This is a genomic window from Modestobacter sp. VKM Ac-2985 (assembly GCF_026967925.1).
In the GTDB taxonomy this organism is placed as follows: domain Bacteria; phylum Actinomycetota; class Actinomycetes; order Mycobacteriales; family Geodermatophilaceae; genus Modestobacter.
This window is the reverse complement of record NZ_JAPVBI010000001.1, coordinates 684,606-742,276: the sequence shown is the minus strand read 5'-3', so window position 1 is coordinate 742,276 and position 57,671 is coordinate 684,606. Positions and strand designations below refer to the sequence as shown.

Here is a 57,671-nt window from a genome sequence, read left to right as displayed (position 1 = left end):
ACTGTGTCCACCCCCACTGACGAGCAGGACCAGGGCGTCTGGCTGACGCAGGAGGCCCACGACCGGCTGCGAGCCGAGCTCGAGCAGCTGGTGGCGAACCGGCCGGCGATGGCCAAGGAGATCAACGACCGCCGCGAGGAGGGTGACCTCAAGGAGAACGGCGGCTACCACGCGGCCCGCGAGGAGCAGGGCAAGGCGGAGGGCCGGATCCGGCAGCTCACCGACCTGCTGCGCAAGGCCCGGGTCGGCCAGCCGCCCACGACGGCGACCAACGCCGCCGTCGGCACGGTCATCACCATCGCCTTCGACGGCGACGAGGACGACACCGACAAGTTCCTGCTGGGGTCGCGGGAGATCGCCGGCACCACCGACCTGACCGTCTACTCCCCCGAGTCCGCGCTGGGTGCGGCGATCGTGGGCGCCGCGCCGGGCGCGACGGTCACCTACCAGGCACCGAACGGCAAGGACATCTCCGTGAAGGTCCTGGCCGTCGAGCCGTTCATCCCCTGACCGCCGGGCCAGGGCGGTGACGGGCACGAGCACGGTGGACGGCGGGCGGGCGCGTTCCCGGCGGGCGGAGAACACCACCTTCGTCTGCGGGCACTGCCAGGCCCTGGTGCCGGCGAACACCGACGGGCACTACCGCAACCACTGCCCGTGGTGCCTCTGGTCGCTGCACGTCGACGAGCTGCCCGGCGACCGGGCCAGCGAGTGCCGGCAGCTGATGGAGCCGATCGGCCTGGTCGAGAAGTCGGGCAAGGGCTGGCAGGTGGTGCACCGCTGCACCGCCTGCGGCCACTGCCAGCCCAACCGCCTCGTCCGGGACGGCGCCGCCCCGGACGACCTCGACCTGGTGCTCGCCCTCCCCTGGCTCTGAGCGGGGACGTCCGCGCCTGACCCCGCCGGCGCGACCGGCCGCGGCGCCGCTCGCCGCCCCCTTGCACGCTCTTCGTCCGCTCTGCCCGTGCTGCAGCGCGCGCAGAGCGGACACAAGGCGTGCAACGCGCGACCCCGAGCCGGCGCCGGCCGGCCCCGCGGACGTCGTCCGCGGGGCCGGTGGGGCGTCAGGCGACGGGAGTCAGACCGCGGCGGCGGAGCAGGGGTCCGGTGTCGGCGGCCCGCCCGCGGACGGCGGCGAACGCGCCCAACGGGTCGACGGAGCCCCCGCGGGAGAGCAGCTCGCCGCGGAAGACGTCGCCGTTCTCCCGGCGCAGCCCGCCGTTCTCCTTGAACCACTCCACGGTGTCGGCGTCCAGCACCTCCGACCAGATGTAGGAGTAGTAGCCGGCCGAGTAGCCGCCGGCGAAGACGTGCTGGAAGTACGTCGTCCGGTAGCGCGGCGGCACCAGGTCGAACGCGACGCCGGCGTCGGCGAGCGCCTGGGCCTCGAAGGCCTGCGCGTCGGCGACCTCGGTGTCCGGCCCTATCCGGTGCCAGGCCTGGTCGAGCAGCGTGGCACCCAGGTACTCGACGGTCGCGAACCCCTCGCCCCACAGGGCGGCGGCCTCCAGCGCGTCGACGGTGGCCTGGGCCAGCGCCTCACCGGTCTCGACGTGCTTGGCGTAGTGCGCCAGCACCTCCGGCCACAGCGCCCACATCTCGTTGACCTGGCTGGGGTACTCCACGAAGTCGCGCGGCACGCTGGTGCCGCTGAACCGCGGGTAGGTGACCGCCGAGGACAGCCCGTGCAGTGCGTGGCCGAACTCGTGGAAGAGCGTCGTCACCTCGTCCAGGGTCAGCAGCGTCGGCTGACCGGCTGCCGCCCGGGTGACGTTGAGGCAGTTGAACACCACGGGGCGGGTGTCCAGCAGCTCGGACTGGCTGACGAACGAGCTCATCCAGGCCCCGCCGCGCTTGCCCTCGCGCGCGAAGAAGTCACCCAGGTAGAGCCCGATCGGCCGCTGGTCGGCGAAGACCTCCCAGACCCGGACGTCGGGGTGGTACCCCTGCAGGTCCGGACGGGGGGTGAAGGTGAGGCCGTAGAGCAGCTCGGCGGCGCGGAACACCCCGTCGACCAGCACCCGGTCCAGCTCGAACCACGGCCGCAGCGCGGCGCTGTCGACGGCGTAGCGCTCGGCCCGTACCCGCTCGGAGTAGAACCACCAGTCCCAGGCGGCGAGCTCGACGCCGTCGGCAGCGGCCACCTCGGCGAGCACGTCGGCCTCCGCCCGGGCGTTGGCCATCGCCGGCGGCACCAGCGCGGCCAGCAGCTCGTCGACCGCGGCGGAGGTGCGGGCGGTCTGGTCGGCGGCGATCAGGTCGGCGTGGGTGTCGAAGCCCAGGAGGCGGGCCCGGACGGCGCGCAGGTGCGCCATCTCCACCGCGATCGGGCCGTTGTCGTGCTCCCCGGTCGAGGCCCGGGTCAGCGACGCCTCGTGCAGCCGGCGGCGCAGCTCCCGGTTGCGCAGCTTGGCCATCGCGGGCTGGCCGCTGGGCAGCACCAGGGTGAGCAGGTACCCGCCCTCGTGGCCGCGCTCGGCGGCGGCACCGGCGGCGGCCTGCACCTCGGCGGGGCTCAGCCCGTCCAGCTCGGTCTCGTCGGTGACCAGCACCGCCGCCGCCTCGGTGGCCACCACCAGGTTCTGCCCGAAGGTCGTGGACAGCTCCGACAGCCGCTGGTTGAGCTCGCGGAGCTGCTCGCGCCCGGCGTCGTCCAGCCCGGCACCGGCCAGGACGAAGTCCAGGTGGTACCGCTCCACCAGGCGCAGCGACTCGGCGTCCAGGCCCGCTTCGTGCCGGGCGGAGTGCACGGCGTCGATCCGGGCGAACAGCGCCGGGTCCAGTCGCAGGGCGTCGGAGTGTGCCGCCGACAGCGGGGCGACCTCCCGCTCGATCTCCCGCAGCCGGTCGCTGGACATCGACGACGACAGGTTCCAGAACACTGCCTCCGCCCGGCCGAGCAGCTGACCGGAGCGCTCGAGGGCCACGACGGTGTTCTCGAACGTCGGATCGGCCGGGTCCGCCAGCAGGACGGCCACCTCGGCCCGCTGCTCGGCCATCCCGGCCAGGAGAGCCTCCCGGCAGTGCTCCAGCGAGATGTCGGCGAACGGCGGCAGCTCGTAGGGCAGCGCCGACGGGGCGGCCAGCGGGTGGGACGCGGACAGGGACGACGCGGACAAGGGCGCGGAGTCCGGCGAGGGAACCGGTGCAGTGGTGGTCATCGCGCTCATCTTCGCCCCGCACCCAGCCGGCCGTCACCCGACGGCCGGCTGGACCCGAGGCAGCCCCTTCCTCAGCGGCTGGCGGTGCGCAGGTAGGCCCGGACCGACAGCGGCACGAAGACCACCAGGATCGCCACCGTCCACAGCACCGTGTACAGCGCCGGGTTCTGCAGCGACCAGACGTCGGGGACCGGGACCCCGGCGGGGACGTTGCCGAACAGCTCCCGGGCCGCCTGGACGACGGTGGAGACCGGGTTCCACTCGGCGAACGCCCGCAGCGGCGCCGGGAAGCTCTCCAGCGGGACGAAGGCGTTGGAGGCGAAGGTCAACGGGAAGATCACGATGAAGCTCGCGTTGTTGACCACCTCCGGCGTGCGGACCAGCAGACCGACCAGCGCCATCAGCCAGGAGATGGCGAAGGCGAAGACCAGCAGCACCAGGAACCCGCCGATCGCCTCGCCGATCGAGGAGTTGATCCGCCACCCGACGGCGAGCCCGGTCAGCGCCATCACCGTGATCGAGATGACGTTGAGCCCCAGGTCGGCGACGGTGCGGCCGATCAGCACCGCCGACCGCGACATCGGCAGCGACCGGAACCGGTCGATCAGCCCCTTCTGCAGGTCCTCGGCGATGCTCGCCCCGGTGACGGTGGAACCGAAGACGACCGTCTGGGCGAAGATGCCCGGCAGCAGGAACTCGGCGTAGCTGATGCCCGGCGGCAGGTTGATGGCACCGCCGAAGATGTAGCGGAACAGCACCACGAACATGATCGGCGACAGGGTCGCGAAGACGATCAGGTCGGGGACGCGCTTGACCTTGATCAGGTTCCGCTTGGTGATGACGACGCTGTCGGAGACGGTCTCGGCCAGGGTGGTCATGACTGCGCTCCCGCGCTGACGGTGGCCGAGGGCTCGCCGTCGGCCGCGGTGTCGGCGTCCTCCGCGGAGCGCCCGGTGAGGGTCAGGAAGACGTCGTCCAGGTCGGGCCGGCGCAGGCCGATGTCGAGCACCTGCGCGCTGGTGCCGGCGAGCCGGCGCAGCGCCTCGGCCAGCGTGTCGGTGCCACCGGTGACCGGGACCGACAGCCGCCGGGACTGCCGGTCGGCGTGCAGCTCGCCGTGGGAGAGCGGGCGCAGGGCGTCGGTCACCACCGCGAGCTGCTCGACGGTGCCCACGGTGAGCTCCAGCCGCTCGCCGCCCACCTGGGCCTTCAGCTCGTCGGCGGTGCCCCGGGCGATCACCTTGCCGCGGTCGATCACCACCATCTGGTCGGCCAGCCGGTCGGCCTCCTCCAGGTACTGGGTGGTGAGCAGGATCGTGGTCCCGTCGCTGACCAGGTCGGCGATGAACTCCCACATGCCCAGCCGGCTGCGCGGGTCCAGCCCGGTCGTCGGCTCGTCGAGGAACAGGACCCGCGGGCGGGCGATGAGGGAGGCGGCGATGTCCAGCCGCCGGCGCATGCCGCCGGAGTACGTCTTCGCCGGGCGGTTCGCCGCGTCGGACAGGTCGAAGCGCTCCAGCAGCTGACCGGCGCGCGACCGGGCCTCCCGCTTGCCCAGGCGGTACAGCCGCCCGACCATCTCCAGGTTCTCCTGGCCGGTCAGGTACTCGTCGACCGCGGCGTACTGCCCGGTGAGCCCGATCATGGCGCGGACCTGGTCGGCCTGGGTGGCGACGTCGAGCCCGGCCACCTCGGCCCGCCCTGCGTCGGGCTGCAGCAGGGTGGCCAGGATCCGGACGACGGTGGTCTTGCCGGCGCCGTTGGGCCCCAGCAGCCCGAGGACGGTGCCCTCGGACACGGTGAGGTCGACCCCACCGAGCGCGGTGTTCTCCCCGAAGCGCTTCACGAGCCCCTCGACGACGACGGCATCGGTCATGCCACGCACGCTAGGCCCGTCCACCGACAGTTCTCACTGCCTTTTCCGGGCACCCGGCAGGTCCGTTCCATGAACACTCCTCGCGGCGACAGGCGGTCCGTCGCGGTGCGACGGCTCAGGGGTGCAGACCCGCCCCGCCCGGAGAAGTCATCGGTCCGCGCCGGTCAGTCGACGCGCGGGGCGTACCCGGCCGCGGAGAGTGCGGCCAGCACGTGCTCGGCGTGGTCGGGGCCGCGGGTCTCCAGGTGCACCCCGACCTCCACCTCGCCCAGCACCAGGCGCGGGGTCAAGCGCTCGTGCTCGACGGACAGCACGTTGGCGGCCAGCCCGGCCAGCTCCCGCAGCAGCCCGGCCAGTGACCCCGGCCGGTCGGGCACCTGCACCCGCAGCGACAGGTAGCGCCCGGCGGCGGCCATGCCGTGCTGGACGACCTTCATCATCAGCACCGGGTCGATGTTGCCGCCGGAGACGACGGCGACGACCGGCGGGGCGAAGGCGGCCGGGTCGGCCAGCAGCGCCGCGACCGCGGCGACCCCGGCCGGCTCGACCACCAGCTTCGCCCGCTCCAGGCAGAACAGCAACGCCCGGCTGAGGTCGCCCTCGCTGACCGTCACCACCTCGTCGACCAGGCCGGAGACGTGCGCCAGGGTCAGGTCGCCGGGCGCGGCGACGGCGATGCCGTCGGCCATCGTCGCCATGGTGGTCAGGGGCACCGGCCGGCCGGCGGCCAGCGAGGCGGGGAAGGCGGCCGCCGTCGCCGCCTGGACGGCGACCACGCGGACGTCGGGCCGGCGGGCCTTCACCGCCGCGGCGATCCCGGAGACCAGACCGCCGCCCCCGGTGCAGACCACCACCGTCGCCACGTCGGGACACTGGTCGAGCACCTCCAGGCCCACGGTGCCCTGCCCGGCGATGACGTCGGGGTGGTCGAAGGGGTGGATGAAGACCGACCCGGTCCGGTCGGCGAACTCCACCGCGGAGACGATCGCCTCGGTGAGCGTCTCCCCACCGAGGCGCGCGTCGGCGCCGTAGCCGCGGGTCGCGGCGACCTTGGGCAGCGGCGCGCTCTCCGGCATGAAGACGGTCGCGGCCGCACCGAGCTCGCGGGCGGCCAGGGCGACGCCCTGCGCGTGGTTGCCGGCGCTGGCCGCGACCACGCCCCGGGCGCGCTCGGCGTCGCTGAGCCTGGCGATCCGGGTGTAGGCGCCACGGATCTTGAACGAGCCGGTGCGCTGCAGGTTCTCGCACTTGAGCCACACCGGTCCACCGACCCGTTCGGCCAGTGCCCGGGAGTGCTCCAGTGGGGTCCGGCGCACCACGCCGTCCAGCAGGTGCGCGGCCGACTCGACGTCGGCCCCGCTGACCAGGGGCACTGCACTGGGGACGGACACGCCGCCGATCCTCGCAGTCCCCCAGGTGCGCGGGCCGACGGACACCCGGGTGTCACAGGTCCGTCGTACCGTGGTCGAGGTGACGGACGCCGCACCGACGGGGACCTCCCAGTCCCCCACCCCTCCCGCTCCTACGACGTTGGGCGAGCTCCGCGCCAGCGGAGCCACCCCCCGGCCGGTCAAGGCCGAGATCCGCCAGAACCTGCTCGCCCGGCTGGCCGCCGGCGAGCCCACCCTGCCCGGCATGGTCGGGTTCGAGGACACCGTCGTCCCGGAGGTGGAACGGGCGCTCATCGCCGGGCACGACCTCGTGCTGCTCGGTGAACGCGGCCAGGGCAAGACCCGGCTGATCCGCACCCTGGTCGGCCTGCTCGACGAGTGGACCCCCGTGCTGGTCGGCAGCGAGCTCAACGAGCACCCGCTGCAGCCGATCAGCGTCTGGGGGCGCCGGCAGGTCGCCGAGCACGGCGACGCCACCCCCGTCGGCTGGCTGCACCGCAGCGACCGGTTCGGCGAGAAGCTGGCCACCCCCGACACCAGCGTCGGCGACCTGATCGGCGACGTCGACCCGATCAAGGTCGCCGAGGGCCGCACCCTGGGCGACCCGGAGACGGTCCACTACGGGCTGGTGCCGCGCACCAACCGCGGCATCTTCAGCATCAACGAGCTGCCCGACCTGGCCGAGCGGATCCAGGTGGCCCTGCTCAACGTGCTGGAGGAGCGGGACATCCAGATCCGCGGCTACCGGGTGCGGCTGCCGCTGGACCTGCTGCTGGTGGCCAGCGCCAACCCCGAGGACTACACCAACCGGGGCCGGATCATCACCCCGCTCAAGGACCGGTTCGGCGCCGAGGTGCGCACCCACTACCCGATCGAGCTCGCCGACGAGGTGCGGCTGCTCGAGCAGGAGGCGCAGACCACCTGGCTGGGCGGCAGCGGTGAGTTCGGCACCCCGCTGGTGCCCCAGCACCTGGTGGAGATCGTCGCCCGGTTCACCCGGGCAGTCCGCGAGTCCAGCCACGTCGACCAGCGCTCCGGGGTCAGCGCCCGGTTCGCCATCGCCGGGCTGGAGACGGTGGCCGCCTCGGCCGTGCGCCGGGCCGCGGTCGCCGGGGAGAGCCGGCCGGTCGCCCGGGTGGTCGACCTGCCCAGCATCGTCCCGGCCAGCCGCGGCAAGGTGGAGTTCGCCGACGCCGGCAACGACGCCGACGACGACCGCAGCCTCGAGGTCCTCGAGCACCTGCTCCGGCAGGCCACCGCGCAGACCTTCCGCGCCCGCTGCGGCGGTCTGGACCTGACCGGCCTGCAGGAGCACTTCACCGGCGGGGACACCGTGGAGTCCGGTGACCTGGTGCCGGCCGCCGTCCTGCTCGGGCAGTTGGGCACGATCCCGCACCTGGCGCAGCTGCTGGGCCGGCTGGGGGTCCCCGAGGGGGAGCAGTCCGCCGAGCAGGCCGCCGCCGCCGTCGAGTTCGCGCTCGAGGGGCTGTGGCTGACCCGCCGGCTGGCCAAGGACACCGACGGCTCCCGCACGGTCTACGGAGCCTGACGTGCCGCAGCGACGGCACGGCGGGTACCGGTACGGCAAGTGGCGGGGCGGCCCCGACCCCCTGGCGCCGCCCTACGACGTGGCGGCCGCGGTCGACGAGATCGGCGACCAGGTGCTGGCCGGCAGCGGCGTCCGGGAGGCGATGCGGGACCTGCTGCGCCGCGGCGTCGACGGCCGGCGCGGGCTGGACCAGCTGCGCCGCACCGTCCGGGACCGGCTGCGACAGGCCCGCGAGGCCGGCCGGCTGGACGGCACGCTGGAACAGGTCCGGGAGCTGCTGGACCGGGCCGTCGAGGCCGAGCGGACTGCGCTGTTCCCCGATCCCGACGACGCGGCCCGGCTGGCCGAGGCGGAGCTCGACGCGCTGCCGGAGGACACCGCTGGGGCCGTCCGCGCGCTCAAGGACCACGCCTGGCGTTCCCCGGAGGCCGCGCAGGCCTACCGGGAGATCGAGGAGCTGCTCCGGCAGGAGGTGCTGGACAGCTCGTTCCAGGGGATGAAGCAGGCCCTGCAGCAGATGCAGGACGGCGACGGCGCCGCGATGCAGGCGGTCAAGGACATGGTCGCCGACCTCTCCGCGCTGGTCGACGCGCACAACCGGGGCGAGGACACCGACGCCCAGTTCGCCGACTTCATGGAGGAGCACGGCCAGTTCTTCCCCGACGACCCGCAGTCGGTGGAGGAGCTGATCGACTCCCTCGCCCGCCGCGCCGCCGCGCAGGAGCGGATGATGGCCGGCCTCTCCCCCGAGCAGCGCGCCGAGCTGCAGGACCTGATGGGCCAGGCGATGGGCGACCTCGGGCTGCAGAGCGAGATGGCGCACCTGTCCGACGCGCTGCAGCAGGCCCGGCCGGACCTGCCGTGGGGCCAGCGCGGCCCCGTCCCCGAGGGCGACCAGCCGCTGGGGCTGGGGGACGCGACGACCGCCGTCGCCGAGCTCGCGGACCTGGAGGCGCTGTCCCAGCAGCTGTCCCAGGGCTACGCCGGTGCCTCGCTCGCCGACGTCGACGAGGAGCTGCTGGAACAGGCGCTGGGCCGCTCGGCCGTCGACGACCTCGCCGCGCTCCGCCGGCTGGAACGTGAGCTGGAGCGGCAGGGCTGGCTCGACCGCTCCGAGGGGGCGCTGCAGCTCTCGCCCAAGGCGGTCCGCCGGCTGGGCGCCACGGCGCTGCGCCGGGTCTTCGCGAAGCTGTCGGCCACCGGCCGCGGGGAGCACGACGTCGCCGACGCCGGCGCCGCCGGAGAGCTGACCGGCGCCTCGCGGGAGTGGCGGTTCGGCGACGAGCAGCCGCTGGACGTCGTCCGCACGGTGCGCAACGCAGTCCTGCGCAGCGCCGGCAGCCCCCGCGAGGAGGGCCGGCGCCGGGTGCAGATCGCCGTCGAGGACTTCGAGGTGGTGGAGACCGAACGGCGCACCGGGGCCGCGGTCGCCCTGCTGGTCGACCTCTCCTACTCGATGGCGCTGCGCGGTACCTGGGGCGCGGCCAAGTCGACGGCGATGGCCCTGCACTCACTGGTGACCACCCAGTTCCCGCAGGACGCCATCGAGATCATCGGCTTCTCCTCCACCGCGCAGGTGCTGCGCCCGGAGACGCTGGCCGAGCTGAGCGTGGACACCCTGCAGGGCACCAACCTGCAGCACGGCCTGATGCTGGCCCGCCGCTTCCTGGCCCGGCACCGGGACGCCGAGCCGGTGGTGCTGGTGGTCACCGACGGCGAACCGACGGCCCACCTGGAGGACGACGGGACGCCGTACTTCTGCTGGCCGCCGATGCCCGAGACGATCGCCCGCACGGTGGCCGAGGTGGAACGGGTGGCCCGCTCCGGCGCGACGCTCAACGTCTTCGCCCTGGACCCCGAGCCCGGGCTGGTGGAGTTCGTGCACGACATCACCGCGCGGGCCGGCGGGCGGGTGTTCCAGCCCGACAGCGAGCGGCTCGGCGAGTACGTCGTCGCCGACTACCTGCGAGCGCGGCGCGGTCGCCGCGGTCGGTGACCGACCGTGGTCGCTCCGTGCGCGAACGACGCGCCGGGCCGGGATCGGGGAGACTGTTGTCGTGACCACCGAGGCCGAGACCGGGACGATCACCATCGAACAGGTGGACGCGGCGGCCACCTACCCGCTGCGCGCCCAGGAGCTGCGCCAGGGCCGGCCGGTGGAGATCGACGAGGACGACGCCCCGTACACGCTGCACCTGGCCGCCCGGGTCGACGGGGACGAGGTGGTCGGCGTGGTCCGCTTCCACCCGCGCGACTGCCCCTGGCGGGAGGGCGAGGGCTCCTGGCAGCTGCGGGGCATGGCCACCGACCCGCGGGTGCGGGGGCTCGGGGCCGGCCGGGCCCTGGTGGCCGAGGGCCTCGCCCGGGTGTCGGCTCTCGGCGGTCAGCTGGTCTGGTGCGATGCCCGGGCGTCCGCCGTCGGCTTCTACGAGCGGCTGGGCTTCGCGATCATCACCGATGAGTACGACCTGCGGCCGGTGGGCGGGCACCGCGGCATGCTGATCGAGCTGCCGATCAGGTGACCGGGTGGGCTCCGCTGGAGCTGACCCCGGGGATCTTGCCGGAGCGGAAGGCGTTCACGAAGAGCCGGTGGTCGGCGCGGGTCCGCTCTGCGTAGGAGTGCGCGAAGGCGATCAGGTCGGCGATGAGCTCTTCCCGCCGGTCGCCGATCATCTCGGTGATCGCCTCCTCGGTCTGGAAGTCGACCAGCTCGTGGTCGCTGTCGGCGTCCCCGACGCAGTGCATCTTGGCCGTGGCCCGCCCCAGCTGGGCGACGACCGGCAGGATCTCCTCGGGCTCGGTCAGGTCGTCCCAGTCCAGGTCCAGCTCGTAGGGCGAGAGCTCGGCGACCACGAAACCCACGCCGTCGATCTCGGTGTGCCCGAGGAAGCTCGAGGCGTAGGACTGCAGCGCCCGCTGGCTCATCGCCGTCCGGTGCCCCTCGTGCTCGAAGTGCCGGCGGATCTCCGGGTCGGTCACCACCCGGCTGGGGGCCGGCACGTTGCCCTGCTTCATCGACAGGACGACGTCGTTCTCCAGCGCCTGGTCGTACCCCTCGATCAGCACGTTGTAGGCCGGCAACCCGGCGCTGCCGATGCCGAAGCCACCGGTGGCGACGACGTCCTTGACGTCGTAGGTGACCTCCCGGCGGCGCTTGCCCGGCGGCAGGGTCTCCCGGTAGCGCTCCACCGCGGCCAGCACGCGGTCGCGCTCGGCGTCGTCCAGCCGGCGGGTGCGCGGGCGGTCGGTGAAGCGGCGCTGGTGCCCCTCGATGACCGTCATCCGCTCCAGCAGCGCGATCCGGGTGTGCTCGGTGGTCTGCAGGACGAGCTCGTGCACCGCGCCCTCGGTGTTCTCCCGGCGGAGGGCGAAGGAGCGGTCGTCGTCGGCGGCGACGAAGGCGTGCACCTGGTCGAGGTAGCACTCCAGATAGCGGCGGAGCACCGCGTCGATCACGTCGTCGCCGAGCGCCTTGCGCCAGGCCAGCAGGGCGAAGCTGGCGGCGAACCGGCGCAGGTCCCAGCTGACGTGACCGAGGTAGGCCTCGTCGAAGTCGTTGACGTCGAAGACGATCCGCCCCTGGCCGTCCATGTAGGTGCCGAAGTTCTCGGCGTGCAGGTCACCCTGGATCCACACGCGCGACGTCCGCTCGTCACACCAGCGGTCCTCCAGCGTCGCCATGTCGGCGTAGAACAGGCACGCCGACCCGCGGTAGAAGGCGAAGGGGTCCGCCGCCATCTTGCGGAACTTGGTCCGGAAGGCGTCGGCATCGGCGGCCATCAGGCCGGAGAAGGCGTCGACGAGGACGTCGACGATCTGCTGCTGCCGATCGCCAGCGTCCTCGCCAGCAGGGGTGATCTCGGTGCGGTCGGCCACGGCCACACCGTAGGGGGTGTCTAGCCTGGAGATCAGCACTCTCGATCGCGCCATGCGGCCGGGGAGCCGGGGAGAGGGGACGGGCCGGGTGACGCGAGCGAGCAGGGCGCGGCGGCTGGCGACCGGTGCCGCCTACGGCGGTGGCGGCCTCGGGCTCGCCGGAGCCGCCCTGGTGACGCTGCTGCGCGAGGAGGCCCGGGCCGCCCGGCGACGGGTCAAGGCGAACCCCTCCGAGGCCGACCCGCCCACCGGCAACGGCGTGTACGGCCGTGGCCGCGGCAAGCCGATCGTGCTCGCGGTGCTCGGCGACTCCAGCGCCGTGGGGCTCGGGGTGGAGAAGGCCGGGGAGACCCCTGGTGTGCTGATCGCCGCAGCGCTGACCGAGCTGGCCGAGCGGCCGGTCCGGCTGGCCAAGTTCGCCCGCTCCGGGGCCGTGTCCAGGGACCTCACCGCACAGGTCGACCAGGCCCTCCTGGAGCGGCCGGACGTCGCCCTGATCATGATCGGCGCCAACGACGTCACCAGCCGGGCCCGGCCCGCGGACTCGGTGCGGGCGCTGGCCGAGGCGGTGCGCCGGCTGATCGCCGCCGACTGCCAGGTCGTCGTCGGCACCTGCCCCGACCTGGGCACCATCCGGCCGATCGCCCAGCCGCTGCGGGTGCTGGCCCGGCGCTGGAGCCGCCAGCTGGCCGCCGCGCAGACGATCGCCGTGGTGGCCGAGGGCGGGCGCACCGTCTCCCTCGGCTCGGTCCTCGGTCCCTCGTTCGCCAGCGACCGAGAGCTGTTCAGCCACGACGAGTTCCACCCGTCGGCGGCCGGGTACGCAGCGGCGGCCGCCTCGCTGCTCCCCTCGATCGCCGACTCGATCGGCGTCTGGCCGGCCGCGGCCGACCGCGGTCTGCGGCTGCGCCGGGACACCGTCCGGCCGATCGCCCAGGCCGCGGCCCGTGCCGCCGGCCGGTCCGGCACCGAGGTGCAGCCGACCGCCGTCCGCGGGAACGAGTCCGGTCCCCGCGGCCCGTGGGCCCGGCTCCGCCGGCGGCGCCCCCCGGACATCTCGACGCCGGAGCGCGCGGACGAGTCCGCCCTCGAGGGTGCCCCGCACTGACCTCCCCGCCACCGCGGGTGGCGGAGCTACCCGGGGGTAGGTTCGGACACATCTGACGTCCGTCGCCGCCCTCGAGGTGGCGCGCCCTCATCGTGGAGGACCAATGCCCGAAGCCGTCATCGTCGCCGTCGCCCGATCCCCCATCGGCCGCGCGTTCAAGGGGTCGCTCAAGGACCTCCGCCCCGACGACCTGGCCGCGACGATCACCCGGGCCGCGCTGGACCAGGTGCCGCAGCTGGACCCGACCGACATCGACGACCTGATGCTGGGCTGTGGCCTGCCCGGCGGTGAGCAGGGCTTCAACATGGGCCGGGTCGTCGCCGTCCTGCTGGGGATGGACCACCTGCCCGGGACGACGATCACCCGGTACTGCTCCTCCTCGCTGCAGACCACCCGGATGGCGCTGCACGCGATCAAGGCCGGCGAGGGCGACGTGTTCATCTCCGCCGGCGTCGAGCTGGTGTCCCGGTTCACCAAGGGCAACTCCGACGCCATCCCGGACACCCACAACCCGCGCTTCGCCGACGCCGAGGCCCGGGTCGCCAAGACCGCCGAGAGCGGCGCGGAGAGCTGGCAGGACCCGCGCGAGGACGGCGAACTGCCCAACGCCTACATCGCCATGGGCCAGACCGCGGAGAACCTCGCGCTGCTCAAGGACGTCTCCCGCCAGGAGATGGACGAGTTCGCCGTGCGCAGCCAGAACCTGGCCGAGCAGGCGATCGCCAGCGGCTTCTGGGAGCGGGAGATCACCCCGGTCACCACGCCCGACGGCACCGTGGTCAGCACGGACGACGGCCCGCGCGCCGGCACCACGCTGGAGGGCCTGGCCGGGCTGAAGCCGGTGTTCCGCCCCGACGGCCGGGTGACCGCGGGCAACGCCTGCCCCCTCAACGACGGCGCGGCCGCCCTGGTGATCATGAGCGACCGCAAGGCGCAGGACCTGGGCATCACCCCGCTGGCCCGGATCGTCTCCACCGGCGTCACCGGGCTGTCGCCGGAGATCATGGGCTACGGCCCGGTCGCGGCCTCGCAGCAGGCGCTGGCCCGGGCGGGCATGTCCATCTCGGACATGGACCTCGTGGAGATCAACGAGGCGTTCGCCGCCCAGGTCATCCCCAGCTACCGCGACCTGGGCATCGACATCGACAAGCTGAACGTGCACGGCGGCGCCATCGCGGTCGGGCACCCGTTCGGCATGACCGGCGCCCGGATCACCGGCACCCTGCTCAACGGGCTGCGCGCCCGGGACGGCCAGTTCGGCCTGGAGACGATGTGCGTCGGCGGCGGGCAGGGCATGGCGATGGTGCTGGAGCGCCTCTCCTGACGTCGCGCCCCGGCGGCCGAGCGGCCGCCGGGGCTGCAGGCGCAGACGACCGTGGCCCGGCCCCCTCGCGGGGACCGGGCCACGGTCGTTGGTGCGTCTGCTGGTCAGCTCACTCGCGGAAGTAGCTGAGCAGCCGCAGGATCTCGATGTACAGCCAGATGACCGTGACGAGCAGGCCGAAGGCGATGTACCAGGCGAACTTCGGCTCGACGCCGCGACGGATCGCCTCGTCGGCCATGTCGAAGTCCAGCAGCAGCGTGAACGCCGCGACGCCGATGACGACGATGCTGAAGATGATGGCCAGCGGGCCACCGTCGCGCAGGCCCAGGCCGCCCGGGATGAAGAAGCTGGCGACCAGGTTGACGATCACGAGCGCCAGGACGCCGAAGAGCGCGCCCACGATCCACCGGGTGAGCTTCGGGGTGACCCGGATGGCACCGGTCTTGTAGACCACCAGCATGCCGGCGAAGACACCGAAGGTGCCGATGAGCGCCTGCGAGACGATGCCGCTGTACTGGTCGTTGAACATCTCGCTGATGGCGCCGAGCGCCACACCGTAGAGCGCGCCGTAGGTCAGCGTCGCGACCGGGTTCGCGATCTGCTTGAACGCGATCACCAGGCCGAGCACGAGCGCGATCAGGACGGCCGGGAGCGTCAGGCCCAGGGCGAGACTGTCCGGCAGCACGGCCCAGGTGACGGCCGCGGAGAGCACCGTCGCGAGGAAGCTGAGGCCGGTCTTGGTGACGACGTCGTCCATCGTCATGTAGGCGCGGTCGGTGGCGGCGTACGGCGACGGCGCGGCGTACGGGTCGTGCTGGGTGGGTGCCCCGCCGTACGTCTGCTGCGGGGCGGAGCCCCAGCCGGCGGACGGGCCGTTACCGGCTGCCGGGAGGCCCCGGAAGGCCGGGTTGCTGCTGGGCATCGTCATCTCCTCGAGGTGACTGGTCGGGCCGTGGGGCTCAGTTCGTCCGCCCCACGCTGTCTGGTGTAACGCCAGCTCATCGCCGGTAGTTCCCGGTGACCGAGGACCACCCGGACGGGTGCCCCCGGTCGGGTTCGAACCGACACCGGGACCCTTTTAAGGGGCCTGCCTCTGCCGATTGGGCTACGGGGGCGCGGGCTCGCGGCCCGCCGGGGACCTTAGCTGGCCCGCGGCCCCGACTGGTCCAGGTCGGCCGGCGCCTGCTCCACGAGGCTGGGCGGCGGGATCGACGGGGCCTGGCCGCCGGTGGCCGCGGCGACGAACTCCCGCCGCGGGTTCTGCAGCTGGCCCAGTGCGATCACCTCGCGCCGGAACACCGAGGCCAGCGCCCAGTCGGCGATCACCCGCACCTTGCGGTTCAGGGTCGGCACCCGGCTGACGTGGTAGGCCCGGTGCATCAGCCAGGCCGGCCGGCCCTTGAGCTTGACCCCGTAGACCTGGGCCACCCCCTTGTGCAGCCCGAGGCTGGCCACCGAGCCGGCGTAGGCGTGCCGGTACTCCACCGGCTGCTCACCGTCCAGCACGGCCACGATGTTGTCGGCCAGTCGCTTGGCCTGGCGCACCGCGTGCTGGGCGTTGGGTGCGGTGGTGGCGCCGGGCTCGTCCTTGGTCAGGTCCGGCACCGCGGCGAGGTCGCCGGCGGCCCACGCGCCGTCCAGCACCGCATCGTGCAGGCCCTCGACCTGCAGCGTGGCCCGGCAGCGGACCCGGCCGCGCTCGTCCAGGGGCAGGTCGGTCCGGGCGAGCATCGGGTGCGGCTTGGTGCCCGCCGTCCACACCAGGGTGTCGCTGGCGAACTCGTCGCCGTCGCCGGTGCGCACGATGCCGTCGTCGGAGACGGAGTCCAGCGTCGTGTTGAGCTTGACCTCCATCCCCCGTGCCTGCAGCTGCTGCACGGTCCAGGCACCCATGTCCGCGTCGACCTCCGGCAGGATCCGGCCGGTCGCCTCGACCAGGACCCAGCGCATGTCCGCCGGGGAGAGCCGGGGGTAGTAGCGCTCGAGGGCGTAGCGGGCCATGTCCTCCAGCTCGGCGAACGCCTCGATCCCGGCGTAGCCCCCGCCGACGAAGGTGAAGGTGAGCGCCCGCCGGCGCACCTGGGGGTCGTCGGTGGAGCTCGCGGCGTCCAGCCGGGCCAGCACGTGGTTGCGCAGGTAGATGGCCTCGCCGACGTTCTTGAAGCCGATGCCGTGCTCGGCGAGACCGGGGATGGGCAGGGTGCGGGCGACCGAGCCGGCGGCCATCACCAGCACGTCGTAGCGCAGCTCGAAGGAGTCGCCCTCGGCCGGCGTCACCGTCGCGGTCCGGTCGGCGTGGCTGAGCCCGGCCACCGCACCGGTGATCACCCGGCACTGCTCCAGCGTGCGCCGCAGCGGGACGACGACGTGCCGGGGCTCCACCGAGCCGGCCGCCGCCTCGGGCAGGAAGGGCTGGTAGGTCATGTGCGGCTGCGGGTCGACCACGATGATCTCCGCCCGACCGCGGCGGAGCTTCTTCTGCAGCCGCAGGGCGGTGTAGAGGCCGACGTAGCCGCCGCCCACGATCAGGATCACCGGTCGCTGCGCCATGACCTCACCGTAGGCCCGCAGGCGCCCCGGCGAACCCCACCCGGCTGCCTCAGTCTGCGGTGGCCAGCTCCTTCGCCCGGCCGAGCACCGCGTCCAGCATCGGTTCGGTGAGCCTGCCGGTGAAGGTGTTCTGCTGGCTGACGTGGTAGCTGCCGAGCAGGGTCAGCGGGCCGTTCGGGCCGGCCAGCGACACCTCCACGCCGTGCCCGAACGCCGGCCGCGGCCGGGGCAGCGGGACCCCGGCACCGGCCAGCACCGGCCACAGCGCGGTCCACCCGAACCCGCCGAGCACCACGACCACCCGCAACCGGGGCAGCAGCGCCAGCTCCCGGGCCAACCAGGGCGAGCAGGTGTCCCGCTCCTCCGGGGTCGGCGCGTTGGCCGGCGGCGCGCACCGCACGGCGGCGCACACCCGGACGTCGGTGAGCTCCAACCCGTCGTCCCTGGTGACCGAGGTCGGCTGGTTGGCCAGCCCTGCCCGCCACAGCGCGGCGAAGATCCAGTCTCCGCTGCGGTCGCCGGTGAAGACCCGCCCGGTGCGGTTCCCGCCGTGCGCGGCCGGGGCCAGGCCGACGACCCCGATCCGCGCGTCGGCGGGCCCCAGCCCGGGCACGGGGCGCCCCCAGTACTCCTCCGCCCGGAAGGAGGCCCGTCTGACCCGGGCCACCTCCTCGCGCCAGGTCACCAGCCGCGGGCAGGCCCGGCAGCCGGAGATGCGTTCGTCCAGCACCGTCAGCTCGCGGCTGCCGGCGGCGGCGCGGACGACCCCGGCCGGGCTGCGGGTGACGGGGAAGCCGTCGGCGTCGCGTGCCACCCGGACAGCACAGCACGCGGCTGCGAAGCGCGCGCCGGCCACCCTCACGGCATGATCGGGGGGTGGCGAAGAAGCAGAAGGTGAAGACCCCGTTGTTGTACAAGCTGCTCGGCCCGGCGATGGCCATCCCGGCCGGGATCGTGGTCAAGAAGCTCGCCGACACGACGTGGGAGAAGGTGCGCGGTTACCCGCCGCCGAAGAACCCGGTGGCCGCCGGGGTGAGCTGGCCCGACGCGCTGGCCTGGGCCGCGATCTCGGGCGCGTTGTACGCCGCCGGCCGGCTGGTCGCCGCCGCCGGTGCCGCCACCGTCTACGAGAAGATCACCGGCAGCCTGCCGCCCGGCATCAACTCCGACAGCGCCGCCTGACGAAGGACCCCCTGCCCCCCACCACTCGCAAGCTCGCGGCGGGGCCCTGCAGGGGGCCGAAACGCCCCTGATGCCGCAGGCGGCATCAGGGGCGTCCGAGGCGGAGGGCGATGCCGTCGAGGATGTCGTGCTCGCTGACGACGACCTCGTCGAGGTCGAAGGCGTCCATGATCACCCGGAGCACGAGCGCGCCGGCGCCGATCACGTCGACCCGGCCCGGGTGCATGACCGGTGAGGCGGCCCGCCGGGCCCGGGTGGCGGTCAGCAGGCCTGCGGTGACCGAGCGGACGGCGCCCACCGGGATCCGTGACCCGTGGATGGCGACCGGGTCGTAGGCGGGCAGGCCCAGCGCCAGGGCCGCCACCGTGGTCACCGAGCCGGCCAGCCCGACCAGCGTCGCGGTCTCCCCGACCGGGACCTCGGCGGCGACCAGCTCCAGGGCGGCCCGCACGTCGGCCTCGGCGGCCTGCACCTCGTCCGGCGGCGGCGGATCGCTGCGCAGGTGCCGCTCGGTGAGCCGGACGCAGCCGACGTCCACCGAGCGGGCGGCCCGCACCCCGCCGGCGTCCCCGAGCACGAACTCCGTCGAACCGCCGCCGATGTCGACGACCAGGTACGGCGGCCGCGGGGCCGCCGAGCCGTGGGCCTGCGCGGCGGCGGCCAGCGAGGCGGTGGCCCCGAGGAAGGAGAGCTCGGCCTCCTCCGTGCCGGTGACCACGTCGGGCAGCTGGCCCAGGGTGGCGCTCACCATCGCCTCGAAGTCCTCGCGGTTGGCGGCGTCCCGGCTGGCGCTGGTGGCCACCATCCGCACCCGTTCGGCGCCCAGCTCCCGGGCCTGGGCGGCGTACTCGGCGAGCACCAGGCGGGTGCGCTCGATCGCCTCGGGCGCCAGCCGGCCGGTCGCGTCCACGCCCTGGCCCAGCCGGACGACCTCCATCCGCCGGAGCAGGTCGGTGTGCGGGCCCTCGACGGGCACGTCGGCGACCAGCAGGCGGATCGAGTTGGTGCCGCAGTCGATCGCGGCGACCCGGGTCATGCCTGCTCCCGGACGTCGGCCGGGTCCTCGGGTGAGGGCTGGGCGCACGGACCGGCCGCCCACCACTCCCCCATCTCCGCGACCGCCCGGTCACCGATCGGGTTCACCCCGGGCCCGGCGGCCAGGGCGTGACCGGCCAGGGCGTGCAGGCACTTGACCCGGTCGGGCATCCCCCCGGCGCTGGCCCGGGTGGGCAGCACGTCACGGGAGTCGCGGGTGACCAGGAACGACTCGTGCGCGGCCTGGTAGCCGACTGCCAGCTCCGGGTCGGTGGCCAGCTCCGCCTGCCAGTCCCGCATCCTCCCGGCCGACTCCAGCCGGCTGGCGGCGGCGGTGGCCCGCGGGCAGGTCAGGTAGTACAGCGTGGGGAACGGGGTGCCGTCCTCCAGTCGGGGCGCGGTCTCGACGACGTCGGGCTGGCCACACGGGCAGCGGTGCGCGACGCCGACGAGGGCGCGCGGCGGCCGTCCCAGCTGACGGGCGATGACGGCGCGCTCGGTGTCGGTGACCGGCGGGGAGACCGGCGCGGGGTCGGGGCTGTGCACGTCCCTAGTCTGCGGGAGGGCCCGGATCGGCCACCGGGGGGTCGCCGTCGGCTGCGGCGAGGGAGCTCAGCAGCCCCTCGTACCAGGGCACGGGCGCGTTCCGCACGGTGCTGCCGGCCGGGGCCTGCGCGGTGTCGCCGGGGTCGCCGGCGTCCCCGACGACGACCAGCCGGTCGCCGGGCAGCACGTAGGTCAGCCGCTCGCGGGCCTGCTGGGCGATGTAGGCCGGGTCGGCCTGGCGGTCCAGCTGGGCCTGCAGGTCGGCGGCGCGCTGGTCGAGCGCCTGCTGCTCGGCGGCCAGCTCGGCCAGCTCCTGCCGGCCGGCCACGTACTGGCGCACCGGCCCGGCCAGCGTCAGCGCGAGCAGCAGCACGAGCCCGCCCAACAGCACCGCCCGGCCGGTGAACCGCGGGCCGCGCCGGGGTGCGGTGCTGCGCGTGGGACGCCGAGTGGTGCGGCGGCCCGGCCGGTTGTCGGCCGCGCCGCGGGCACCGGCCCGCACCGGCCGCGACGAGCTCCGGCGGCGGGTGCCACCGGGCCGGGCGCGGCGGGTGCGGGCGGTGCTCACGTGGTGCCTGGACTCAGCTGCGTGCAGCCAGGCGCGGGAACGCGGCGGCGCCGGCGTAGCGCGCGGCGTCGTCCAGCTCCTCCTCGATCCGCAGCAGCTGGTTGTACTTGGCCACGCGCTCGCTGCGGGCCGGGGCACCGGTCTTGATCTGCCCGCAGTCGGTGGCGACGGCGAGGTCGGCGATCGTGGTGTCCTCGGTCTCGCCGGAGCGGTGGCTCATCATGCAGCGGTAGCCGTTGCGGTGGGCCAGGTTGACCGCGTCCAGGGTCTCGGTGAGCGTGCCGATCTGGTTCACCTTGACCAGCAGCGCGTTCGCCGCACCGCGGGCGATGCCGTCGGCGAGCCGGGTCGGGTTGGTGACGAACAGGTCGTCGCCGACGATCTGCACGCGGTCGCCCAGCTCCCGGGTCATCGACACCCAGCCGTCCCAGTCCTCCTCGTCGAGGGGGTCCTCGATGGAGACGATCGGGTAGGCGTCGACGAGGCCCTTGTAGTAGTCCACGAGGTACTCGGCCGACCGGGTCTGCCCCTCGAAGTCGTAGCCGCCGTCGGTGTGGAACTCGGTGGCGGCGACGTCCAGGGCGAAGGCGATGTCGGTGCCGACGGTGTACCCGGCGGCCTGCACGGCCTCGACGATGAGGTCGAGGGCGTCCCGGTTGCTGGGCAGCGACGGGGCGAAGCCGCCCTCGTCACCCAGGCCGGTGGCCAGGCCGCGCTTCTTCAGGACCGCCTTCAGCGCGTGGTAGGTCTCGGTGCCGACCTGCAGCGCCTCGGCGAAGCTCGCCGCGCCGATCGGGGCGATCATGAACTCCTGGACGTCGACGTTGCTGTCGGCGTGCGCGCCACCGTTGAGGATGTTCATCATCGGGACGGGGAGCAGGTGCGCCGAGGGGCCGCCGACGTAGCGGAACAGCGGCAGGCCCGAGGACTCCGCGGCCGCCTTGGCGACGGCGAGGGAGACGCCGAGGATCGCGTTCGCGCCGAGCCGGGACTTGTCCGGGGTGCCGTCGAGCTCGATCAGCCGCTGGTCGACCAGCCGCTGCTCGGCGGCGTCGTAGCCGACGAGCTCCGGGCCGATGACGTCCAGGACGCCGTCGACGGCCTGGGTCACGCCCTTGCCGCCGTAGCGGGTCCCGCCGTCCCGGAGCTCCACCGCCTCGAAGGCGCCGGTCGAGGCGCCGCTGGGCACGGCGGCCCGGGTGATCGTCCCGTCGTCGAGTGCGACCTCGACCTCCACGGTGGGGTTTCCGCGCGAGTCGAGGATCTCCCGCGCGCCTACTGCATCGATGCTGGCCACGGGCTGCAGCCTAGCCAGCTCCCGGGGTCCTGCGGCACACCCCGCGCCCGGAGCGGTCGGGCCGGGGGTGCGGCGGGCGCCTGGGACGATGGCCGGCGATGACTCCCCCGCCCCCGCTCCGCCGGCACCGGCGCGCCGTCCGGCAACTGCTCCTCGGACTGGTCCCGGTGCTGGTGGTGGGGGTGGTCGTGCTGGTCGCGCTGGCGCTGCGGCTGTCCGACGTGCAGGCCCCGCTGGCCGCCGCCGACCGCGCCGCGACCGCGACGGTCACCGCCGCCGGCACTCCTCCCGAGGGCCGGGGGCTGGACGTGTCCTTCCGCGACGACGCCGGCCGGGAGCGCAGCGGCACCCTGGTGCTCGACGAACCGCTCGACGTGCCGGTCGGCGCCGAGCTGACCGTGCAGCACCCCTCGACCGCCCCCGCGGGCGACCCGGTCCGCGTGTACACCGACGGGGACGCCGCGCACGCCGCGGTCGGGGACGTCGTCTTCGGCCTGGCCGCCGTCGTCCTGGTGCTGGTCACCGTGGCCACGCTGACCCTCGCCCGGCTGGTCAGCCGGCCACGGCTGCGCGCCCGACCTGCCAGCACGGTGACCGGCACCCACGTCGTCGGGAACCAGGGGCTGCTGATGCGCAGCTGGCTGGAGCTGGAGACGCCGGCCGGGCGGCGCTGGCTGCCCACGCACTGGGCCCCGGAGCTGGACCGGCTGCCCCCGGGCAGCCGGGTCGAGGTGCGCGGTGACCCGGCCCGGGGCCGGCTGGTGCTGCCGGTGCTCGACGGCGCCGAGGTGTGGCCGTCGGGGCGGTTGCGCAGCCAGGAGCCGCGCGGTGGCGTGCGGCAGGCGCCCGTCGTCCCCGACGCCGGCGAGGTGGGGCTGGCCCGGCAGGCGCGGGCGGACGGCGTGCTGCCCTTCCTCGCCCCGGTGCTGGGCCTGCTGTGGGCCTACCTGGACAGCAGTGGGCTCGCGGGCTTCGTCGTGGCGACCGCGCTGTCGGCGGCGGTGCTGTTCTGGGTGCCCCAGCTGCTGGGCTCGGACCCACAGGCCACCCGCCAGGGCTAGCAGGAGTCAGGCGGACGGCTGCTCGCGGGACTCCTCGTCGAGCCGGGCCCGCTCGGCCAGCTCGGCCTCGCTGGGGCCGGTGAAGGCCCGGGAGCGTTCCCGCGCCTCCTGGCTCCCGGTGAACAGCCCGGACTGCGCCCCGGCCGGCCGGCTGCCGCCGTCGACCGCGGCCGGCCGCCGGGTCGGTGCGGTGTCCGGGCCGGCGACGCCCTCGTTGCGCACCTTCGGCAGCGCGGTGGGGTGCTCGCGCTGCAGCCACACGACCAGTCCCTCCCGCACGTGGCAGCGCAGGTCGAACAGGGTCGGGCCGTCCTTGGCGCTGACCAGCACCCGGACCCGCACCACGGCCCCGACGGCGTCGGTCACCTGGAGCACCACGACCCGCTCGTCCCACAGCTCGTTGCCCACCACGAGCCGGTCGAGCTCGGCGCGCATCTCCTCCAGGGGCACCGTCCAGTCGACGTCCAGCTCGACCGACCCGAGGACGGCGGACTCCTTGCGGGTCCAGTTCTGGAAGGGCGTCGTCGTGAAGTGGGTGGAGGGCAGCACCAGCCGCCGGTCGTCCCAGACGTGCACCACGACGTAGGTGAGCGTGATCTCCTCGATCCGGCCCCACTCGTCCTCGACCACCACGACGTCGTCGACCCGGATCGCGTCGGTGAACGCCAGCTGCATCCCGGCGAACACGTTGGCCAGCGAGGTCTGGGCGGCCAGCCCAGCCACCACCGACAGCACCCCGGCGCTGGCCAGGATGCTGGTGCCGGCCGCGCGGGCCGCCGGGAAGGTCAGCAGCATCCCGGCGATCGCCAGCACCGCGATCACCGCCACGGTCAGCCGGCGGATCAGCGTGACCTGGGTGCGCACCCGCCGGGCGTGCCGGTTGTCGTCGACGTCGACGTCGTAGCGGGCCAGCGCCAGGTCCTCGACGACGAATGCGGCGACCGCGATCAGCCAGGCCACCACGGCGATGAGCGCCAGCCCGAGGACCCGGACGACGACGTCCCGCCAGTCGCCCACGCCGGGCGCGGCGTCCAGCACCAGCGTGACCGCGAGCAGCACGAGGAGCACCCGCAGCGGCCGGCGCCCCCGCCGGGACAGGTCGGCCGCCACCGGCGAGGACCCGGCGAGCCGGCGCACCAGCGTCCCGATCGCGACGGCGACCAGCCAGGCCACCAGCGCGGCCCCGGCGACCACCAGCAGCAGCAGCCAGGTGCTCCGGGGCAGCACGCCGGAGACGACGCCGTCGGCGGCGAGGCCGTCGGCGGCGAGCGGGGACGGGGTGGTCGGGAACGCGGTCAGCGGCACGCGGCGGGAGCTCCTTCCTCGGCGGGGCGGACGGCCGGCCACCTCCGCGGCCGGTCGCCGTCCACGCTAGGGGCCGGGCCGGGCACCCGCGTCGTCCGGTGACCCGGACGGGGCAGGTCAGCCGCGCGCGTGGGCGGCCGCGTCGAGCTCGTCGGCGTAGCGGCGGACGGCGGTGCGCAGCGCGTCCTCGGCGTCCCACCCGCGCTGCCGGGCGGCGACGACCAGCCCGAGCAGCTGCTCCCCGAGCTCGGCGGGGTCCGCGGCGGTCAGCTCGGCGGCCGGCGGGGTGGGCAGCCCGGCCCGCGCGGCCCGCCCGGCCAGCGCGGCCCCCCACGAGCTGGCCGGCTGCGAGCGCGACACCCCCTCGGTCGGCGAGCGACGCTGCTTCTCGGTCTTCTTGATCTCGTCCCAGCCGCGCTCGACCGCGGCGACGTCCCGGGGGCCGGCGTCGGCGAAGACGTGCGGGTGCCGGCGGACGAGCTTGTCGACCAGGTCACCGGCCACGTCGTCGACGTCGAACCGCCGGTCCGGCTCCGCCTCGGCGGCGACCCGGGCGTGGAAGGCGACCTGGAGGAGCACGTCACCGAGCTCCTCGCGCATCGCGACCGGGTCGTCGTCGACGATCGCGTCGTAGGCCTCGTGCGCCTCCTCCAGCAGGTAGCCGCGGAGCGAGGCGTGCGTCTGCTCGGCGTCCCAGGGGCAGCCGCCGGGCGAGCGCAGCCGGTCCATCACGCCCACCACGTCCAGCAGGCGGGCGCCGGGCGGCTCCGGCGCGCCCGCCACCCGCGGGACGCCCTCCCAGCCGGCGGCCTCCTCCGGGGTGGCCAGCAGGACGGCGCCGGGGCCGGCCGCAGCCGCCGCGGCCGGGTCGGGGACGTCGGTGACCGCGATCCCCTCGGCCCGCAACGCCGCGGCCGCGGCTGCGGCGCCGGGGAGGGCGAGCACCGCCGGGGCCGCGCTGATCGCTCGCCAGCCGGCGGGGGCGAGCAGTCCGGGCAGGCGGGGGCTGACGGTGACGAGGAGCGCGACAGGCACCCGGTCAGTCTCCGGCAACCCCGGCGGCGTCCTCGCGGGCGTCCTCCAGCAGCTGCACCACACCGCCGTCGGCGGGGACGACCTGGCCCTCCTCCAGCACGCCGAAGCGCGGGTTGACCACCAGGTCGAGGTCCTCTCGCAGCTCGGTCACCAGCTCGATGCCCGCCTCGGCCGCAGCGACCTGGGCCAGCTGCGGGCGCAGCTCCTCGAACGTCGGGACGGCGACGTCGCGGACGAAGCCGACCACCACCCCACCGGCCTCCGGCAGCGGCAGGGTGAACCCCTGCCCGGCGGGCGTGTCCGCGATCGGCCCGGCCAGCACCTCCGGCAGGTCGGCCGGTGCGCGGGGCTCGATCTGCGGCAGCGTGTTGGGTCCGGCGTACTGGGCGGCCAGGGCCGGGTAGCCGGCCGGGTCGGCGGTCAACTGGGCCAGCACGGCGTCGGCGGTCGCCTGGTCGGGCACGGTCACCAGGCCGAGCTCGACCTGCGCGAGCCCCGCCCGCACCTCCTCGTAGCGCTCGCGCAGCGCCGCCTCGGAGAGCTCGGCGAGCCCGGCGGCGACCGCGGCGCGCTCGCGGATCATCTGCTGGCGGACGTTCTGCACCACGTCGACCTCGGTGACGCCCTGCTGCTGCGCCACCTGCGCGAAGACCACCTCCGGGTCGGCGCCACCCAGCAGCTCGGTGATCCGCTCGCGCACGTCGGCGTCGGGCACCTCGACGTCCCAGCGCTGGGCGACCTCCTCGTGGAGCTCCGCGCCCACCTGCAGGGACAGCACCTGCCGGGTGTAGCCGACCTCGTTCCCGGCGGCGTAGGCGGCGATGGCCGGGTCGGCGAGCCGGGCGTCGACGGCCTCGTCCAGCTCGGCGACGGTCACCTGTTCCTCGCCGACGTAGGCGGCGACGTCCGGGTCGGTGCGGCACCCGGCCAGGCTCCCCACCCCAGCGGCACCGACGAGCAGGACGGCGAGGACTCTGCGGCGCAGCACGCGGGCGAGCGTGCCACACGGGTGTGATCCCTGTCGCACCTCCACGCCCTGGCCGGCCCGCCCGGTGCTCCTCCTCCGCCGGCGACGGGCGGGGCCTCGGTCAGTGCACCGCGCTGGTGGCGGTGGCCGTCCGTCGCCGGGGACTGCGCTGCCGGAGACGGTGCCGCAGCAGCCGGGCGAGCAGGTGGGCGCCGGTGTCCCGGGGGCTGACGTAGCAGCGGGGCACGGTGAACCGGTCTCCCGGGTCGTAGTCCCCGGTCACGCAGGCGTTGTCGTACCCGGCCGCCCGGACCGCCCGGCTGGCCGCTGCGTCGAAGTTGCCGTACGGGTAGCAGAAGCTGGGGACCGGCGCCTGCAGGACCTCCTCGAGGACCGCCCGGCTGTCGCGGACCTCGGCCGTGAGGGTGTCCGCGTCGAGGCCGGCCAGCCGGACGTGGGAGAGGGTGTGGCTGCCCACCTCCTGGCCTGCCGCGGCGACCCGCCGCACCTGGTCGGCGTCCATGATGTCCCAGCGGGGCTCGGTGCCCCATGCCTTGGGGGCACCCAGACCGCCGGCCACGACGTACACCGTCCCGGTCATCCCGTGCCGTGCCAGCACCGGCAGCGCCTGCTCGACGAAGTCGGTGTAGCCGTCGTCGAACGTGAGCCCGACCAGGCCGCGGGCGGTGCCCTGCTCCTGGGCGGTCAGCAGCGCGGACAGCGACACGCCCCGCAGACCGAGCCGGCGCAGCAGGCGCAGGTGCTGGTCGAGCCGGTCGGGGTGGACCCGCAGGCCGTGCGGGTCCGGGGACCGCGTGGCACTGATCGAGTGGTACATCAGCACGGCGGGCGTGTCGAGCCGCGCCGGGAGGCGCTCCGGCGTGCGGTGGTCGAAGGGGGCGCTCACCCGTCGATCGTCTCCCGGCCGGAGCGCCCCGACGGTGGCCGAGCCCCGCCGGTCACACCATCAGGTGAGCCCGGCCGGCCCGCTCAGGAGGCGACGGCCACCGGTTGCTCGAGGACCGCGGTGAGGAGCGCGTGCAGCTTCTCCAGCAGGGCGACGTCCCGCAGCGGCGTGCGCCGGTCCGGGCCCACCGGCACCTTGATCGACACGGTGCGGACGGCGTCCTTGTAGGTGGCGCCCTCGGCGAGCCGGGACAGCTTCATCACCTGGGACTCGCGCAGCTCCACCGGGCCGACCCGGACGTTGCGGCCCTGCATGGACACCTCGGTGACCCCGAGGTGGCGCATGGCCGCGCGGAACCGGGCCACCGCCAGCAGGTTGAGCACCGGGGCCGGGGGCGCGCCGTAGCGGTCGGTGAGCTCGTCGAGCACCGCCTGCGCCTGGTCGTCGTCCTGGACGGAGGCCACCTTGCGGTAGGCCTCCATCCGCAGCCGTTCGCCGGGCACGTAGTCGTGCGGCAGGTGCGCGTCGACCGGCAGGTCGACCCGGACCTCCGCCGGCTCCACGGCCGGGGACTCCCCCGTCGCCTGGGCCCGGTAGTCGCTGACCGCCTCGCCGACGAGGCGGACGTAGAGGTCGAAGCCGACCCCGGCGATGTGCCCGGACTGCTCGCCGCCGAGCAGGTTGCCCGAGCCGCGGATCTCCAGGTCCTTCATCGCCACCGCCATGCCGGCCCCGAGGTCGGTGTTGTGCGCGATGGTGGTCAGCCGGTCGACGGAGGTCTCGGTGAGCGGCCGGGACGGGTCGTAGGTGAAGTAGGCGTAGGCCCGCTCCCGGCCCCGGCCGACCCGGCCGCGGATCTGGTGCAGCTGGGAGAGGCCGAAGGTGTCGGCCCGGTCCACGATCAGGGTGTTGGCGTTGGGGATGTCCAGCCCGGACTCGACGATCGTGGTGGCGACCAGGACGTCGTACTCCTTCTCCCAGAAGCCGACCATGATCCGTTCGAGCTCGTGCTCCTTCATCTGGCCGTGGCCGACCGCCACCCGGGCCTCGGGCACCAGGTTCCGGATCTTCGCCGCCGCCTTGTCGATCGACTGCACCCGGTTGTGGATCACGAACACCTGGCCGTCGCGGAGCAGCTCGCGGCGGATCGCGGCGGCCATCTGCTTGTCCTCCCAGGCGCCGACGTAGGTCAGCACCGGGTGCCGCTCCTCCGGCGGGGTGAGGATCGTCGACATCTCGCGGATGCCGGTGAGGCTCATCTCCAGGGTGCGCGGGATGGGGGTGGCCGACATCGACAGCACGTCGACCGCCGTCCGCACGCCCTTCAGGTACTCCTTGTGCTCGACGCCGAAGCGCTGCTCCTCGTCCACGATGACCAGCCCCAGGTCCTTGAACCGGGTGGTGGGCTGCAGCAGCCGGTGGGTGCCGACCAGGACGTCGATCTCGCCGTCGGCCAGCTTGCGCAGCACCTCGTCGGACTCGGTCTTCGACTGGAACCGGGACAGCACCGCGACGGTCACCGGGAACTGCGCGAACCGCTCGGAGAAGGTCTTGAAGTGCTGGTTGGCCAGCAGCGTCGTCGGCACCAGGACGCCGACCTGCTTGCCGTCCTGCACCGCCTTGAACGCCGCCCGCACCGCGATCTCGGTCTTCCCGTAGCCGACGTCACCGCAGATGATCCGGTCCATCGGCACCGGCTGGGCCATGTCCGCCTTGACCTCGTCGATCGCCGCCAGCTGGTCGGGCGTCTCGGTGAAGGGGAAGGCGTCCTCCAGTTCGCGCTGCCAGACGGTGTCCGGCCCGAAGGCGTGGCCCTTGGACGCCATCCGCGCCGAGTACAGCCGGATGAGCTCCGCGGCGATCTGCTTGACCGCCTTGCGGGCCTGGTTCTTCGTCTTCTGCCAGTCGGCACCGCCGAGCTTGGACAGCGCCGGCGCCTCACCACCGACGTAGCGGGTCAGCTGGTCGAGGGAGTCGGTGGGGACGAACAGCCGGTCCGGTGGCTGGTTCCGCTTGCCCGGCGCGTACTCGACGATCAGGTAGTCGCGCTGCCCGCCGTGCACGGTGCGGCTGACCATCTCCACGTAGCGGCCGACGCCGTGCTGCTCGTGCACCACCAGGTCACCCGGCTGCAGCTGCACCAGGTCCACGGCGTTGCGCCGGCGGGCCGGCATCTTGGTGGCGTCCTTCATCGAGGTGCCGCGCTGGCCGGTGAGGTCGCCCTCGGTGACCAGCGCCAGGCCCACGGCCGGGAAGGTGAAGCCGGCCTCCAGGTTGCCCTGGGTGATCAGCGTCGGCCCCGCCGTCGGCGCGGTATCGATGCCGGGGACCAGCCGGGCACCCAGGTCGGCCTCGGTGAGCTGGTCGGCCGCGCGCTGGGCCGGGCCGGGCCCGGCGAAGGTGAGCGCGACCCGCCAGCCGTCGCGGCCCCAGCTCCGCAGCTGGTCGAAGGCGCGCGCCTGGTCGCCGTGGAAGCGCTCGACGCCGGTGGCGTCCAGGGTGACGTGCTGGTCGTCGTCGTCCGGGGAGAGGGTGAAGGCGCCCGTCGTCCACCAGGGCAGGCTCCGCGCCCGGGCGGCGTCCTGGACGTCGGCGAGGTCCCGGAAGGAGGAGGCACCCAGGTCGATCGGTGCCTGGCCGGCCTCGGCCGCGGTCTGCCAGGAGGCGGCGAGGAACTCCTCGGCGGTGCGCACCAGGTCCGCCGACCGGCTGCGCACCCGCTCGGGGTCGCAGACCAGCACGTGGGTGCCCGGTGCCACCAGGTCGGTCAGCAGCTGCATCTGGTGACCACCGATGAGCGCCGGGATCAGCGACTCCATGCCCTCCACGGCGATGCCCTCGGCGAGCTTGCCGGTCACCTCGGCCAGCTCCGGGTGGTCGACCCCCAGCTGGACGGCGCGGGCCCGGACGTCGGCGGTGAGCAGCAGCTCCCGGCACGGCGCGGCCCACAGTCGGTCGGGCCGCTCGTCCAGCGACCGCTGGTCGGCGGCGGAGAAGTACCGCAGCTCGTCGACCTCGTCACCCCAGAACTCCACCCGCACCGGGTGCGGCTCGGTGGGCGGGAAGACGTCGAGCAGGCCACCGCGGACGGCGAACTCCCCGCGCTTCTCGACCAGCTCGACCCGGGTGTAGGCGGCGTCGGACAGCGCCTGGGAGACCACGTCGAGGTCGGCGCTCTGGCCCGGCGCCAGCTCCACCGGCACCAGGTCGCCCAGCCCGGGGGCCAGCGGCTGCAGCACGCTGCGCACGGGAGCGACGAGGACGTCGACGGTGCCGTTCTCGCCGGGGTGGGCCAGGTCGCGCAGCACGGCCAGCCGGCGGCCGACGGTGTCGGGGCGGGGGCTGAGCCGCTCGTGCGGCAGCGTCTCCCAGGCGGGGAAGACCTCCACCCGCCGGTCGGGGAGGAAGCAGCGCAGCACCGTCGCCAGCGCGTCGGCGTCCCGCTCCCCCGCGGTGACCACCAGCACCGGCACGCCGGCCCCGGGCGCCGGGGCCGCCAGCGCCGCCGCCACCAGCGGCTGGACCGGCGGTGGGGCGGTGACGGTCAGGTCGGCCGTGCCGGCCCTCGCCACCACCGAGGCCACACCGGCGTCGGACAGGACGACGTCGAGCACGCCGCGCAAGCTCACGGGGGTCACTCCAGTTCGTGGGGCCGCACCGTCCCGCGGAGAGCGGGGCGCGCCGGGTGCGCGCGGGGGCCGTCGTCCAGGTTAGTCCGGCGTCCCTGTGCCCGCCCCGGAGACGATCGGCCTGCTCGGTCCGGCCGGCACCGGGGTGCGGTGACCCGGCGCGCGGGCCCTGCCCAGCGAACGGGAGAACCGGTGGGACGGGGCCTCGACGAACCGGTGGAAGAGCTCGGCGGCACCGAACGCGAGCACCAGCAGCGGCACCGCTGCGGCACCCCAGACCGCCACCGAGGGACCGCCGAGCAGCAGTGCCGCCGCGACCACGAACGGTTCGTGCACCAGGTACAGGCTGAACGAGCGGCTGCCCAGCCACTGGGCGGGGCGCCGGGACAGCAGCCGGCGCACGCCGGGGCTGCCGACGGCCAGCACGACGAGCGCGGTGACCGCGAGCAGGCTGACCACGTGCAGCAGCACCGGCACGGCGGCCGGGACCGCCGCCGGGTCGACGTAGGTGGGGCTGACCATCGCGACGGCGGAGGCGCTGCCGAGGAGCCCCCACACCAGCGTCGGGTGCCGGCCGGCCTCGACCCGGGCGGCTGCCCCGATCAGCCGGTCGAGCACCTGCGCCAGCACCACGCCGATGGCGAAGACGGGCAGGTAGGTCAGCAGGCCCTGGGTCACCGCGGCGAGCGGGAGCAGCCGGCCGGCCACGTCGGTGCGCCCCAGCGCGGAGCACAGCGCCAACACGACCACCGCCGTCGGCCACCAGCGCCCGACCCGGACCCGGGTGACGGCCAGGACCGCCAGCGGCAACAGCAGGGAGAACCAGATCTCCCAGCGCAGTGACCACAGCGGGCTGTTCAGGTGGGAGTTGCCCAGCAGCAGGGTCACGTCGTACTGCAGCGCCCGAGCCGTCACCGGGGTGTGCGCGGCGATCCAGCTGCTCTCGGCCGTCACGTCCCGGGGCACCAGGGCCACCAGTGCGAGCGCGAGACCGAGGGAGGCCCAGACCGGGAGGTAGAGGCGAGCGAGTCGGCGGGGGTACCAGGTGCGCCACTCCGGCGCGGAGGCACCGCGCGCCACCGGGAGGGTCAGCACGAGCCCACTGAGCACGAAGAAGACCAGCACCGCCTCCTCGCCGGACCAGATCACCCGCAGCGGGGTCCGGTACAGCCACCAGGTGACCGAGTACGGGTCCGGGGAGGCCGGTTCCCCGTCGGGGACGTACAGCCGGGAGATCGCCGGGACCACCATCAGCAGGTGGGTGAGGACCACCACGAGCGCCGCCACGCCGCGCAGGCCGTCCAGCCCGGGCTGCCGGCCCGACGCCGCGGGCGGCGGGGCGGTCCGGCCCCGCCACGTCGCGGTGGACATCGGGTCAGCCGTCCCGGTCAGCGGGCGTCGGCGGTGACGGCGACCCGGCCAGCGGGCCCGCCGGTGATCACCGCGAGCGCCTCCCGGAGGACCGTGCTCGAGGTGTGCACGGTGTAGGGGAAGTAGTGCACCCGGACCCCGACGGCGGCGAAGTCCCGTTCCAGCCGGATCCCCTTGGGCGTCCCCCGCCAGTCGTCACCCTTGAAGATCACGTCGAAGCGGACCTGCTCCCAGGTGTCGACCTTGTCCGGCAGGACCTCGGGGTGCACCTGGTCGACGAACCGGATGTTGCCGACGATCTCCATCCGCTCGGCCAGCGGGATCACCGGGAGCCGGCCCTTGGACCGCAGCAGCATCTCGTCGGAGACGACCCCGGCGATGAGGTGGTCGCAGTGCTCCGCCGCGTGCCGCAGCAGGTTCAGGTGCCCGACGTGGAAGAGGTCGTAGGCCCCCGGTGCGTAGCCGATCACGGTCATGTGGTGCTCCTCTGCTGTGTCCGCCACGGGCGACGCTAGGCGCTCTCCGTCACGCACCGTGCTGATCAACGGACGGGTTCACTCTTGTGAGCAGGCGATCCGCTCGATCGGGCAGCGCGGTCAGCGCCGCGGCCGATGACGGTGCGTGACTGCTGGTCAGCGCCTGCCGTCGACGGCGACCGGGGTACCGACCGCCGCCGCGATGTCCCGGACTGCGGCACCGATCAGCTCCGCCGCCCGGGCGTGGTCCTTCGCGGAACGGCCGTGGGGGTCGGCGATGTCGTCGTCCCGGCCGGCAGGACGGCGGCTGCGGACCCGGGGTGCCGCCTGGCCGAGCGCCCGCAGGCGCTCGGCCCCGGTCGTGCCGCCGCTCTCGGCCGGGACGACGTCCCGCGCGAGGCCGACCAGCTCGGCGAACTCCAGCAGCGTGAACGTCCGCCGCACCGCACTCGGCACGGCGGTCACCACCGAGCGCCGCTGGTCCCGGGTCATCGTCAGGACCAGGTCGGCATCGCGGACGAGGTCCCGCGTCAGCTGCCGGGCGGTGAAGCCCTCCAGCGGCGCATCGACGAGTGCGGCCATCCGGGCGTCCACCGGCTCCCCCGCGCGCGCGTGCACGCCCGCACTGCTCACCCGCACGCCACTGGCCGGACGGAAGGCACCGCGCAGCAGCGCCTCGGCCACCGGGGACCGGCAGATGTTGGCCGTGCACACCACCAGCACGGTGAGCTCGGGCACGGGAGCGGTCACGGTCGCTCGCCGACGCCGGCGTGGCCGTCCGCGCGGGCCCCGACGGGCATCCGGGGCAGCGGGGACGGGGCCGTGTCGGCACCGACCTCCGCCACCGGGCGGGCGGGCGCCCACTGCAGGGCCGCCGGGGTCTCGTACGTGTAGGCCGACTCGTCCCGGCGGACCTGGTTCAGCACCACGCCCAGCGTCCGCCCCCCGAGACGATCGAGGCCGGTCAGCGTCTCGGTGAGCTGGTGCCGGCGGACCCGGGTGACGTTGGCGACCACGAGGGTCCCGTCGACGACCCGCGACAGGATCGCCGCGTCGGCGACCGGCAGGACCGGCGCGGTGTCCAGGACCACGTGGTCGTACTCCCCCCGCAGCCGAGCCAGCAGCGCGGCCATCGCCGGGCTGCCCAGCAGCTCGCTCGGGTTCGGCGGCAACGCACCGGCGGTGAGCACGTGCAGGCCGGCCGCCCCCCACTCCTGGACCACGTCGGCCGGCTCAGCCTCGCCGACCAGGACCGTGGTGAGCCCGGCGGCCCCCTCCAGACCGAGCACGGTGGCGACCGAGGGCCGACGGAGGTCGGCGTCCACCAGGAGCACCCGGCCGGTCTCGGCCAGCGCGACGGCGAGGTTGGCGGCGACCGTGGACTTGCCCTCGGCCGCGAGCGAGGAGGTCACCGACACCACCTGTGCGCCCGTCGCACCCTCGTCGTCCCGGGACAGCCCCAGGAAGCGCAGGTTGGTCCGCAGCTGACGGAAGGACTCGGCCGCCGTGCCGTGCGGTTCGAGCTCGACGACCACCGGCCGGTCCGCGGACCGGGGCAGCACCCCGATCGAGCCGACGACGGGCAGCGGCGTCAGGGTGGCCAGCGTCTCCGCGTCGCGGACCCGGGTGTCGGACAGCTCGCGCAGTGCCACCAGCCCGAGGCCCGCCAGCAGACCCAGCAGCAGCCCCGCCGCCAGGTCGACCACCAGGTCGGGGGACGCCTGCCCGGAGGGGACCTCGGCCGGGGCGACCGTGGTGGCCTGCACGGTCGGGTCGCCGTCGGCGTCCTCGGGGGCGAGCTCCTCGACGGTGCGGGACAGGCTCTCCGCGACGGCGTTCGCGATCCGGGCGCTCTGTTCGGCGGAGACGTCGGTGACCGAGACCTCGACGAGGACCGTGTCCAGCGGGGCGCTTGCGGTGATCCGGGTGGCCAGCGCCTGGGCGCTGACGTCGAGGCCGAGCTCCTCGACGACCGGCGTCAGCACGACCGGCGTCGTCGCCAGCGTGGCGAAGGACTCGACCTGGTTCTGCGTGTACGTCGAGCCCTGGACGAGGTCGGCGGCCGAGTTGCCGTACTGGAGGGAGAAGAAGGTGCCGGCGGTCGCCTGGTAGGTGGGGGTCGCCAGGAGCGTGGCACCCAGTCCCCCCACCAGGCCGGCGAGCACGGCTCCGGCCAGCCACCGCCAGCGCCTCTGCAGGACCCCCATCGGTCCGCGGCCTCTCATCGACTGTTCCTCCTCGTGGTGCTCCGACCGGGCGCCGTGGCCGGTCCCTCCCGAGGGGGACGACCCGCGCCGACGCTCCCGGCCTCTCGAGTGTGTTGCCTCTCCACCGCCGCCGTGGGGCCCGGCGGACGCCGACCACCCGATGGGGTCATGCCCGGCCACCCATCCGCGCCGGAACACCCGCCCCGAGCCGATGACCAGCGAGGATGACGCGACGAAGCCGGAGGGAGACAGACCGTTGGACGTACGCAGCTACCTCGTCGCGGTCCTGGCCCGCTGGCGCTGGATCGTCGGCGCGGGCCTCACCGGGGTCGTCGTCGCCGTGCTGCTCGCCGGGTCCTCGGCGCCCGTCCACCGCTCGACCACCACGCTGTACGTGGGCGCCGCGCAGATCACCGAGGTGACCGATCCCGCCTACGCCGCCCAGGTCACCACCGAGGTGCTGCCGTCCCTGGTCCGGCTCGCCCGGTCCGCTGCGGTGCTGGCCCCGGTCATCGCCGACCTCGAGCTGCCCGGGTCCCCGAGCGCGCTGGCCGAGCGCACCGACGTGGTCGGCGACGCGGACACGTCCGTCCTGGTGATCAGCGTGGACGACGGGTCACCGGCCACGGCCACCCGGATCGCCGCCGCGGTGGCCCGGTCGCTCACCGAGCGTGCCACCGCCCTGTACGCGGACACCGACGGCGACACCCTGGTCCGGCTGGCCACCGTCCAGGAGGCAGCCGCCCTGCCGACCGCGGTCGCACCGGACCACCGGCGCGCCGTGGCCGGCGGCCTGCTGGGCGGCACGGTGCTCGCCGTCCTGCTCGCCGGGGCCGCCGAGCTGACCCGGCCACGCGTGCGCGACGCCCGCGACGTGGCGGCCACGACCGACCGGCCGGTGCTGGCCGAGCTGCGCCGAGCCGGCCGCCGCCGTACCGACGCCCCGGACCGGCGGTCGGCCGTGGACCGGCTGCGCTGGGAGCTGGCCGACGCCCCGGGTCCCGGGGTCGTCCTCGTCGGTGCACCGACCGAGCCCGCGGACGACCTGCGCGCAGCGCTGGCGCCGGCCCCCGCCGCCCGACCGGGCGGCGTGGTCGTCGTGGTGCGCAGCGGCCGGACCACCCGCACGGACCTGCACCGGGCGCTCGCCTCGGCGACCGCGCTCGGGACCCCGGTGCGGGGCGTGGTCGTCGACGACCTCCCCGCGGACCCCACCGGCTGGCGGCAGCGGCTCCGCTCGGCCACCGCTCCCGGCGCGGCCGACCGGCCCGCCTGGCGCACGACCAGTGGGCTCACGGCCCTGCTGGCGGTCCTGCTGGTGGGCGCGAGCCGGCCGCTGCCCGGATCGCTGAGCACCGGGCTGGCGGTGGTCCTCGCCCTCTCCCCGGTCTGGCTCGGAGCGGTCGCCCGCTACCGGGGTGCCCGGTTGCTCGGCGGCCTGACCGGGGTCGCCCTGCTGGCCGGCTGGGTGCTGGCCGGACGGTCCTCGGTCGACCACGACTTCGCGCTGGCCGAGGCCGTGGGCACGACCGCCGTGGTGCTCACCGCAGCCGGCACCGTCGGCCTGCTCCTGTGGGCCCGCACCCTCGTCCCCACCCCCGCTCTCGGCGCGGTGTACGCCCTCGGCCTGCTGGCCGTCGGGGTGCTGACCGGAGCCGGTGCCGAGGAGTTCTACAAGTTCCACGTCGCCCTGCCGCTGACGGTGGCGGTGCTCGCGCTGCTGTCCGCCCGCCCCCGGCCCGGGCCGACGCTCGCCGCCCTGGCGGTGCTGGGTGTCCTGGACGTCCTCAACGACGCCCGCAGTGCCTTCGGCTTCTGCGTGCTGGCCGCGGCGCTCGTGCTGTGGCAGGCCCGCACGGCCTCCCGGTCGCCACGCGAGCGACGGCTGCTGACCCTCGCCCTGCTCCCCGCCCTGGCCTGGGGCGGCTACACCGCCATCACCGAGCTCCTCGTCTCCGGCGCACTCGGCAGCGAGGTCGCCGCCCGGACGAGCACGCAGATCGCGCAGAGCGGCTCGCTGCTGCTGGGCGGCCGGCCGGAGTGGACGGCGACCTGGGCGTTGATGCGCCAGGACTGGTGGGGCTTCGGGCTCGGCACCGTGCCCTCCGCCGGCGACGTGGCGGTGGCCCGCAGCGGCCTCGCGACCACGCGGATCCCCACGGTCGAGGGGTACCTGGAGAACTACCTCCTCGCCGGCCGGTTCGAGCTGCACTCCATCGTGGCCGACCTGTGGTCGAACCTCGGCGTCGCCGGGCTGCTGCTGGGCGCCGCGACGGCGGCGGTGCTGCTGCGCTCGGTCCTCGAGCTGATCGGCCTCGGCCGGGCCTCCGGCCTGGCCTGCTTCCTCGCGCTCACCGCCTTCTGGGACCTCGCGTTCAGCCCGCTCCCGGCCAACGCGCCCTACACGGCGCTCACCCTCGGTCTGCTCCTGGCCCCGGCCGCCGGCTGGGCCGCACGCCCGGCGCCCGGCACCTCCGCGGCGACCTCGGCTCCCGAACCGGCCACCGAGCGGGTCCCGACCCCGACCGGTGCTCCCGCACCTCCACCGGACAGGACGACATGACCGGCACACCCCGCGGCGACCTGACCGTCGGCAGCACCCCCGCGACCGGCGGGCAGCCGGCCGCCCCGCCCGCCCGGCTGGGCCACCGCCCCGAGCTCGACGGCGTCCGGGCCGTGGCGGTGCTGCTCGTGCTGGTCCACCACGTCCTGCAGCCGACCCGGTTCGCCGGCTTCCTCGGGGTGGACGTCTTCTTCGTGCTCAGCGGCTTCCTGATCACCACCCTCCTGGTCGAGGAGCGGCGCCGGTCGGGGCGGATCCGGCTGGGCACCTTCTGGCTGCGCCGGGCCCTGCGGCTGTACCCCGCCCTCCTGCTCCTGCTCGTGGTGTGGGTGCCCGTCTGGGTCTGGCACGAGGGCTCCCTGCTGCACCAGCTGCGCAACGCCGTGGTCGCCGGCAGCTACACCGGCAACCTCTACATGACCTACACCGGGGAGTGGCTCGGCCCCTTAGCGCACACCTGGTCCCTCGCGCTGGAGGAGCAGTACTACCTGGTCTGGCCGCTGGTGCTGGTCGTCGGCGTCAGCACCCTCCGGCGGACCCGCGGACTGCTCGGGCTGGTGCTGGCCGGCACGGCCGTCACGGCTCTGGTGCACCTGGCCGAGTACCGGTTCGGCACCGCCTCGTTCCCGATCGAGTCCACGGCGGTGGGTCTGCTGGCCGGCAGTGCCCTGGCCCTGGTGCTGGTGTCGGCGACCGCTGCCCGCGCCCGCGCCGTCCTGGGCGCCCCGGTGACCGGTCCGGCCGGCGCCCTGCTGCTGCTGGCGGTCCTCCCGGTCTTCTCCCTGACGACCGCGCTGCCGGACGGCGCGTACACCCTGCTCGCGGTGGTCGGCACCGTGCTGCTCGTCGGCGGGCTCGTCGTCCGGCGCGGTGACCGGCTGAACCGTGCCCTGTCGGTCCGCCCGGTCGTCTGGCTGGGCCGGGTCTCCTACGGGGTCTACCTCTGGCACTACCCGCTGGTCCTGCTCGTCGCCGACCTCCGGCCGGACTGGTCGCCCTGGGCCAGGCTGACCGTGGTGCTGGGGCTCTCCGTCCTCGCCGCCGCCGCGAGCCACCGCTGGGTGGAGCAGCCGTTCCTGCGGCTGAAGGACCGGGTCGGCGGTGCGGCCGGCGCTCCCGTGTCCCCGACGCCTGCCCCGGTCGCGCCCGGAGCCCGGGCATGACCCCCCGGGGAGAGCCGGTCCAGGTGCTGGTCGCGGTGCTCACCTACCGCCGGACGGCGCAGCTGGCGGCCCTGCTGCCCCACCTGGTGGCCCAGCTGGAGCAGGTCGACGTCCCCGCCGCGGTGCTGGTGGTCGACAACGACCCGGACGGCGGTGCCGCGACCGTCGCCGACCGGGTCGGACCGCGGGTCCGGTACGTGCACGAGCCGCGTCCGGGGATCGCCGCGGCCCGCAACCGCGCACTGGACGAGGCGGCCGGCGCCGATGCGCTCGTCTTCATCGACGACGACGAGGTGCCCACCCCGGGCTGGCTGTCCGGGCTGGTCCGCGCCTGGCAGGACTGGCGCTGCGCGGCCGTGACCGGGCCGGTCGTCTCCCGCTTCGCCGTCGCACCGGACGCCTGGGTGGCCGCGAGCGGTGCCTTCGACCGGCTGACCCGGGTCACCGGCTCCCGGGTCGCCGGCGCCGCCACCAACAACCTGCTGCTGGACCTCGCCCACGTCCGCGGGCACGGGCTGCGCTTCGACGAGCGCCTGGGCCTGACCGGCGGCGAGGACACCCTGTTCACCCACGCGCTGGTGCGCACCGGCGGCGAGATCCGCTGGGTCGACGAGGCCGAGGTCATCGAACCCGTCCCGGCGGAGCGGGCCACCCGGGCCTGGGTGCTGCGCCGGACCTTCCGGGCCGGCAGTTCGTGGGGACGTGCCCGGGTGACCCTGGCCGCGCCCGGGCAGCACCGGTCGCGGGTCCGCGCCGAACTCGTCGCCCGGGGCGTGCTGCGGTCACTGCAGGCGGCGCTCTCCCTGACCGGCGCGGTCCTGCGCCGCGACGTCGCGGCGCGTTCGCGGGCCACGGTGCGGCTGGTCAGCCACGCCGGCCTGCTGGTCGGGCTGACCGGCTTCGTGTACGGCGAGTACGCGCGCCCGGCCGCTGCCCCCACCGCGGCAGGAGGCTCCGACCGTGGCCACCGCTGAGCCCGCCGCCGTGCTCCCGGCGGACGAGGAGGTGCCCTCACCCGAGGCCGGGCTCGGCCGGCGCGCGGCCCGGGGCGCGGGGGTCACCCTCGCCGGTCAGGCGGTGCGGATCGTCCTGCAGCTCGGCTCGGTGGTCGTGCTCGCCCGGCTGCTGAGCCCGCACGACTACGGGCTGCTCGCCGTGGTGCTCGTCGTCATCGGGATCGGCGAGATCTTCCGCGACCTCGGCCTGTCCACCGCGGCGATCCGGGCGCCGGAGCTGACCCGGGCGCAGCGGGACGGGCTGTTCTGGTGCAACACCGCCGCCGGGGTCGTCCTCGCCCTGCTCACGGTGCTGGCCGCCGGGCCGATCGCGGCGCTGTTCGGGCAGCCCGAGCTCGTGGCGATCACGCAGGTCCTCGCACTGACCTTCGTGGTCAACGGCCTGGCGACCCAGTACCGCGCCGACCTGACCCGCTCCCTGCGCTTCGGCGCCCTCGTCGTCACCGACGTCACCGGCCAGTTCGCCGGCCTGGTCGTCGCGGTGACCGCCGCCGTGCTGGGCGCGGGGTACTGGGCCCTGGTCGCCCAGCAGCTGACCCAGGTCACCGTGGTGCTCGTCGCCGCGGTGGGCGCGGCCCGCTGGCTGCCCCGGGCGCCGCGCCGCGGTGCCGGGCTCGGTCCGTTCCTCCGGCTGGGCGGCAGCCTGATGGGCACCCAGCTCGTGCACTACGCCTCCAACAACCTCGACACGCTGCTGCTGGGGCTGCGCGCCGGGCCCACGTCGCTGGGCCTCTACAACCGCGCGTTCCAGCTGGTCATGACGCCGCTGAACCAGTTGCGCTCCCCCGCCACGACCGTCGCCCTCCCGGTGCTGGCCCGGCTGCAGTCGGACCTGCCGCGGTCCGGTGAGTACCTCAAGCGCAGTCAGCTGGCGATGGGGTACTCCCTGATCGCCGGGATGGCGCTCGCCGCCGGCTGCGCCGTGCCGCTGGTCGAGCTGATGCTGGGCAGCCGGTGGACGGAGGTCGCCCCGGTGTTCGCCCTGCTGGCGATCGCCGGCAGCGCCCAGACGCTGTCCTACGTCGGCTACTGGGTCTACCTCTCCCGCGGGCTGGGCGGCCAGCTGTTCCGGTACACGCTGCTCACCCTGGTGCTCAAGGCGGTGTCGATCGGGATCGGCAGCACCTGGGGCGTGGTCGGCGTCGCCGCCGGCTACTGCGCCGCCGCGCTGCTCGAGTGGCCGCTGTCGCTGTGGTGGCTCTCCCGGATCACCCCCATCCCCCGTCGCGACCTGCTGCTGGGCGCCGCTCGGGTCACGGCGTGCGCCGCCCTCGCGGGCTCGGCCGCCGCCGTGGCGGCCCGGGCCACCGAGGCGCTGCCGGTGGTGGCCACCCTCGCCCTCGGGCTCGTCGCCGGGCTGGCCGGGTACGGGCTGACCGCGCTGGTGCCGCAGGTGCGCGCCGACCTGGCCGGCGTCCTGGCCTGGGGACGGCGGATGGTCGCCCGGCGCGGCTGAACGACCGCCGGCTCAGTCCGGGGTGGTCACCAGTCGCTGCCGGCGGCGCTGGCCGGGACGGGCGTACTCCTGGGCCACAATGCCGAGGGCGCCGGCCACCATGCCGGTCCCGCGGTGGGCCATCCGCCGCCCCCGGGCCTGGTGCGCGAGCGAACCGACGAGCACGCCGACCGACCACCGGCCGGTGCCGGCGACGGCCCGGGTGGCGCCGCCGAGGCCGCCCCGGACGCGCACGGTGGAGCGCGCCCCGCGGCCGGTGGCCAGCCGCAGCGGGGTGAGCACGGCGATGTTGCCGTGGCAGTACGCGCGGGTGAGCACCCAGCGCCGGGTGGTCCGCGAGGCCGGCACCGGGTCGGCCACCACCGACTCGTCGCACCAGACGATCGAGCCGCCGGCCCGGGTCACCGCCCGGGTGAAGAGGGTGTCCTCCCCTCCGGCCAGACCGACGTCGACCGAGAACCGGATGCCGAGCTCGCGCACCTGCTGCACGTCGACGAGCAGGTTGTTCGTCGAGGCGGTGTGCACGCGGGTGCCCGTCGGCATCCGGCGGCGCAGGAAGAAGCCGCCGGCCTCGATCCAGGGGTCCAGCTCCCCGGCGGGCTCCACGACGACCCGGCCGGAGACCACGGCCGCACCGGAGGCGCGCCAGGTGTCCAGCAGCGCAGCGAGCCAGCCGGGCCAGGGGCGTTCGTCGTCGTCGATGAAGACCAGCAGGTCGTCCCCGGCCGCCTCGTCGAGGGCCCGGTTGCGGACCGCCGGGATGCCGGGCCGGGACTCCGCGACGTAGCGCAGGTCGGGTCCGGTGAGGTCCGCGACCGTCTCGGCCGCACCGCCGTCCGGGTCGTTGTCGATGACCAGGACGCGCACCTGCCAGTCGTCCGGTGCCGCAACGGTGACCGCCCGGGTCTGGGCCAGCACCAGCGGGAGCAGGGCACGCAGCTGCTCGGGCCGCCGGTAGGTGGGCACCGCCACGGTGACCCGGACGGGGCGCCCGGGGGTCACCGGCGGGCCCTCGGCGGGAGACCGTCGACCAGGGCGGCGACCTCCGCCTGCTGCCGGGCAGGGGCGTGCCGGCGGCGGGCCTCCTGCGCGTCGGCGACCGCCGCGGCGGAGCACACCGGCCACCCGTCGACGACACGCTGGACCGCGTCGGCCCAGCTGCCTGCGTCCGCGGCGGGCACGACCTGGGTGGAGGTGAGCCCGGTCGTCGCCTCCACCAGTCCGGCGATGTCGCTGACCACCACCGGCCGGGCGGCGAGCACGCCCTCGACGGCGGTGTTGCCGAACGACTCGTCGGTCTGGGAGGGGACCAGCAGCAGGTCGCACTCCGCGAGGGTGCTCCACACGTCGGGGCGGAACCCGCGGAACTCCACCCGGTCCTCCAGCCCGCGGCGCCGCACGTCCTCGCGCAGCGCGGCCTCGAACCACTCGTAGCCGGGGAACACCGAGCCCAGCAGCACCAGTCGCGCGTCGGTGCCCCGGGACAGCAGTTCGGCGAGGGCCTCGACCGCCACCTGCGGGCCCTTGCGCGGCGACAGCCGGCCGACGAACGCCAGCCTCACGGCGCCGGTGAGCCGGGTGCGGGGCGGTACCGGTGTGGCCGGTCCGGTGACCCCGTTCAGCACGACGACGCTGCGCTCGCGCAGGCTGGGCGCGACCTCGGTGAGCACCGCGGCCGTCGTCCGGCTGTTCACCACGACGCGGTCGGCGAGCCGCAGCGGCTGGGCGGTGACCCACCGGAACAGCCAGGGGGTGCCGCGCTCCGCCTCGTGCACGTGGCAGACGGTGGGCCGGCGGAGGAGGCGTGCCAGCACGAGCCACGAGGGGATCGTGAGCGTGTTGACGTAGACCCCGGAACGGCCGTGCCGACGCAGCAGCGCGAGGGCCGGGACGAGCCCACGGGCGGCGTCGGCGAGCAGCTGGCACGCGCCTCGAGGGCGCAGCGCCGACCGCCGCAGCACGGGCATCCGGCAGGTCCGCACCTGTGCGCCGCGGGCCTCCAGCTCGGCGACCAACGGCCCCGGACCGGGCAGCACCACGGTGACGTCGGCACCGGCCACCAGGCCGGCGACGCTCTCCAGCAGCACCCGGTCGGAGCCGTACAGCTCCGCACCCGGGTGGGCGACCAGCACGGCCGGACGCCGGCCGGCCGGGGCGGGCCCGACCAGCAGGGCGAGGAGGGCGAGCCAGACGCCGGCCAGCGATCCGCGCACCGCGGCGGTCAGCAGCGCCGGGGAGTGCAGCAGCTGCCGTCGCCCGCCGCGCATCAGCACCTCCCAGCTCACCGCCGGGGTGCTGAGCAGGTACTGCAGCACCGCCCGGCGGTCCAGGTTGCGGGCGGCGAAGAGCAGGCGGTTGCGGCAGTTGTAGCGGTAGTAGAGCGCCGACTTGGCCGGACCACGTCGCTCGCCCTGCGTGCCCCCCTCGTCGTGCACGGCGACGAGGTCGTGCCGCACCACGAGGTGCCCGCCGGCGGCCAGCGCCCGGTGGCTGAGGTCGACGTCCTCCCAGTAGAGGAAGTAGTCCTCGGCGAACCCGCCGATCCGGTCGAAGAGCTCGGCGTGCACCACCAGGCACGCTCCGGTCAGCCACTGTTCGACCGGTCCGCGACGGAACGGTGAGGTGCTGTGCGGGGAGCGGATCCGGCCGTCGGTCAGGGAGACGAGCGAGCCCTCGAACACCGTGTGCCCGGCCGAGTCGGTCAGCCGGGGGGCGATCACGGCCGTCGGGTCGGCACTGCTGGCCGCGCGCAGGGCCGCCAGGACCTCCGCGGTGACCACCGCGTCGGGGTTGAGGAAGCAGTAGCTCGTGCACCCGAGCTCGCGCGCCCGGGCAGCGCCTGCGTTGCTGGCGGCGCCGAACCCGTCGTTCCCGGCAGCGGCCACCAGGTCCCAACCGCGCGCGGCGGCCAGCGTGGTCACCGCCTGCCGTTCCCGGCTCGTGCTGAGGTTGTCCACGACGACGACCCGGACCGCGGGGCCCACCGCCGTGGCGTCGGCCAGGTTGCGCTCCAGGAGCGCCGCCGAGCCGTAGTTGACCACCACGACCCCGAGGACGCCGGGGTCGGGGAGCCCGGTCGGCGAGGGCCGTCCCTCGCCGACCGGTTCGACGGCCGCGGGGGTCATCCGGCCGCCGGAGCGGTGCCGGCCGCACCCAGCCACAGGTCGTCGACCTGCACCGTGGAGGAGGCGGTGGCCGCCCCGGACACGTACTCGCTGACGGCCACCGCGCCGGGCCGCTGGAGGCTCGCCGTGGCGTCGGTACGGGTCAGCGTCCAGGCCGCCGGCTCGGTGGTGCCGGTGGCCCACGCCTTGGCCTTCAGGGTGGTGGTGCCGTTGCCGGCGGTGTCGAACCGCACGGTCAGCGGCGTGCCCGGCGTGTACGTGCCCGGCAGGTTGGCGCCCACCAGCGCGGTCTCGACCCCGTCGACGACCCGCACGATGATCATCTGCACCTCCCCGGTCGGCCGGAACAGCAGCATGAGCTGGTACTCGGTGGTGCCCACCCGGCGGGTCGACAGCTCCACGTAGGTACCGCCGCCCGTCGTCGCCTGCGGGACCATGATGCTCGCCTGCAGCGCCACGTCCTGGCTGGACACGGCGGGCAGCACCGCCGCCACGGTGTGCCCCGGGGGCGCGGTGAACACGCCGGCGCCCCCGGTCACCGATGCGGTGGCGTTCCAACCGGACGTCGTCCAGGCACCACCCACGTCGGCGGTGCCCCAGCCGGCGGCGAGCTCCCGGCCGAAGGCGTCGGCGGCCAGCGGGGTCTCCGCGGCCGGCGGCGGCGGGGTGGCCGGGGCGGTCACCGTGACGTCCTGGCTGGTCGTGGCCCGGGAGCCGACGGCGTCGGTGACGGTCAGCGTCACCGGGTAGGTGCCGGCGGCGGTGTAGGTGTGCGTCGCCGTCATCCCCGACGCCGTCGTCCCGTCACCGAAGTCCCAGTCGTGGGCGGCGACCGGGCCGTCGGGGTCGCTGGACCCCGAGCCGTCCACGGTGACCGCCAGGTCCGCGACCGCGGAGGTGAAGACGGCCGTCGGCGACTGGTCGGCCGGCGGCTCGACCGGCGGGTCGGTGACCGTCACCGAGCGCTCGGTGGTGCCGGTGGCGCCGTCCTCGTCGGTCACGGTGAGCCGGACGCGGTAGGTGCCGGCCGCGGCGTAGGTGTGCGTCGCGGTGGCGCCCGTGACCGTCGTCCCGTCGCCGAAGTCCCAGGCCAGGCCGGCGACGACGCCGTCGACGTCGCTGGAGCCGGTGCCGTCGACCGCGACGCGCAACCCGGTCACCGTGTCGGTGAACGCGGCGGTGGGCGCCTGGTTGACGGCATCGGTCGGGGTCTGCCCGGAACGGCCGGCCCACACGTCGTCCAGGTCGAGCCGGAGGGCCGAGGTGGCCGAACTCGAGAGGTAGACCGACAGGCCCACGCCACCGGCGGCCTGGAGCGCAGCCGTGGTGTCGGTGGTGCTGACCTGCCACGCGGTCGGCTCGGTCGTCCCGTCCACCCAGGCCTTGGCCTTGAGTGCGGCGGTCGAGGTGCCGCTGACGTCGAACCGGAGCTGCAGGGCGGTGCCGGCGGTGTAGGTGCCGGGCAGCCAGGCGCCCCGCAGGTCGGTCTGCACGCCGTCGACCAGCCGGGACAGGGTCAGCAGCACCCGGCCGTCGGCCAGGTAGCGGGTGAGCAGCCGGTAGTCGCTGGTGCCCACGTGCCGTCCGACGACGGAGACGTAGGCGCCACCGCCGGTCGGCACGGAACCGAGGGACACCTTCGCCTGCACCGTGACGTCGCTCTGGGCCACCGAGTCCAGGAACACCGAGCTGGTCTGGCCGGCACCGGTCTGCAGGTGCGCGGCCCCGTCGGCCACCGAGCTGCGGGCCGGCGCCGAGGCCGTCCAGGCGCCGCCGACCTCGGCCGTACCGAGACCGCTGGCCACCGTGCGGCTGAACCCGTCGGCGGCGTGCACCGCCGCAGCGGCCACGGTCAGCTCCTGCGTCGTCGTCCCGGTCGCCCCGTCGTCGTCGACGACCGTGAGGGTCACGGTGTACGTGCCGCCCGCGGCGTAGGTGTGGGACGTGGTCCGCCCGGTGGCGGTGCTGCCGTCCCCGAGGTCCCAGCGGTACTCGGCGACGGTCCCGTCGGCGTCGGTCGAGGCCGCGGCGTCGAAGCTGCCGGCCAGGCCCGTGCCGGTGGCCGTGAAGGCTGCGGTGGGGGCGGCGTTCGGCGGCTCCGCCTGCACGGTCACGTCGGTCGTGTGCGTGCTGCTGGCGCCCTGGTCGTCGGTGACGGTCAGGGTGACCGGGTAGGTGCCGGCGGCTGCGTAGCTGTGCGCCGTGGTCGCCCCGGAGCCGCTCGAGCCGTCGCCGAAGGTCCAGTCCCAGGACGCGATCGAACCGTCCCGGTCGGTCGAGGCCGAGGCGTCGAGGGCGACGTCCAGGAAGGTGGCGGCGGCGGTGTAGGTGGCGACCGGTGCCACGTTGGTGGCCTTGCCGGTCGTCCCGAGGCTGTGGTGGCTGGCGACGACGTCCGCCGACAGCGCCGTCGGGTAGACGGCGACCTCGTCGACCGTGCCGGCGAACCAGGTGCCGTTGTTCCCCCAGGTGGTGTCCCCACCGATCCGCCAGTAGCCGCGGTACGCCCGGCCCTCGGTGACACCGGTCTTGGCGCCGATCAGCTCCCCGTCGACGTACAGGGCCATGCCGGCGGAGCTCAGCTGGGCCACGACGTGGTGGTACTGCCCGTCGTTGTACGACCCGGTGGTCCGGATGGTCTGCTGGGAGCCGGCGTGGACGCCGAAGGTCAGCCGGCCGCTGCTGTCCAGGTAGACGTGCCGGTCGTAGCTGCCGCTGGTTCCGCTCGACTTGCTGCCGAAGCCGATGACCTTGCCGCCCAGACGGGTCGTCGTGGCGAACCAGGCCTCCACCGTGAAGGTGTCGGGCGCGGCGACCGCCGACGTGGTGGCGGCGAGGCCGCTGCTGGTGCCGCTGAACCGCGCCGCGGTGTCCGCGTCACCCTGCACCGCACCGGCCTGGCCGGTGGTCACGCCGGTGCCGAGGGTCAGGTCCGACCTGCCGGCCCAGTCGTAGCCGGTCCGGCCGGTGGCCTCACCGAGGGGCCAGTAGGACTGCGCGCCGTCGGCGACCACGGCGGCGGCGTACGGCCGGGCGGGGGTGGCGCCCGCGGTGACGGTGACCGGCACCCAGGCCGAGGTCGGACGGTTGCCGAACGGGTCGCTCACGGTGACCCGGTAGGTGTGCTGCCCGGCGCTGACGCCGGTGTCGACGAAGGCGAGCACCGGGGTGTCCCAGAAGGTCGAGGAGCGGGTGACCTCGTGGACGGGCGTGGTCATGTCGCCGTCGCGGTGGACGCGGTAGGTGAGCACCGCGTTGTCCTGGTCGCTGCTGGCGGTCCAGGCGACCCGGGCGGCGCCCGGGGCCAGCGCGGTGACCGTCGGGGTCAGGCCGTCGACGGACGGGCCGATCCTGTTCGGCGCGGTGTCGCTGAACGCGTAGCGGACGAGGCCCTGCTGGGCGACCCCGTTGACCTGGGGGAACTCACCGCCGTAGACGACGTACTCGTCGTTGCCGCTCACCGTCCAGCCGGCCTGGTTCTGGCCGGTGTAGCTGCCGGGGGACATCGTGGGGAACCAGGTCTGCAGCGACGGCGCCGGCTGACCGGCCAGGTTCGCGTTCTCCAGGGTGTCGGTGCCGACGGTGCCGGTGGCGGTCAGGCTGACCGCGGTGGCGAACTTGTTGATCCGGGGGCTCTCCTCGGGGTACCCGCCGATGTTGCTGCAGACGTGGGCGTGGGTCGCCATGTACAGCGCCCCGTTGCTCGGGAAGCTGGAGTAGGTGTCCCCGTGGCAGTCGTTGACCCACTGCACCGCGCCACCGTCGGCGGCCGCGGCGAAGGACCCCTCGAGATTGCCCGGGCCGTAGAAGTCGAAGGCGGTGCCGTAGACCGTCGTCCCGTCGGTGCTCAGGCTGTAGACGGCCGAGTTGACGCCCTGGTTGGTGATCAGCTCGTTGATCGCGAACGGCCGGGTGGCGCCGGAGACCGGGTCGAGGGCCCCCACCCCGGTGGCCTTGACGCCGTTCAGGCTGTCGAAGCTCCCGGCCGCCACGACCTGCGTCCCGCCGCCGGTGACGACCAGGGCCCGGACGGCGTCGCTGGTGGAGGTGTTGCCGTTGGTGTTGCCGGCCGTCGAGCCGACGCCGGGGACCGGCGCCCAGGGCTGCAGCGCACCGGTGCTCGCGGACACCGCGGCCAGCCGGGCGCGGGCGGTCGAGCCGATGGCGGAGAACGTGCCGCCCAGGTACACGGTGGAGTCCGTGGCGGCGATGGCGTTGACCCGCCCGTTGGCGCTGGGCTGGAAGCCGGCGACGAGCTCACCGGTCGCGGTGCTGTAGGCGGCCACCCGGTAGCGGGTCTGCCCGTTCGCCTGGCTGAAGTCGCCACCGACGTAGACCCGGGAACCGTCCGGGGAGGCGGTGACCACCAACGCCTGGGCGTTGAGGTCCGGGGCGAAGGAGGTGACGAGTTCGCCGGTGCGGATGTCGTAGGCGAGGAGGTTGTTGCGCACCGTCTCCTGTGTGCCGGCCGGCGCACCTGCCGGACGGGCGCTGGTGAACTTGCCGGCCACGTAGACGGTGTCGCCGACCACCACCTGGGACCAGGCGACCCCGTTGATCTGCACGGTCGGCAGCCCGTCGGCGGTCACGGTCGTCGGCGTCGCCGGGGCGGCCGGGTCCGCCGGGGCGGAGTCCGCCCGGGCGGTGCCGGTGAAGACGCCGAGCACCCCGGTCACCAGCAGGAGCGCGATCACCCCGGCCACCGCCGACCTGCTCGTCCGTGTCACTGCAGACATCTGTTCCCACCGTTCGAGACCCGCGCGCGCCGGGCCCGTTGGACCGGTCGGTGAACACTAAGCGTGACGATCACCTGCTGTGGATCCCCCGAACCGGTGACGTTGCGTATCGAACGGGCGAGCGAGCACCCAGTGGGTCACCGTCCGTCGCCGCGAGTCGGCGACCGCCCACCGCTGGTCGCCGACGCAGGACGGCGCCGACCGGTCACCCGGTCGACGCCGCCCACTGCGCCCAGCGGCACCGGCTACCCGGCCGCGCCGGTGAAGACGGCGACCGGGGCACCCGGCTGGTGGGCCACCTGGACCCGCACGTCCCCGCGCTGCTCGGCGGGCACGCTGAACACGTAGACACCTGCTGCTGACTCGCCGGCGGCCAGCGAGCCGGTGAACCGGAGCGCGGAGGGGTCGTCCAGCGGCGCGGCCGGCGTGGCGTCCGCGCCGTGGACGACGGTCACCACCGCACCGTCCAGCACGAGCGGCGCGCTGCCGTCGTTGGTGATCCGCACGGTGACCCGCACAGCCGGTCCGCTGACGTTGCCCGGCCCGGAGGCCTGCCCGTCGATCGCCTCCAGGGAGACCACCGACATCGTGACCGCATCGACCGCGACGGGCTCGTCGAGCGCCACCGCCGGGAGGTCCTCGGGCAGGTCGGGCGACCCCTGGGCCGTCGGGGTGGCCGCGACCACGGCCGCGGCGTCCGTCCCCGCACCGGCGTCGGCGTCGGTCTCTGCGGCAGCGGAGGTGGCGGGGGCGGAGGTGGCGGGGGCGGCGGTGCCCGTCGCCGCGGGCGACCCTCCGGCGTCCGGCTGCGTCGTCGAGCCCTCCCCGCCCCTCCCGCTCACCAGCAGGCCGACGGCGACCAGCGCGGCGACGACCAGGAGGGCCAGCGCGACCCATGGCCCGCGGCGTCGCGCCGGGGGGATGCCGGCCTCGGGCTCGGTGTGCACCCTGCTCATCGGACCAACCTGCCCATCTCCCGGAACCACGTGCTGCAGGCGAGGACCAGGAAGCCACCGGTCGCCAGCGCGAGCAGTGCGTAGACCGACAGGAACACCAGCGGAGCCCCGAGCAGCACGAACACCAGACACAGCAGCCCGTAGTCGGTCGGCAGGACGATCAGCGAGCGCAGCACGCTGGGCCGCTCGTCGGTGGTGTGCGCCGCCCGGGTGCGCGCACCGTGCTGGGCGCGCAGCGACTCGTTGAGCAGCGTGCCGAAGAACAGCACCACCGAGACCACGGAGAACGCCAGCGGCACGAGCAGCCAGGGCCCCCGCTCGACCGGCTCGAACCGGTACACCCCGACCAGCAGCGCGAGGTGGAGGCTGGCGATCTTGAGCGCGTCCACCATGTGGTCGAGCCACTCCCCCGCCGGCGAGCCGCCGCCGCGCAGTCGCGCGAGCTGCCCGTCGGCGGAGTCCAGCGCGTAACCGACGGCGAGCAGGGCGGCCACCAGCACCCCGACCGGCCACGACGGTGCGACCAGGGCGAGGACGCCGATGCCGCTGAAGGTGCACAGCGCGCTGATCCCGGTGACCGCGTTCGGCGTCAGGCCGGCGTGGAAGGCCACCGCCGCGAGGACCCGACCCAGCTTGCGGTTGACGAACCGGGAGTAGGCGGGTGCGCCCTTGGCGCCCTTCTGCGCCCCGGCCAGCCGGCCCAGCGTCTCCTGGAAGGTCTCTCCGGGCACGGCAGCCGGGGTCGCCGGCTCGAGGACGGTGCTCACGACTGCGCCACCTGGGCCGGGGGGACCTCGGCCACGACGTTCGCCGGTCCGGCGACCCGGGGCAGCGGCACCTCGGACGGCAGGGGCGACTGCGGTGCCAGGGTGCGCACCGGTCCGGCCGTCGCTCCGCCGGGACGGCGACGTCCGCTGGGCCGCGAGCGCGGGAACTCCCGGGCGGCCAGCTGCTGGCACAGGCTCTCGTAGCCGGACGCGACGTCGTCCCAGTCGTACCGGGCGGCCATCACCCGGGCCCGGTTGCCGTCGCGGCGGACCCCGGCGGGATCGGCCTCGGCAGCGTTCACCGCGGCCGACACGTCTGCAGCGGTGCGGAAGTAGCGGCCGCTGCTCTGCAGCACCTCCCGGTTGAAGGAGACGTCGAAGGCGAGGGTGGCCGCCCCGGCACCGATCGCCCGCAGCAGCGAGGGGTTGGTGCCGCCGACGGAGTGACCGTGCAGGTAGGTGGCGCAGTGGGCGTAGAGCTGGTCGAGCAGCTCCTGGTCCCAGACGCCGCCGAGGAAGCGCACCCGCTCATCGGCCAGGGCGTGCACCCGCGCGGTGTACTCGTCGGCGTAGGGCGCCGAGCCGACCACGACCAGCGGCAGGGTCGCCCCGCTGCGGCGGTAGCCCTCGACGATCACGTCGACGTGGTTCTCCGGCTCGAACCGGGCCACGGCCAGGTGGAACCCCCGGGACGTCAGGTCGACGGCCGCGAGCTTCGACGCGGCGGCGTTGGCGATCTTCGGGGCGCCGTAGGCCAGCTGCTGGGTCGGGGCGGCGAACTCGTCGCGGTAGTAGTCGGCGATGCCCTGGGCGTCGGCGATGAGCGCATCGGACCAGCGGACCGAGAGCGCCTCGACGATGCGGTAGTAGCGCCGTCCGGCTCCGCCCCACTTGGCGCGCTGCCACTCCAGCCCGTCGACGTGCGTGGCCACCGGGATCCGCGCGGCGCGCAGCAGCGGCAGCCACGGGGCGTTGGCCGCGTTGAACACGATCGCGGCGTCGACCCGGTGCCCCAGCAGATGCGCGACCGAGAGGCCGGTGTGGCTCAGCGTCTCCAGCGACCGACGGTGCAGGGCGGGCAGGTGCACCAGGCGCATGCCCAGGTGCGTGGTCGGCCGCGGCTGGTCCGCCGCCGTCCGGCAGTAGACGACGACGTCGTGCCCGGCGTCGACCAGCCGGCGGCCGACCTCCTCGACGGCCGTCTCGAAGCCGCCGTAGCGCGCCGGGACACCGCGCGTGCCGACCAGCGCGATGCGCAGCTTCCCCGACGTGTTCCGTGGCATGGGTGCCGCTCCTTCTCCGCGTGCGCCGCGCCGGCTGCGCCGTCCGGGTCGATCCGCCGGAGCGGACCGGCACCACCGGACGGTGGCCGGGCCTGTACTCGGTCGACACTGCCCGCCGCACGGCGTGTCGTCACTGCGCTGACGGATGCGGTCACCCTGACGGGCTAACCACCGACCAGCGGGTCAGTACGCCCCCGAGGCGGAGACCACGGCGCGGGCGGTCTTCCAGAGGATCTGCACGTCCATCGCGAGCGACCAGTTCTCCACGTAGCGGAGGTCCAGCCGGACGGCCTCCTCCCACGGCAGGTCGCTGCGCCCGGAGATCTGCCACAGCCCGGTGAGGCCCGGCTTCACCAGCAGTCGGCGGCTGACCGAGGTGTCGTAGCGCGCGACCTCGTCGGGCAGCGGCGGGCGCGGCCCCACCAGGGACATCTCCCCGGTGAGCACGTTGAACAGCTGGGGCAGCTCGTCGAGGGAGAGCCGGCGCATCCAGCGACCGACCGGCGTCACCCGCGGGTCCTGCCGGATCTTGAACAGCAGGCCGTCGGCCTCGTTGCCGTCGGACAGCCCGGCGACCTGCTGGTCGGCTCCGACCACCATGCTGCGGAACTTGAGCATCGTGAAGTGCCGCCCGCCGAGCCCCACCCGCTGCTGCCGGTAGAGGACCGGGCCGGGGCTGGACAGCCGGACCGCCAGGGCGAGCGCTGCCAGGACCGGCGTGAGGAGCAGCAGTCCGAGGGAGGCGACCGACCGGTCGAGAGCGCCCTTGACCACCCGGCGCCAGCCCTCGAACCGGGGCTGCTCGACCGAGAGGAGGGGCAGCCCGTCGAAGGGCCGGATGTGCAGGCGCGGGCCGGCCACCTCGACCAGTCCGGGGGCCACGAGCAGCTCCAGGCCCGTGCCCTCGAGCTGCCAGGACAGCGCCCGCAGGTACGCCGACGCCGTCTCGCTGGCGGAGGTCACGGCGATGGTGTCGGCCCCGACCCGGCCGGCGAGCTCGACCACGTCGTCCAGGCCGGCGACCGGCAGGCCGGCCACCCGCGCCACCCGGCTGCGGTCCCCCGGCGTCACGCAGACGCCGACGACGTCCAGACCGGCGTGCCGGGTGCGGTGCAGCCGGTCGACCAGGTCCAGGACCGCACCCCCGCGCCCGACGACCACGACGCGCTTGACGCAGCGCCCGGCCATCCGCTGGCGGTGCAGCACGCGCCGGGCGGCGTACCGCTCGACCAGGGTCGCGCCGGCGAGCGCCGGGACGGCGAGGACCACCAGCGCACGGCTGAGGTCGAGCTGGGCGGCGTAGCTGAGGAACCCCATCCCGGCCAGCAGCAGCATCCCGGCCCGGCCGACGCGACGGAACTCGTCGCTGCCCACGCCGAACCAGCGCTCCTCGTAGGCACCGGTGACGGTGAGCAGCACCGGCCAGGCGACGACCAGGCTCAGCCCGGCCCAGAACAGGACGCTGCCCACCACCGGCCCGTCGTGGGCCAGCAGCACCACGGCCGCCGCCGACGCCGCGATCAGCGCCTCGCCGACGACCAGGCCGGCGCGGTGCCGCCGGACCCAGCGGGCAGTGCCCCGGGCGCGCGCACCGGTGGCCGGCAGCTGCCCCGTGACCGGAGGCGACGGGACCGCCCCCGACGGCGCGTGACCGACGGTGTCGGTCAGTTCCGCACGTTCGAGCAGCATGGGGCCCCCAGGTTCTCCGCAGTGATCACGCACAGTGCGCTGGCGACACGCAGGAGCTGGTCGTTCCCGGGTCGGACCCGGAGGACCTGCTGCACTGGTGACGCTCAGCAACCATCACAGACGGTGAGGAACGGAGGCAATGCGGACGGCGGTCCTTCACCCGATGGGGCCGGGACCGAGCCCGCTACCACCCGTCCGGGCGACGGCGCGCCCGGACGGCGCTCAGCTGCGGGGGTGGACGGCGTTCTGCGCTGCCTCGAGGCCACGCTCGAGCAGCAGCTCGGTGGCGTCGGCCGCCTCGCCGACGAGCAGCTCGAGGGTCTTGCGCTCGGTCGCCGAGAAGTCCTTGAGGACGTAGTCGGCGGGGTCCTGCCGACCGGGCGGGCGGCCGATCCCCACCCGCACCCGCAGGTAGTCACGCGTCCCGGTGGACCGGGAGATGGAACGCAGGCCGTTGTGCCCGCCCTCCCCGCCGCCGCGCTTGAGCCGCACCACGTCGAAGTCGAGGTCGAGCTCGTCGTGCACGACGACCAGGTCGGTGGGCGGCAGGTGGTGGTAGTCGAGCAGCCCGCGGACCGGGCCACCGGACTCGTTCATGTAGCTGGACGGCACCGCCAGCACCACCCGCCGGCCGGCCAGCCGGCCCTCACCGGACAGCGACCGGGCCCGCGGGCCCTTGCCGGGCGACAGCCGGACGCCGGCCCGGGCGGCCAGTTCGGCCAGCACCATCGCGCCGACGTTGTGCCGGTTGCCGGCGTACCCGGGGCCGGGGTTGCCCAGCCCGACGACCAGGAAGGGCCCCTCGGACACGGGGGGCGTGGGGGCGGGAGACGCCGCAGGGGCGCCGGCGGTGCCGGCGCCCCTGCGGGTCGTGCTCTCGGTCAGCGTCGTCCTCCGAGGAGAGTCGTGCTCAGGCGTCGCTGGACTTCTCGGCGGACTCCATCGACTCGCCGCTGCCCTGGTCCTGCGGCTCCGGCACGACGTCGCCGTCGGTCTCGGACTCGTCGCGCTCGATGCCGGCCTCGGCCTCGGCCTCTTCCAGCTCGGCCTCCAGCTCGGCGGCGGTCGGGGCACCCAGGAAGCCGATGACCAGCGCCTCCGGGTCGGTGATCAGCGTCGCGCCGGCCGGCAGCGGCAGGTCGCCGGCGGTGATGCCGTTGCCCGCGGTGCGGCCGGTGATGTCGACCTCGATCACGTCGGGCAGGTTCGTCGCGTCGGCCTCGACGAGGACGCTGTTCAGCTGGTGGTTGCTGATCGTGTCCGGTGCCGGCTCGCCGGTGATGATCACCGGGACGTCGACGGTGGTCTTCTCGCCGCGGCGGACCAGCAGCAGGTCGACGTGCTCGTGGATGCGGGTGATCGGGTCGCGCTGGATCGCCTTGGTCAGCGCGAGCTGGTCCTTGCCGTCCAGCTCGACGGTCAGCAGCACGTTGGTGCCACCGTTGCGCAGCGCCGCGGCGAACTCGCGGGCGGGCAGCGACAGGTGGACGACGTCCTGGCCGTGCCCGTACAGGACGGCGGGGACGCGGCCCGCACGACGCGTCCGGCGGGCACTGCCCTTGCCGAACTCGGTGCGGTGCTCGGCGGCGAGGCGGAATTCAGCCACGGTGGTGTGCTCCTCAACAGGTGGATCGGGTCTGTGTGCTCAGCGCACGAGCGCGGCACACCCCTGGAGGCACACGCACGTCGATCACGGAGTCGGACGAACCGCTCCCTCGCCGGGCAACTCCACGAGGGTACCTGAGCGCCCGAGGCCCCGGTACCGGGCCGTGGGCGATGACCGACCAACGCCCCCCGCGGAGCACCCAACGCCACCAGCGAGGACCGACGAACGCAACCAGCGGGCGGATCCCGGACCCATCGCCCGGAGGGCGTCTGCTGATCCCGGCGCGGGGCCGGAGGCTCCCGCCGGGATCAGCAGGTGGGTCCGTCCGCGACGCCGGCACGGGGCCCGGAGGGTCCCTGCCGACGCCGCGGGAAACGGCTCAACTCAGCCGGGGAACGGCTCCTGGCCGCGGTGCGATCCGGAGGATCGCCATGTCACGAGTCTCCACCGAACAGGCTCGTCACCGACCCGTCCTCGAAGACCTCCTTGATCGCCCGGCCGAGCAGCGGGGAGATGGAGAGCACGGTGAGCTTGTCGAACCGGCGTGCGGGCTCGATGGGCAGCGTGTTCGTGACGATCACCTCGCTCACCCGGCTGTTCTTCAGGCGGTCGACCGCGGGGCCGGAGAGCACCCCGTGGGTGGCGGCGATGATCACGTCGGCGGCACCGGCGTCGAAGAGGGTCTCGGCGGCCTTGGCGATCGTGCCGCCGGTGTCGATCATGTCGTCGACCAGGATGCAGACCCGGCCCTCGACCTCGCCGACCACCCGGTTGGCCACGACCTCGTTGGGCCGGGAGATGTCGCGGGTCTTGTGGATGAAGGCCAGCGGGGTGCCGCCGAGCTTGTCGCTCCACCGCTCGGACACGCGGACGCGGCCGGAGTCGGGCGAGACGACGGTGAGGTCGCGGTCGCCCCACTTGCGCTTGACCTCGCTGGTGAGCAGGTCCATGGCGAAGAGGTGGTCGACCGGGCCGTCGAAGAAGCCCTGGATCTGCGCGGTGTGCAGGTCGACGGTCATCAGCCGGTCGGCGCCGGCGGTCTTGAACATGTCGGCGACCAGGCGCGCGGAGATCGGCTCGCGGCCGCGGTGCTTCTTGTCCTGCCGGGCGTAGGGGAAGAAGGGGGCGACGACGGTGATCCGCTTGGCCGAGGCGCGCTTGAGCGCGTCGACCATGATCAGCTGTTCCATCAGCCAGGTGTTGATCGGTGCGGTGTGGCTCTGCACCACGAAGGCGTCGCAGCCGCGCACCGACTCCTCGAACCGCACGAACAGCTCGCCGTTGGCGAACTCGTAGGACGCGGTGGGGGTGGGGGTGACGCCGAGGTGCCCGGCGATCTCCGTCGCCAGCTCGGGGTAGGCCCGGCCGGAGAAGAGCATCAGGCTCTTGTTGGTGGTCTGCCTGATCGCGCTCATGGTCGCCCCTGCTCGTCGTCGTCCGTCGCGGCCGGGGGCCGGTCCGCGGAGTCGGTGGTTCGGGTGTCGGTGGCTGCGGCAGCTGCGTCGTCAGCCGCTGCTGCGGCCTCTGCGCCGGGTGTACCCGGTCGGCGCCGCGCGACCCAGCCTGCCACATTGCGCTGGCGCGCCCGGGCGACGGCCATGGCCCCGGGCGGGACGTCGGTGGTGATCACGGACCCGGCGGCGGTGTAGGCACCGTCGCCCACGGTGACCGGCGCCACGAGCATGGTGTCCGAGCCGATCCGCACGTGGTCACCCACCGTGGTGCGGTGCTTGTCGACGCCGTCGTAGTTGACGAAGACCGTCGCGGCGCCGATGTTGCTGTGCTCGCCGATGGTCGCGTCGCCGACGTAGGACAGGTGCGGCACCTTGGACCCCTCGCCGACCTCGACGTTCTTGGTCTCGACGTAGGCGCCCACCTTCGCCCCGCGGCCCAGCCGGGTGCCCGGGCGGAGGTAGCTGAACGGGCCGACGGTCGCCGCCGGGCCGATCTCGGCCAGCTGGACGTGGGACCGGACGACCGACGCCCCCTCCCCCACCTCGGTGTCGACCAGCGTGCTGTCCGGGCCGACCACCGCGCCGGCCCGCACGGTCGTCGCGCCGAGCAGCTGCGTGCCCGGGTGCAGGACGACCTCCGCCGCCACCTCCACGGTCACGTCGACCCAGGTGGTCAGCGGGTCCACCACGACCACCCCGGCTCGCATCAGGTCGTCGAGCACCCGGTCGTTCATCGTGCGGCGCCGGGCGGCCAGCTCGCGCTGGTCGTTGCAGCCGAGCGTGTCCTCGGGGTCGGCCGCCCGGTGCCCACCGACCGGCGCGCCGTCGGCCACGAGCAGCCCCAGCACGTCGGTCAGGTACTGCTCACCCTGGTCGTTGGCGGCCCCGACCCTGGTCAGCGCCTCCCGCACGGCGGCGGCGTTCCCGACGTACACCCCGGCGTTCACCTCGTGGATCGCGCGCTGGGCGTCGTCGGCGTCCCGTTCCTCGACGATGGCCCGCACCGCACCCTGGGCGTCCCGGACGATCCGCCCCAGGCCGGTGGGGTCGGCCACCTCGGCGGTGAGCACGGTGAGCAGGTCGCCGGCCTGCTGGTGCGCCCGGACGAGTGCGGTCAGCGTCTCCTCCCGCAGCAGCGGTGCGTCCCCGTTGAGGATCAGCACCGCGCCGGTCACCTCCGCCAGCGCGTCGAGCGCGACGGCCGCAGCGTGTCCGGAGCCCAGCTGCTCCTCCTGCACGACCGGCAGCGCCCCCGGCGCGATCCCGCCGAGGTGCTCGGCCACGGCCTCGCGACCGGATCCGACGACGACGACGGTCTGCGCGGCCCGCAACGGGGCGGCGGCGGCCAGCACGTGGCCCAGCAGCGAGCGCCCCCCGAGCGGGTGCAGCACCTTGGGGGTGCGCGAGCGCATCCGGGTGCCCTGCCCGGCGGCGAG

At 74.7% G+C, this 57,671-nt stretch carries 45 protein-coding genes and 1 tRNA gene (1 of these 46 only partly in view); 13 read left to right on the top strand and 33 right to left on the bottom strand.

The genetic code is table 11. The annotated features are described in order from the left end of the window. Positions 1–3: 3 nt before the first annotated feature. Both greA and O2V61_RS03375 read left to right on the top strand, forming a co-directional pair. Complete coding sequence (gene greA / locus O2V61_RS03380) at positions 4–510, top strand: transcription elongation factor GreA (protein ID WP_269159973.1); 507 nt, start codon at positions 4–6, stop codon at positions 508–510. Between the two features lie 16 nt (positions 511–526). Continuing rightward, positions 527–877 (top strand): RNHCP domain-containing protein, encoded by a 351-nt coding sequence (locus O2V61_RS03375; RefSeq protein ID WP_269181920.1) that lies wholly within the window; start codon positions 527–529, stop codon positions 875–877. Between the two features lie 187 nt (positions 878–1,064). Here the strand turns inward: O2V61_RS03375 and O2V61_RS03370 are convergent, their stop codons facing one another. The 4 genes from O2V61_RS03370 to ilvA all read right to left on the bottom strand — a co-directional run bounded on the left by O2V61_RS03370 (position 1,065) and on the right by ilvA (position 6,428). Further along, positions 1,065–3,161, bottom strand: a complete 2,097-nt coding sequence (locus O2V61_RS03370) for a M3 family metallopeptidase (RefSeq protein ID WP_269181919.1) — start codon at positions 3,159–3,161, stop codon at positions 1,065–1,067. 71 nt (positions 3,162–3,232) lie between these two features. Continuing rightward, positions 3,233–4,039, bottom strand: coding sequence for an ABC transporter permease (locus O2V61_RS03365; RefSeq protein WP_269181918.1), 807 nt, complete (start codon positions 4,037–4,039; stop codon positions 3,233–3,235). Further along, positions 4,036–5,037 (bottom strand): ATP-binding cassette domain-containing protein, encoded by a 1,002-nt coding sequence (locus tag O2V61_RS03360; RefSeq protein WP_269181917.1) that lies wholly within the window; start codon positions 5,035–5,037, stop codon positions 4,036–4,038. Before O2V61_RS03360 ends, O2V61_RS03365 begins: the two co-directional genes overlap by 4 nt. A 164-nt stretch (positions 5,038–5,201) precedes the next feature. Further along, a complete protein-coding gene (ilvA, locus tag O2V61_RS03355) occupies positions 5,202–6,428 on the bottom strand; it encodes a threonine ammonia-lyase (protein WP_269181916.1) in 1,227 nt (408 codons plus the stop codon). Positions 6,429–6,567: 139 nt separating this feature from the next. Between ilvA and O2V61_RS03350 the strand changes: the two genes are divergently transcribed. The 3 genes from O2V61_RS03350 (at position 6,568) to O2V61_RS03340 (ending at position 10,499) form a co-directional block, all read left to right on the top strand. Further along, entirely contained in the window at positions 6,568–7,977 is a 1,410-nt protein-coding gene (locus O2V61_RS03350) for a sigma 54-interacting transcriptional regulator (RefSeq protein WP_269181915.1), read from the top strand. 1 nt (position 7,978) lies between these two features. After that, on the top strand, positions 7,979–9,973 hold the full coding sequence (locus tag O2V61_RS03345; protein WP_269181914.1) for a VWA domain-containing protein: 1,995 nt from the start codon (positions 7,979–7,981) through the stop codon (positions 9,971–9,973). Positions 9,974–10,034: 61 nt separating this feature from the next. After that, positions 10,035–10,499, top strand: coding sequence for a GNAT family N-acetyltransferase (locus O2V61_RS03340; RefSeq protein WP_269181913.1), 465 nt, complete (start codon positions 10,035–10,037; stop codon positions 10,497–10,499). On the opposite strand, the gene O2V61_RS03335 is transcribed toward O2V61_RS03340, so the two are convergent. Beyond that, positions 10,492–11,853 carry a DUF2252 domain-containing protein gene (locus O2V61_RS03335; RefSeq protein WP_269181912.1) on the bottom strand — a complete coding sequence of 454 codons (1,362 nt, stop codon included), beginning with the start codon at positions 11,851–11,853 and terminating at the stop codon, positions 10,492–10,494. The genes O2V61_RS03340 and O2V61_RS03335 overlap by 8 nt on opposite strands. An 88-nt stretch (positions 11,854–11,941) precedes the next feature. Between O2V61_RS03335 and O2V61_RS03330 the strand changes: the two genes are divergently transcribed. Together O2V61_RS03330 and O2V61_RS03325 are read left to right on the top strand one after the other, a co-directional pair. Next, positions 11,942–12,961 carry an SGNH/GDSL hydrolase family protein gene (locus O2V61_RS03330; RefSeq protein ID WP_269181911.1) on the top strand — a complete coding sequence of 340 codons (1,020 nt, stop codon included), beginning with the start codon at positions 11,942–11,944 and terminating at the stop codon, positions 12,959–12,961. A gap of 103 nt (positions 12,962–13,064) precedes the next feature. Next, positions 13,065–14,285: an acetyl-CoA C-acetyltransferase gene (locus O2V61_RS03325; RefSeq protein WP_269181910.1), complete on the top strand. Its 1,221-nt coding sequence runs from the start codon at positions 13,065–13,067 to the stop codon at positions 14,283–14,285. A 109-nt stretch (positions 14,286–14,394) separates the two neighbouring features. Here the strand turns inward: O2V61_RS03325 and O2V61_RS03320 are convergent, their stop codons facing one another. The 4 genes from O2V61_RS03320 to O2V61_RS03305 form a co-directional block, all read right to left on the bottom strand. Continuing rightward, positions 14,395–15,207 carry a Bax inhibitor-1/YccA family protein gene (locus O2V61_RS03320; protein WP_269181909.1) on the bottom strand — a complete coding sequence of 271 codons (813 nt, stop codon included), beginning with the start codon at positions 15,205–15,207 and terminating at the stop codon, positions 14,395–14,397. A gap of 119 nt (positions 15,208–15,326) precedes the next feature. Continuing rightward, positions 15,327–15,400, bottom strand: a tRNA-Leu gene (locus O2V61_RS03315). A gap of 25 nt (positions 15,401–15,425) precedes the next feature. Then, complete coding sequence (locus O2V61_RS03310; RefSeq protein WP_269181908.1) at positions 15,426–16,835, bottom strand: NAD(P)/FAD-dependent oxidoreductase; 1,410 nt, start codon at positions 16,833–16,835, stop codon at positions 15,426–15,428. Positions 16,836–16,884: 49 nt separating this feature from the next. Beyond that, positions 16,885–17,649 (bottom strand): uracil-DNA glycosylase, encoded by a 765-nt coding sequence (locus O2V61_RS03305; protein ID WP_269181907.1) that lies wholly within the window; start codon positions 17,647–17,649, stop codon positions 16,885–16,887. A gap of 62 nt (positions 17,650–17,711) precedes the next feature. Between O2V61_RS03305 and O2V61_RS03300 the strand changes: the two genes are divergently transcribed. Further along, positions 17,712–18,017, top strand: a complete 306-nt coding sequence (locus O2V61_RS03300; RefSeq protein ID WP_269161607.1) for a DUF4235 domain-containing protein — start codon at positions 17,712–17,714, stop codon at positions 18,015–18,017. Positions 18,018–18,102: 85 nt separating this feature from the next. On the opposite strand, the gene O2V61_RS03295 is transcribed toward O2V61_RS03300, so the two are convergent. The 4 genes from O2V61_RS03295 to eno are packed head-to-tail and all read right to left on the bottom strand — an operon-like array spanning position 18,103 to position 21,463. Beyond that, positions 18,103–19,053 (bottom strand): Ppx/GppA phosphatase family protein, encoded by a 951-nt coding sequence (locus O2V61_RS03295; RefSeq protein ID WP_269181906.1) that lies wholly within the window; start codon positions 19,051–19,053, stop codon positions 18,103–18,105. Then, positions 19,050–19,598 (bottom strand): DUF501 domain-containing protein, encoded by a 549-nt coding sequence (locus O2V61_RS03290; RefSeq protein ID WP_269181905.1) that lies wholly within the window; start codon positions 19,596–19,598, stop codon positions 19,050–19,052. The genes O2V61_RS03295 and O2V61_RS03290 overlap by 4 nt, the downstream gene beginning before the upstream one ends. 4 nt (positions 19,599–19,602) lie before the next feature. Beyond that, complete coding sequence (locus O2V61_RS03285) at positions 19,603–20,166, bottom strand: FtsB family cell division protein (protein WP_269181904.1); 564 nt, start codon at positions 20,164–20,166, stop codon at positions 19,603–19,605. A 13-nt stretch (positions 20,167–20,179) separates the two neighbouring features. Next, positions 20,180–21,463, bottom strand: coding sequence for a phosphopyruvate hydratase (gene eno / locus O2V61_RS03280; RefSeq protein WP_269181903.1), 1,284 nt, complete (start codon positions 21,461–21,463; stop codon positions 20,180–20,182). A gap of 98 nt (positions 21,464–21,561) precedes the next feature. Here eno and O2V61_RS03275 point away from each other — a divergent pair, with 98 nt between their 5' ends. Beyond that, complete coding sequence (locus tag O2V61_RS03275) at positions 21,562–22,524, top strand: hypothetical protein (RefSeq protein ID WP_269181902.1); 963 nt, start codon at positions 21,562–21,564, stop codon at positions 22,522–22,524. Between the two features lie 6 nt (positions 22,525–22,530). Here the strand turns inward: O2V61_RS03275 and O2V61_RS03270 are convergent, their stop codons facing one another. The 9 genes from O2V61_RS03270 to O2V61_RS03230 all read right to left on the bottom strand — a co-directional run bounded on the left by O2V61_RS03270 (position 22,531) and on the right by O2V61_RS03230 (position 34,421). Further along, entirely contained in the window at positions 22,531–23,829 is a 1,299-nt protein-coding gene (locus tag O2V61_RS03270; protein WP_269181901.1) for a mechanosensitive ion channel family protein, read from the bottom strand. A gap of 117 nt (positions 23,830–23,946) precedes the next feature. Next, positions 23,947–24,864: a MazG family protein gene (locus tag O2V61_RS03265; RefSeq protein ID WP_269181900.1), complete on the bottom strand. Its 918-nt coding sequence runs from the start codon at positions 24,862–24,864 to the stop codon at positions 23,947–23,949. Between the two features lie 4 nt (positions 24,865–24,868). Continuing rightward, complete coding sequence (locus O2V61_RS03260; RefSeq protein ID WP_269181899.1) at positions 24,869–25,852, bottom strand: peptidylprolyl isomerase; 984 nt, start codon at positions 25,850–25,852, stop codon at positions 24,869–24,871. 100 nt (positions 25,853–25,952) lie between these two features. Further along, complete coding sequence (locus tag O2V61_RS03255) at positions 25,953–26,738, bottom strand: polysaccharide deacetylase family protein (RefSeq protein WP_269181898.1); 786 nt, start codon at positions 26,736–26,738, stop codon at positions 25,953–25,955. An 83-nt stretch (positions 26,739–26,821) separates the two neighbouring features. Beyond that, a complete protein-coding gene (gene mfd / locus O2V61_RS03250) occupies positions 26,822–30,367 on the bottom strand; it encodes a transcription-repair coupling factor (RefSeq protein WP_269181897.1) in 3,546 nt (1,181 codons plus the stop codon). A gap of 81 nt (positions 30,368–30,448) precedes the next feature. Beyond that, complete coding sequence (locus O2V61_RS03245) at positions 30,449–31,738, bottom strand: acyltransferase family protein (protein WP_269181896.1); 1,290 nt, start codon at positions 31,736–31,738, stop codon at positions 30,449–30,451. 17 nt (positions 31,739–31,755) lie between these two features. Next, positions 31,756–32,214: an adenylyltransferase/cytidyltransferase family protein gene (locus O2V61_RS03240; protein ID WP_269181895.1), complete on the bottom strand. Its 459-nt coding sequence runs from the start codon at positions 32,212–32,214 to the stop codon at positions 31,756–31,758. Between the two features lie 156 nt (positions 32,215–32,370). Further along, positions 32,371–32,964: an arsenate reductase/protein-tyrosine-phosphatase family protein gene (locus O2V61_RS03235; RefSeq protein WP_269181894.1), complete on the bottom strand. Its 594-nt coding sequence runs from the start codon at positions 32,962–32,964 to the stop codon at positions 32,371–32,373. Further along, positions 32,961–34,421: a polysaccharide biosynthesis tyrosine autokinase gene (locus O2V61_RS03230; protein ID WP_269181893.1), complete on the bottom strand. Its 1,461-nt coding sequence runs from the start codon at positions 34,419–34,421 to the stop codon at positions 32,961–32,963. The genes O2V61_RS03235 and O2V61_RS03230 overlap by 4 nt, the downstream gene beginning before the upstream one ends. A gap of 256 nt (positions 34,422–34,677) precedes the next feature. Here O2V61_RS03230 and O2V61_RS03225 point away from each other — a divergent pair, with 256 nt between their 5' ends. Genes O2V61_RS03225 through O2V61_RS03210 form a run of 4 tightly spaced genes read left to right on the top strand, consistent with a single transcriptional unit; the run spans position 34,678 to position 40,619 of the window. Beyond that, a complete protein-coding gene (locus O2V61_RS03225) occupies positions 34,678–36,984 on the top strand; it encodes a hypothetical protein (RefSeq protein WP_269181892.1) in 2,307 nt (768 codons plus the stop codon). Then, on the top strand, positions 36,981–38,147 hold the full coding sequence (locus O2V61_RS03220) for an acyltransferase family protein (RefSeq protein WP_269181891.1): 1,167 nt from the start codon (positions 36,981–36,983) through the stop codon (positions 38,145–38,147). The genes O2V61_RS03225 and O2V61_RS03220 overlap by 4 nt, the downstream gene beginning before the upstream one ends. Next, positions 38,144–39,121, top strand: a complete 978-nt coding sequence (locus O2V61_RS03215) for a glycosyltransferase family 2 protein (protein ID WP_269181890.1) — start codon at positions 38,144–38,146, stop codon at positions 39,119–39,121. The genes O2V61_RS03220 and O2V61_RS03215 overlap by 4 nt, the downstream gene beginning before the upstream one ends. Further along, positions 39,108–40,619 (top strand): lipopolysaccharide biosynthesis protein, encoded by a 1,512-nt coding sequence (locus tag O2V61_RS03210; RefSeq protein ID WP_269181889.1) that lies wholly within the window; start codon positions 39,108–39,110, stop codon positions 40,617–40,619. Before O2V61_RS03215 ends, O2V61_RS03210 begins: the two co-directional genes overlap by 14 nt. Positions 40,620–40,631: 12 nt before the next feature. Here O2V61_RS03210 and O2V61_RS03205 read toward each other — a convergent pair whose 3' ends face one another. From O2V61_RS03205 to glmU, 11 genes are all read right to left on the bottom strand, one after another. Then, a complete protein-coding gene (locus O2V61_RS03205; protein WP_269181888.1) occupies positions 40,632–41,621 on the bottom strand; it encodes a glycosyltransferase family 2 protein in 990 nt (329 codons plus the stop codon). Continuing rightward, positions 41,618–43,744 carry a glycosyltransferase gene (locus O2V61_RS03200; protein WP_269181887.1) on the bottom strand — a complete coding sequence of 709 codons (2,127 nt, stop codon included), beginning with the start codon at positions 43,742–43,744 and terminating at the stop codon, positions 41,618–41,620. The genes O2V61_RS03205 and O2V61_RS03200 overlap by 4 nt, the downstream gene beginning before the upstream one ends. Beyond that, the gene (locus O2V61_RS03195) at positions 43,741–48,480 is read right to left on the bottom strand and encodes a PKD domain-containing protein (RefSeq protein WP_269181886.1); all 4,740 of its coding nucleotides are present in this window, start codon (positions 48,478–48,480) and stop codon (positions 43,741–43,743) included. Before O2V61_RS03195 ends, O2V61_RS03200 begins: the two co-directional genes overlap by 4 nt. Before the next feature lie 245 nt (positions 48,481–48,725). After that, positions 48,726–49,436, bottom strand: a complete 711-nt coding sequence (locus tag O2V61_RS03190; protein ID WP_269181885.1) for a hypothetical protein — start codon at positions 49,434–49,436, stop codon at positions 48,726–48,728. After that, on the bottom strand, positions 49,433–50,203 hold the full coding sequence (locus O2V61_RS03185; RefSeq protein ID WP_269181884.1) for a CDP-alcohol phosphatidyltransferase family protein: 771 nt from the start codon (positions 50,201–50,203) through the stop codon (positions 49,433–49,435). Before O2V61_RS03185 ends, O2V61_RS03190 begins: the two co-directional genes overlap by 4 nt. Then, positions 50,200–51,486, bottom strand: coding sequence for a DUF1972 domain-containing protein (locus tag O2V61_RS03180; RefSeq protein ID WP_269181883.1), 1,287 nt, complete (start codon positions 51,484–51,486; stop codon positions 50,200–50,202). The genes O2V61_RS03185 and O2V61_RS03180 overlap by 4 nt, the downstream gene beginning before the upstream one ends. A gap of 183 nt (positions 51,487–51,669) precedes the next feature. Beyond that, positions 51,670–53,175 carry a sugar transferase gene (locus O2V61_RS03175; protein ID WP_269181882.1) on the bottom strand — a complete coding sequence of 502 codons (1,506 nt, stop codon included), beginning with the start codon at positions 53,173–53,175 and terminating at the stop codon, positions 51,670–51,672. A gap of 222 nt (positions 53,176–53,397) precedes the next feature. Beyond that, on the bottom strand, positions 53,398–53,985 hold the full coding sequence (pth, locus tag O2V61_RS03170) for an aminoacyl-tRNA hydrolase (protein WP_269181881.1): 588 nt from the start codon (positions 53,983–53,985) through the stop codon (positions 53,398–53,400). Between the two features lie 100 nt (positions 53,986–54,085). After that, positions 54,086–54,781 carry a 50S ribosomal protein L25/general stress protein Ctc gene (locus tag O2V61_RS03165; protein WP_269181880.1) on the bottom strand — a complete coding sequence of 232 codons (696 nt, stop codon included), beginning with the start codon at positions 54,779–54,781 and terminating at the stop codon, positions 54,086–54,088. A gap of 434 nt (positions 54,782–55,215) precedes the next feature. Continuing rightward, a complete protein-coding gene (locus tag O2V61_RS03160) occupies positions 55,216–56,196 on the bottom strand; it encodes a ribose-phosphate diphosphokinase (protein ID WP_269181879.1) in 981 nt (326 codons plus the stop codon). Beyond that, a protein-coding gene (gene glmU, locus O2V61_RS03155; RefSeq protein ID WP_269181878.1) for a bifunctional UDP-N-acetylglucosamine diphosphorylase/glucosamine-1-phosphate N-acetyltransferase GlmU crosses the window boundary here: on the bottom strand, positions 56,193–57,671 show its 3' portion. The gene runs 54 nt beyond the window's last position; the window shows 1,479 of its 1,533 coding nt (coding positions 55–1,533); its start codon lies off the right edge, out of view; its stop codon occupies positions 56,193–56,195. Before glmU ends, O2V61_RS03160 begins: the two co-directional genes overlap by 4 nt.

Bases quoted from the DNA above. Each gene is read 5' to 3' on its own strand.
- O2V61_RS03275 (WP_269181902.1), top strand. From the start codon at position 21,562: ATGACTCCCCCGCCCCCGCTCCGCCGGCACCGGCGCGCCGTCCGGCAA.
- O2V61_RS03310 (WP_269181908.1), bottom strand. From the start codon at position 16,835: ATGGCGCAGCGACCGGTGATCCTGATCGTGGGCGGCGGCTACGTCGGC.
- O2V61_RS03245 (WP_269181896.1), bottom strand. From the start codon at position 31,738: ATGTCCACCGCGACGTGGCGGGGCCGGACCGCCCCGCCGCCCGCGGCG.
- O2V61_RS03180 (WP_269181883.1), bottom strand. From the start codon at position 51,486: ATGCCACGGAACACGTCGGGGAAGCTGCGCATCGCGCTGGTCGGCACG.
- O2V61_RS03190 (WP_269181885.1), bottom strand. From the start codon at position 49,436: ATGAGCAGGGTGCACACCGAGCCCGAGGCCGGCATCCCCCCGGCGCGA.
- O2V61_RS03220 (WP_269181891.1), top strand. From the start codon at position 36,981: ATGACCGGCACACCCCGCGGCGACCTGACCGTCGGCAGCACCCCCGCG.
- O2V61_RS03160 (WP_269181879.1), bottom strand. From the start codon at position 56,196: ATGAGCGCGATCAGGCAGACCACCAACAAGAGCCTGATGCTCTTCTCC.
- O2V61_RS03240 (WP_269181895.1), bottom strand. From the start codon at position 32,214: ATGACCGTGATCGGCTACGCACCGGGGGCCTACGACCTCTTCCACGTC.
- O2V61_RS03175 (WP_269181882.1), bottom strand. From the start codon at position 53,175: ATGCTGCTCGAACGTGCGGAACTGACCGACACCGTCGGTCACGCGCCG.
- O2V61_RS03195 (WP_269181886.1), bottom strand. From the start codon at position 48,480: ATGTCTGCAGTGACACGGACGAGCAGGTCGGCGGTGGCCGGGGTGATC.
- O2V61_RS03295 (WP_269181906.1), bottom strand. From the start codon at position 19,053: ATGACCCGGGTCGCCGCGATCGACTGCGGCACCAACTCGATCCGCCTG.
- O2V61_RS03370 (WP_269181919.1), bottom strand. From the start codon at position 3,161: ATGACCACCACTGCACCGGTTCCCTCGCCGGACTCCGCGCCCTTGTCC.
- O2V61_RS03200 (WP_269181887.1), bottom strand. From the start codon at position 43,744: ATGACCCCCGCGGCCGTCGAACCGGTCGGCGAGGGACGGCCCTCGCCG.
- O2V61_RS03230 (WP_269181893.1), bottom strand. From the start codon at position 34,421: ATGGGGGTCCTGCAGAGGCGCTGGCGGTGGCTGGCCGGAGCCGTGCTC.
- O2V61_RS03215 (WP_269181890.1), top strand. From the start codon at position 38,144: ATGACCCCCCGGGGAGAGCCGGTCCAGGTGCTGGTCGCGGTGCTCACC.
- O2V61_RS03360 (WP_269181917.1), bottom strand. From the start codon at position 5,037: ATGACCGATGCCGTCGTCGTCGAGGGGCTCGTGAAGCGCTTCGGGGAG.
- O2V61_RS03365 (WP_269181918.1), bottom strand. From the start codon at position 4,039: ATGACCACCCTGGCCGAGACCGTCTCCGACAGCGTCGTCATCACCAAG.
- O2V61_RS03325 (WP_269181910.1), top strand. From the start codon at position 13,065: ATGCCCGAAGCCGTCATCGTCGCCGTCGCCCGATCCCCCATCGGCCGC.
- O2V61_RS03320 (WP_269181909.1), bottom strand. From the start codon at position 15,207: ATGCCCAGCAGCAACCCGGCCTTCCGGGGCCTCCCGGCAGCCGGTAAC.